60 protein-coding genes and 4 tRNA genes (1 of these 64 cut by a window edge) are annotated in these 56419 nt (G+C 51.8%); 53 read left to right on the forward strand and 11 right to left on the reverse strand.

Annotated elements, in window-relative coordinates; translation table 11 throughout:
* Positions 1-19 precede the first annotated feature (19 nt).
* From proB to rplU, 4 genes are all read right to left on the reverse strand, one after another.
* Entirely contained in the window at positions 20-1150 is a 1131-nt protein-coding gene (gene proB, locus IBX50_RS01590) for a glutamate 5-kinase (protein ID WP_292252809.1), read from the reverse strand.
* A gap of 35 nt (positions 1151-1185) precedes the next feature.
* A complete protein-coding gene (gene cgtA / locus IBX50_RS01595; RefSeq protein WP_292252811.1) occupies positions 1186-2385 on the reverse strand; it encodes an Obg family GTPase CgtA in 1200 nt (399 codons plus the stop codon).
* A gap of 115 nt (positions 2386-2500) precedes the next feature.
* Positions 2501-2758: a 50S ribosomal protein L27 gene (gene rpmA, locus IBX50_RS01600; RefSeq protein WP_292252812.1), complete on the reverse strand. Its 258-nt coding sequence runs from the start codon at positions 2756-2758 to the stop codon at positions 2501-2503.
* Positions 2759-2788: 30 nt separating this feature from the next.
* Entirely contained in the window at positions 2789-3100 is a 312-nt protein-coding gene (gene rplU / locus IBX50_RS01605) for a 50S ribosomal protein L21 (protein WP_292252814.1), read from the reverse strand.
* A 255-nt stretch (positions 3101-3355) separates the two neighbouring features.
* Here rplU and IBX50_RS01610 point away from each other — a divergent pair, with 255 nt between their 5' ends.
* Complete coding sequence (locus IBX50_RS01610; protein WP_292252816.1) at positions 3356-4330, forward strand: polyprenyl synthetase family protein; 975 nt, start codon at positions 3356-3358, stop codon at positions 4328-4330.
* A gap of 110 nt (positions 4331-4440) precedes the next feature.
* A complete protein-coding gene (locus IBX50_RS01615; RefSeq protein ID WP_292252817.1) occupies positions 4441-6177 on the forward strand; it encodes an EAL domain-containing protein in 1737 nt (578 codons plus the stop codon).
* On the opposite strand, the gene IBX50_RS01620 is transcribed toward IBX50_RS01615, so the two are convergent.
* Complete coding sequence (locus tag IBX50_RS01620) at positions 6174-7388, reverse strand: CaiB/BaiF CoA-transferase family protein (protein WP_292252818.1); 1215 nt, start codon at positions 7386-7388, stop codon at positions 6174-6176. The genes IBX50_RS01615 and IBX50_RS01620 overlap by 4 nt on opposite strands.
* Before the next feature lies 1 nt (position 7389).
* The gene (locus tag IBX50_RS01625; RefSeq protein ID WP_292252820.1) at positions 7390-8568 is read right to left on the reverse strand and encodes an acyl-CoA dehydrogenase; all 1179 of its coding nucleotides are present in this window, start codon (positions 8566-8568) and stop codon (positions 7390-7392) included.
* A gap of 192 nt (positions 8569-8760) precedes the next feature.
* Here IBX50_RS01625 and IBX50_RS01630 point away from each other — a divergent pair, with 192 nt between their 5' ends.
* The 3 genes from IBX50_RS01630 to IBX50_RS01640 are packed head-to-tail and all read left to right on the forward strand — an operon-like array spanning position 8761 to position 12249.
* A complete protein-coding gene (locus IBX50_RS01630; protein WP_292252821.1) occupies positions 8761-9723 on the forward strand; it encodes a TAXI family TRAP transporter solute-binding subunit in 963 nt (320 codons plus the stop codon).
* A gap of 15 nt (positions 9724-9738) precedes the next feature.
* A complete protein-coding gene (locus IBX50_RS01635; protein WP_292252822.1) occupies positions 9739-10215 on the forward strand; it encodes a DUF1850 domain-containing protein in 477 nt (158 codons plus the stop codon).
* Between the two features lie 30 nt (positions 10216-10245).
* Positions 10246-12249: a TRAP transporter fused permease subunit gene (locus tag IBX50_RS01640; RefSeq protein WP_292252823.1), complete on the forward strand. Its 2004-nt coding sequence runs from the start codon at positions 10246-10248 to the stop codon at positions 12247-12249.
* 8 nt (positions 12250-12257) lie between these two features.
* Here the strand turns inward: IBX50_RS01640 and IBX50_RS01645 are convergent, their stop codons facing one another.
* Positions 12258-12803 carry a hypothetical protein gene (locus IBX50_RS01645; protein ID WP_292252824.1) on the reverse strand — a complete coding sequence of 182 codons (546 nt, stop codon included), beginning with the start codon at positions 12801-12803 and terminating at the stop codon, positions 12258-12260.
* Positions 12804-12957: 154 nt separating this feature from the next.
* Here IBX50_RS01645 and IBX50_RS01650 point away from each other — a divergent pair, with 154 nt between their 5' ends.
* A complete protein-coding gene (locus IBX50_RS01650) occupies positions 12958-13731 on the forward strand; it encodes an FCD domain-containing protein (RefSeq protein ID WP_292252825.1) in 774 nt (257 codons plus the stop codon).
* Here the strand turns inward: IBX50_RS01650 and IBX50_RS01655 are convergent, their stop codons facing one another.
* The 3 genes from IBX50_RS01655 to IBX50_RS01665 form a co-directional block, all read right to left on the reverse strand.
* The gene (locus IBX50_RS01655; RefSeq protein WP_292252826.1) at positions 13732-15744 is read right to left on the reverse strand and encodes a diguanylate cyclase; all 2013 of its coding nucleotides are present in this window, start codon (positions 15742-15744) and stop codon (positions 13732-13734) included. It abuts the gene before it with no gap.
* A gap of 117 nt (positions 15745-15861) precedes the next feature.
* Positions 15862-18924: an efflux RND transporter permease subunit gene (locus IBX50_RS01660; RefSeq protein ID WP_292252828.1), complete on the reverse strand. Its 3063-nt coding sequence runs from the start codon at positions 18922-18924 to the stop codon at positions 15862-15864.
* Between the two features lie 9 nt (positions 18925-18933).
* Positions 18934-19989, reverse strand: coding sequence for an efflux RND transporter periplasmic adaptor subunit (locus tag IBX50_RS01665; protein ID WP_292252830.1), 1056 nt, complete (start codon positions 19987-19989; stop codon positions 18934-18936).
* A 229-nt stretch (positions 19990-20218) separates the two neighbouring features.
* Here IBX50_RS01665 and IBX50_RS01670 point away from each other — a divergent pair, with 229 nt between their 5' ends.
* The 47 genes from IBX50_RS01670 to rplQ all read left to right on the forward strand — a co-directional run bounded on the left by IBX50_RS01670 (position 20219) and on the right by rplQ (position 54199).
* Positions 20219-21529: a TolC family outer membrane protein gene (locus IBX50_RS01670; RefSeq protein WP_292252831.1), complete on the forward strand. Its 1311-nt coding sequence runs from the start codon at positions 20219-20221 to the stop codon at positions 21527-21529.
* Positions 21530-21683: 154 nt separating this feature from the next.
* The gene (locus IBX50_RS01675) at positions 21684-22655 is read left to right on the forward strand and encodes a biotin--[acetyl-CoA-carboxylase] ligase (protein WP_292252832.1); all 972 of its coding nucleotides are present in this window, start codon (positions 21684-21686) and stop codon (positions 22653-22655) included.
* A complete protein-coding gene (locus tag IBX50_RS01680; protein ID WP_292252833.1) occupies positions 22652-23440 on the forward strand; it encodes a type III pantothenate kinase in 789 nt (262 codons plus the stop codon). Before IBX50_RS01675 ends, IBX50_RS01680 begins: the two co-directional genes overlap by 4 nt.
* Before the next feature lie 112 nt (positions 23441-23552).
* A tRNA-Tyr gene (locus IBX50_RS01685) sits at positions 23553-23636 on the forward strand.
* Positions 23637-23650: 14 nt separating this feature from the next.
* Positions 23651-23724, forward strand: a tRNA-Gly gene (locus tag IBX50_RS01690).
* A 6-nt stretch (positions 23725-23730) separates the two neighbouring features.
* Positions 23731-23805: transfer RNA gene (locus IBX50_RS01695), tRNA-Thr, on the forward strand.
* 63 nt (positions 23806-23868) lie between these two features.
* A tRNA-Trp gene (locus IBX50_RS01700) sits at positions 23869-23944 on the forward strand.
* Between the two features lie 64 nt (positions 23945-24008).
* The gene (secE, locus tag IBX50_RS01705; RefSeq protein ID WP_292252834.1) at positions 24009-24377 is read left to right on the forward strand and encodes a preprotein translocase subunit SecE; all 369 of its coding nucleotides are present in this window, start codon (positions 24009-24011) and stop codon (positions 24375-24377) included.
* A 9-nt stretch (positions 24378-24386) separates the two neighbouring features.
* Positions 24387-24920 carry a transcription termination/antitermination protein NusG gene (gene nusG / locus IBX50_RS01710; RefSeq protein ID WP_292252835.1) on the forward strand — a complete coding sequence of 178 codons (534 nt, stop codon included), beginning with the start codon at positions 24387-24389 and terminating at the stop codon, positions 24918-24920.
* An 82-nt stretch (positions 24921-25002) separates the two neighbouring features.
* The gene (rplK, locus tag IBX50_RS01715) at positions 25003-25434 is read left to right on the forward strand and encodes a 50S ribosomal protein L11 (RefSeq protein WP_292252837.1); all 432 of its coding nucleotides are present in this window, start codon (positions 25003-25005) and stop codon (positions 25432-25434) included.
* Positions 25435-26130 (forward strand): 50S ribosomal protein L1, encoded by a 696-nt coding sequence (rplA, locus tag IBX50_RS01720; RefSeq protein WP_292252838.1) that lies wholly within the window; start codon positions 25435-25437, stop codon positions 26128-26130. It abuts the gene before it with no gap.
* A 209-nt stretch (positions 26131-26339) separates the two neighbouring features.
* Complete coding sequence (gene rplJ / locus IBX50_RS01725) at positions 26340-26843, forward strand: 50S ribosomal protein L10 (protein ID WP_292252839.1); 504 nt, start codon at positions 26340-26342, stop codon at positions 26841-26843.
* A 63-nt stretch (positions 26844-26906) separates the two neighbouring features.
* Positions 26907-27275 carry a 50S ribosomal protein L7/L12 gene (gene rplL, locus IBX50_RS01730; protein ID WP_292252840.1) on the forward strand — a complete coding sequence of 123 codons (369 nt, stop codon included), beginning with the start codon at positions 26907-26909 and terminating at the stop codon, positions 27273-27275.
* A gap of 203 nt (positions 27276-27478) precedes the next feature.
* Entirely contained in the window at positions 27479-31558 is a 4080-nt protein-coding gene (gene rpoB / locus IBX50_RS01735; protein ID WP_292252841.1) for a DNA-directed RNA polymerase subunit beta, read from the forward strand.
* 108 nt (positions 31559-31666) lie between these two features.
* Positions 31667-35881, forward strand: coding sequence for a DNA-directed RNA polymerase subunit beta' (rpoC, locus tag IBX50_RS01740; protein ID WP_292252843.1), 4215 nt, complete (start codon positions 31667-31669; stop codon positions 35879-35881).
* Between the two features lie 178 nt (positions 35882-36059).
* Positions 36060-36431: a 30S ribosomal protein S12 gene (gene rpsL, locus IBX50_RS01745; protein ID WP_292252845.1), complete on the forward strand. Its 372-nt coding sequence runs from the start codon at positions 36060-36062 to the stop codon at positions 36429-36431.
* 97 nt (positions 36432-36528) lie between these two features.
* Positions 36529-36999: a 30S ribosomal protein S7 gene (gene rpsG / locus IBX50_RS01750; RefSeq protein ID WP_292252847.1), complete on the forward strand. Its 471-nt coding sequence runs from the start codon at positions 36529-36531 to the stop codon at positions 36997-36999.
* Between the two features lie 12 nt (positions 37000-37011).
* Entirely contained in the window at positions 37012-39117 is a 2106-nt protein-coding gene (gene fusA / locus IBX50_RS01755; RefSeq protein ID WP_292252848.1) for an elongation factor G, read from the forward strand.
* A gap of 36 nt (positions 39118-39153) precedes the next feature.
* Positions 39154-40347: an elongation factor Tu gene (tuf, locus tag IBX50_RS01760; RefSeq protein WP_292252850.1), complete on the forward strand. Its 1194-nt coding sequence runs from the start codon at positions 39154-39156 to the stop codon at positions 40345-40347.
* A 173-nt stretch (positions 40348-40520) separates the two neighbouring features.
* Positions 40521-40832 carry a 30S ribosomal protein S10 gene (rpsJ, locus tag IBX50_RS01765; RefSeq protein ID WP_072326854.1) on the forward strand — a complete coding sequence of 104 codons (312 nt, stop codon included), beginning with the start codon at positions 40521-40523 and terminating at the stop codon, positions 40830-40832.
* A 120-nt stretch (positions 40833-40952) separates the two neighbouring features.
* Positions 40953-41594: a 50S ribosomal protein L3 gene (rplC, locus tag IBX50_RS01770; RefSeq protein ID WP_292252853.1), complete on the forward strand. Its 642-nt coding sequence runs from the start codon at positions 40953-40955 to the stop codon at positions 41592-41594.
* Between the two features lie 14 nt (positions 41595-41608).
* On the forward strand, positions 41609-42214 hold the full coding sequence (gene rplD / locus IBX50_RS01775; protein ID WP_292252854.1) for a 50S ribosomal protein L4: 606 nt from the start codon (positions 41609-41611) through the stop codon (positions 42212-42214).
* Positions 42211-42507 carry a 50S ribosomal protein L23 gene (gene rplW, locus IBX50_RS01780; protein ID WP_292252856.1) on the forward strand — a complete coding sequence of 99 codons (297 nt, stop codon included), beginning with the start codon at positions 42211-42213 and terminating at the stop codon, positions 42505-42507. Before rplD ends, rplW begins: the two co-directional genes overlap by 4 nt.
* Before the next feature lie 16 nt (positions 42508-42523).
* Positions 42524-43348 (forward strand): 50S ribosomal protein L2, encoded by an 825-nt coding sequence (rplB, locus tag IBX50_RS01785; RefSeq protein ID WP_292252858.1) that lies wholly within the window; start codon positions 42524-42526, stop codon positions 43346-43348.
* Between the two features lie 18 nt (positions 43349-43366).
* Entirely contained in the window at positions 43367-43642 is a 276-nt protein-coding gene (gene rpsS / locus IBX50_RS01790; RefSeq protein ID WP_072326859.1) for a 30S ribosomal protein S19, read from the forward strand.
* Between the two features lie 14 nt (positions 43643-43656).
* A complete protein-coding gene (rplV, locus tag IBX50_RS01795) occupies positions 43657-43989 on the forward strand; it encodes a 50S ribosomal protein L22 (protein WP_292252891.1) in 333 nt (110 codons plus the stop codon).
* 11 nt (positions 43990-44000) lie between these two features.
* Positions 44001-44711, forward strand: a complete 711-nt coding sequence (rpsC, locus tag IBX50_RS01800) for a 30S ribosomal protein S3 (RefSeq protein WP_292252859.1) — start codon at positions 44001-44003, stop codon at positions 44709-44711.
* 11 nt (positions 44712-44722) lie between these two features.
* A complete protein-coding gene (gene rplP, locus IBX50_RS01805) occupies positions 44723-45136 on the forward strand; it encodes a 50S ribosomal protein L16 (RefSeq protein WP_292252860.1) in 414 nt (137 codons plus the stop codon).
* Positions 45136-45327 (forward strand): 50S ribosomal protein L29, encoded by a 192-nt coding sequence (gene rpmC, locus IBX50_RS01810; protein ID WP_292252861.1) that lies wholly within the window; start codon positions 45136-45138, stop codon positions 45325-45327. The genes rplP and rpmC overlap by 1 nt, the downstream gene beginning before the upstream one ends.
* A gap of 2 nt (positions 45328-45329) precedes the next feature.
* On the forward strand, positions 45330-45596 hold the full coding sequence (rpsQ, locus tag IBX50_RS01815) for a 30S ribosomal protein S17 (protein ID WP_292252862.1): 267 nt from the start codon (positions 45330-45332) through the stop codon (positions 45594-45596).
* A 43-nt stretch (positions 45597-45639) separates the two neighbouring features.
* On the forward strand, positions 45640-46008 hold the full coding sequence (gene rplN / locus IBX50_RS01820; protein WP_292252864.1) for a 50S ribosomal protein L14: 369 nt from the start codon (positions 45640-45642) through the stop codon (positions 46006-46008).
* 15 nt (positions 46009-46023) lie between these two features.
* Positions 46024-46341: a 50S ribosomal protein L24 gene (gene rplX / locus IBX50_RS01825; RefSeq protein WP_292252866.1), complete on the forward strand. Its 318-nt coding sequence runs from the start codon at positions 46024-46026 to the stop codon at positions 46339-46341.
* 17 nt (positions 46342-46358) lie between these two features.
* Complete coding sequence (rplE, locus tag IBX50_RS01830) at positions 46359-46898, forward strand: 50S ribosomal protein L5 (RefSeq protein WP_292252867.1); 540 nt, start codon at positions 46359-46361, stop codon at positions 46896-46898.
* Positions 46899-46908: 10 nt separating this feature from the next.
* On the forward strand, positions 46909-47214 hold the full coding sequence (gene rpsN / locus IBX50_RS01835) for a 30S ribosomal protein S14 (protein ID WP_292252868.1): 306 nt from the start codon (positions 46909-46911) through the stop codon (positions 47212-47214).
* 24 nt (positions 47215-47238) lie between these two features.
* Positions 47239-47631: a 30S ribosomal protein S8 gene (gene rpsH, locus IBX50_RS01840; RefSeq protein ID WP_292252869.1), complete on the forward strand. Its 393-nt coding sequence runs from the start codon at positions 47239-47241 to the stop codon at positions 47629-47631.
* A gap of 11 nt (positions 47632-47642) precedes the next feature.
* Positions 47643-48179, forward strand: a complete 537-nt coding sequence (gene rplF, locus IBX50_RS01845; protein ID WP_292252870.1) for a 50S ribosomal protein L6 — start codon at positions 47643-47645, stop codon at positions 48177-48179.
* 9 nt (positions 48180-48188) lie between these two features.
* Positions 48189-48539, forward strand: coding sequence for a 50S ribosomal protein L18 (gene rplR, locus IBX50_RS01850; RefSeq protein ID WP_292252871.1), 351 nt, complete (start codon positions 48189-48191; stop codon positions 48537-48539).
* 11 nt (positions 48540-48550) lie between these two features.
* A complete protein-coding gene (gene rpsE / locus IBX50_RS01855; protein ID WP_292252872.1) occupies positions 48551-49051 on the forward strand; it encodes a 30S ribosomal protein S5 in 501 nt (166 codons plus the stop codon).
* 4 nt (positions 49052-49055) lie between these two features.
* The gene (rpmD, locus tag IBX50_RS01860) at positions 49056-49235 is read left to right on the forward strand and encodes a 50S ribosomal protein L30 (RefSeq protein ID WP_292252873.1); all 180 of its coding nucleotides are present in this window, start codon (positions 49056-49058) and stop codon (positions 49233-49235) included.
* A 3-nt stretch (positions 49236-49238) separates the two neighbouring features.
* Complete coding sequence (gene rplO, locus IBX50_RS01865) at positions 49239-49673, forward strand: 50S ribosomal protein L15 (RefSeq protein ID WP_292252875.1); 435 nt, start codon at positions 49239-49241, stop codon at positions 49671-49673.
* A 16-nt stretch (positions 49674-49689) separates the two neighbouring features.
* Complete coding sequence (gene secY / locus IBX50_RS01870; RefSeq protein ID WP_292252877.1) at positions 49690-51018, forward strand: preprotein translocase subunit SecY; 1329 nt, start codon at positions 49690-49692, stop codon at positions 51016-51018.
* 35 nt (positions 51019-51053) lie between these two features.
* On the forward strand, positions 51054-51167 hold the full coding sequence (gene rpmJ / locus IBX50_RS01875) for a 50S ribosomal protein L36 (RefSeq protein WP_072326876.1): 114 nt from the start codon (positions 51054-51056) through the stop codon (positions 51165-51167).
* 134 nt (positions 51168-51301) lie between these two features.
* The gene (rpsM, locus tag IBX50_RS01880) at positions 51302-51658 is read left to right on the forward strand and encodes a 30S ribosomal protein S13 (RefSeq protein ID WP_292252880.1); all 357 of its coding nucleotides are present in this window, start codon (positions 51302-51304) and stop codon (positions 51656-51658) included.
* A gap of 64 nt (positions 51659-51722) precedes the next feature.
* A complete protein-coding gene (rpsK, locus tag IBX50_RS01885; RefSeq protein ID WP_292252882.1) occupies positions 51723-52106 on the forward strand; it encodes a 30S ribosomal protein S11 in 384 nt (127 codons plus the stop codon).
* Positions 52107-52118: 12 nt separating this feature from the next.
* Positions 52119-52739 (forward strand): 30S ribosomal protein S4, encoded by a 621-nt coding sequence (gene rpsD, locus IBX50_RS01890; protein WP_292252883.1) that lies wholly within the window; start codon positions 52119-52121, stop codon positions 52737-52739.
* 36 nt (positions 52740-52775) lie between these two features.
* Positions 52776-53777 carry a DNA-directed RNA polymerase subunit alpha gene (rpoA, locus tag IBX50_RS01895; RefSeq protein WP_292252884.1) on the forward strand — a complete coding sequence of 334 codons (1002 nt, stop codon included), beginning with the start codon at positions 52776-52778 and terminating at the stop codon, positions 53775-53777.
* Positions 53778-53818: 41 nt separating this feature from the next.
* Positions 53819-54199: a 50S ribosomal protein L17 gene (gene rplQ, locus IBX50_RS01900; protein WP_292252885.1), complete on the forward strand. Its 381-nt coding sequence runs from the start codon at positions 53819-53821 to the stop codon at positions 54197-54199.
* A 69-nt stretch (positions 54200-54268) separates the two neighbouring features.
* Here rplQ and uvrA read toward each other — a convergent pair whose 3' ends face one another.
* Positions 54269-56419, reverse strand: the 3' portion of a protein-coding gene (gene uvrA / locus IBX50_RS01905; RefSeq protein WP_292252892.1) for an excinuclease ABC subunit UvrA. It continues 678 nt past the right edge of the window; only the last 2151 of its 2829 coding nucleotides appear in the window; the start codon falls outside the window, past its right edge; the stop codon is at positions 54269-54271.

A 56419-nucleotide genomic window follows, 5' to 3' on the forward strand; every position in this document is an offset into this window, starting at 1 on the left:
TTGGGCTGGTTGTTGCTCATCAGACCACCACCAGGTTATCGCGGTGGATGAGTTCCGGGGTTTCGATGTAACCGAGGATTTTTTCGATCTGGCTGCTGGCTTGTCCGGCCAGTAGGCGAGCTTCTTCGGAGGAGTAGTTTACTAATCCTTTAGCCAGGGCGCGTTCGCTTTCATCCACACACACCACCAGTTCACCGCGCAGGAATTTGCCGCGTACTTCTTTCACACCCACAGGCAACAGGCTTTTGCCCTGTTGTTGCAGGGCGTTGCTGGCACCGGCATCCAGTACCAGTACCCCTTTTTCCTGCAGGTGACCAGCCAGCCAGCGTTTGCGGGCGGTGATGGGTTCATCTTCTGGCAGTAGCAGGGTGCCGAGGTTTTCACCATCGAATAAACGGGTGAGCGCCTGTTCAGTGCGACCACCCAGAATCACGGTGCGGGCACCGGAGCGCGCAGCAAGGCGTGCGGCGCGTACTTTGGTGAACATGCCACCGCGACCCAGTGCACCACCATCACCAGCTACTGCCAATAGTTCGGGATCTTGTGAGCGGCCTTCGGAGATCAGGCGGGCATCGGCTTTTTTGCGAGGGTCGGCATCAAACAGGCCAGGCTGGTCGGTCAGCAGGATCAGGGTGTCGGCTTCCAGTAGGTTGGTCACCAGCGCACCTAAGGTGTCGTTGTCACCAAAACGGATTTCGTCGGTGACCACGGTATCGTTTTCATTGATGATGGGGACAACATCCAGATCCACCAGGGTGCGCAAAGCGCTGCGAGCATTGAGGTAACGCTTGCGATTGGAGAGGTCGTCGTGAGTCAGCAGAATCTGAGCACTTTTGATGCCGTGTTTTTTGAACGCGGATTCCCAGGTCTGGATCAGCCCCATTTGCCCAACGGCTGCTGCTGCCTGTAATTCATGGATGCTTTTCGGGCGTTGTTTCCAACCCAGGCGCACCATGCCTTCTGCTACTGAACCGGAGGTCACCAGCAGCAGTTCACGCCCCTGTTCTCTCAGTTTTGCCATTTGTGCCACCCAGCCCTCGATGGCATTAACATCCAGCCCCTGTCCGTCATTGGTGAGCAGGGCGCTGCCGATTTTTACAACCATGCGGCGGCTTTGGGTCAGGCGTTGGCGTTCAGTAGTCAGCGGCATGATGCTGTTTGTTCACTCACTGCGTAGAGGTTGGGTTATTGCACGTATTCCACTTCGACGTCGTAATCATCGTCATCAAAATCATCATCGTCATCTTCAACATCGGAAGGTTTGCGTTTATGACGACGATTCAGCCAGGCTTCCACCCGTGCCACGGCTTCATCTTCCATGCGGCCACGAATTTGTTGTTCGGCTTCGGCGGCATCAGGATCAGCGGCTTCTTCAGCACGGCGTTCCTGCAGCCATTTCATGATGTCTTGGGTCAGGCGTTCGGTGCCTTTGTTGCTGATGGCGCTGATACGGAAGACCGGCCCTTGCCAGTTCAGTTCCTGAACGATGTGATCACAGGCGGCTTCAGCTTCTTCATCCGATAACAGATCCAGCTTGTTCAGCACCAGCCAGCGCGTCCGCTCGGACAGAGTCTGGCTGTAGGTGGACAGCTCTTTTTCGATGGTGCGTACAGAGGCCACCGGATCTGTTTCATCCATGGGTGCCACATCAACCACGTGCAACAGCAGGCGGCAACGAGTCAGGTGACGCAGGAATTTGAAACCCAGTCCGGTGCCTTCGGATGCCCCTTCGATCAGGCCGGGAATATCAGCCATCACAAAATGCTGGTGCAATCCCACTTTTACCACTCCAAGGTTGGGTACCAGGGTGGTGAAAGGGTAGTTGGCAACCTTGGGTTTGGCGGCAGAAACGGAGCGGATCAGCGTTGATTTGCCCGCGTTGGGCAGACCCAGCAGGCCAACATCCGCCATCACCTTGAGTTCCAGGTTCAGGTTGCGTTCTTCACCCACGGTGCCTTTGGTGGTTTGACGTGGCGCGCGGTTGGTGGAGGATTTAAAGTGAATGTTGCCCAGGCCACGTTGACCACCTTGAGCTACCAGCAGCAGTTGTCCGACTTCGGTGATATCACCGATGACTTCGAGGGTTTCTTCATCCACGATGGAGGTGCCAACCGGAACCTTGACGTATAAATCGTCACCGGCCTTGCCCGAACACTGACTGCCACGCCCAGATTCACCACTTTCGGCCTGATAACGCTTCTGAAAACGGAAGTCGATCAAGGTATTCAGGCTGTCGTCACCGATCAGGTAAACACTGCCGCCATGACCACCATCACCGCCATCCGGGCCGCCTTTGGGCACGTATTTTTCGCGGCGAAAACTCATGCAGCCATTGCCGCCTTTACCGGCAACCACGGTGATTCTTGCTTCATCTACAAATTGCATCTGGTGTTACCTCTGGGGTCAGAGGCCCCATGTAAAAAGGCCCCACCGGATGGCAGAGCCTTGTTTTAAGCCTTTTCGGGCTATCAGCACTTAAACGAGGGTTTAGGTGCTGAGATCAGGCAGGAACAACGCTCACAAAGCGACGATTGTTCGGGCCTTTCACTTCAAACTTAACAACGCCTTCAGCTTTGGCGAACAGGGTGTGATCCTTGCCCATACCAACATTAACACCAGCGTGGAACTTGGTGCCGCGCTGACGAATGATGATGTTGCCGCCTTGAACAACCTGGCCGCCAAACAGTTTAACGCCAAGGCGTTTACTTTCGGAATCGCGACCGTTACGCGTACTACCACCGGCTTTTTTATGTGCCATGACTCTTTACCTCAAAAAATGGTGGATGAATTAACCGGCGATACCGGTAATCTTGACTTCAGTGTACCACTGACGGTGACCCTGACGCTTCATGTGATGCTTGCGGCGACGGAACTTGATGATGCGGATTTTATCACCGCGACCATGGTCGATCACTTCGGCAGTGACTTTTGCGCCGGCAACCAGAGGTGCACCAACGTTGATTGTTTCGCCATCAGAGATCAGCAGAACTTCGTTGAATTCAACGGCTTCGCCAGTGGCGACTTCCAGTTTTTCCAGCTTCAGGGTCTGACCTTCTTTAACGCGGTATTGCTTACCACCGGTTTTAATTACTGCGTACATTTTTCTCTCCGCTTGCAAAATTTTATCTGGATCTGACAGGGCTGCTTGTACCTGTTATGAAGGGAGACGCTTTGGTAACCCTCGTGCAGGGAGCCGTCCAGATAAAAGGACGCGTGATTTTAGGGTAAAAGCCATTGCAAGACAAGATGCGAGCCGCAAAAATGCGGTATTCTGGCAGCTGTACAGGCTTGACTCTCTCCGGGTGGCTGCTAGGATGCGCCTTGTCCTTATTTATGTCATTTCAGGAATCCATCCATGCCGTCCGGTACCTTCTCTATTCATGCGGTTGTTGCTGATGATTTTGCAGCCGTTAACCAGCTGATTATCCGTGAATGCAGCTCACAGGTACCGCTGGTGGAAAAAATTGCCCACCATATCATTGATAGTGGTGGTAAACGTTTGCGCCCGTTGCTGGCTTTGCTGACCGCTCGTGCGCTGGGTTATCAGGGTGATAAACATCTGCTGCTGGCGGCGCTGATTGAATTTATGCACACCTCCACCCTGCTGCATGATGATGTGGTGGATGAGTCCAGCCTGCGCCGTGGCAAACCTACTGCCAACAGCCAGTGGAGCAACCAGTCCTGCGTGTTGGTGGGTGATTTCCTTTATTCCCGCTCTTTTGTGATGATGGTGCGGGTTGGTTCCATGGAAATTATGGATATCCTTGCCAAGGTGACCTGTGTACTGGCAGAGGGTGAAGTGATGCAGCTGACCAATGTACGCAATCCAAAAATCACTGAAGAGCAGTATCGTCAGGTGATATATGCCAAAACAGCTAAGCTGTTTGAAGGCGCAACCCAGACCGCAGCAGTGCTGGCTAAAGCAACACCGGAGCAGCAGGAAGCCCTGCGTGAATACGGTGCCCAGTTGGGTCTGGCATTCCAGCTGATTGATGATCTGCTGGATTATGAAGGTGATGCCGCCACCATGGGCAAAAACGTCGGTGATGATCTGGCAGAAGGCAAGCCCACCCTGCCTTTGATTTATGCCATGCAAAAGGGCACGGAAGAAGAGGCCTTGTTGATTCGTCAGGCGATCCGCAAAGGGGGGTTGGATCAATTGGATGCAGTGCTGGATATTGTCAGAAAAACCGGCGCACTGGATTACACCCGTGAACAGGCACGTATCTGTTCCGAGGCTGCCAAAACCTGCTTAGATGTTTTGCCCGCCTCTCCTTATAAAGAAACTCTATTGTTGCTGACCGATATGGCTTTGGGACGAAAGAGTTAACACTTTATTGCCAGAAGAACATAAAATTGTCATGGATCAGTTTTTGTTTTGGCTGCACATGACAAACTTTAACACTTTCTTTCCATCCTGAGGCCTCGGAGGGCAAAACCTTGCAATCCACGGATTACCATTTACACCTTCAGGACAGTTATCGTCTTTTCACTTCCATTGTTGAGCAGACCGCCGATCTGGTGCTGGTCACCAACACGGAGGGTATTATTATTTATGTGAACCCTGCATGGGAGTCCTGTACAGGTTATCAGCGTGACGAAGTGCTGGGTCAACGCCCATCCCTGCTCAGTTCCGGTCGCCATGACAAGGCTTTTTTTGCCCGTATCTGGCAACGCCTAGTCAGCGGTGAAAGTGCACAGGAGATCGTGATAAACGCTCGCCGCAACGGTGAGCTGTTTTATGAAGAAAAAACCCTGACACCGGTGCGAAACAAAACAGGTGAAACCGCTTACTTTGTCAGTATCGGCAAGGACATTACCCGCCAGTTGCAGCAGCAGGATCAGCTCACCTACCTGACTCATTATGATTCCCTCACCGATCTGCCCAATCGTCGTTTGTTGACCGAGCGACTGGAGCAGCGCCTGCAGTCTGCTCAGGCATCGGGAGAAAGTTTTGCATTGCTGGCGCTGGGATTGGATCGTTTTAAAAGCATCAATGAGAGTTTGGGTAATCGCCAGGGTGATGAATTGCTGAAACAAACCGGTGCCCGGCTGGTGGAGCTGCTGCCACGCGGTTGCTCCATTGCCCGTGCCAGTGGTGACGAGTTCTTGATTCTGCTGGATAACATCAAAAATGCTCGTGCAGCAGCTTATACCGCACACAAGATCATTCATGAACTGGAGCGACCTTTTGCGCTGCAGTCCATGGAAACCTATATCAGCGCCAGTATTGGCATCACCCTGTTTCCGCATGATGGAGAAACAGTGGATCAGTTGATGAATAACGCTGATATTGCGCTGCATCGTGCCAAACAGTCCGGCGGGCAGAACTATTGTTTTTTCACCGATGAGCTGACCCGGGATGCCATCAGCCGTTTCCAGATGGAAAACCAACTGCGTCAGGCTTTGTTGCATAAAGAGTTTTACATTGAATACCAGCCAAGGGTCAGTCTGTTGGATGGTAGCCTGCGCGGTGTGGAAGCACTAATTCGCTGGCAGCGCCCGGATGGCACCCGTGTTTCACCGGCTGAATTTATTCCCCAGTTGGAAGAAATGGGATTAATAACTTCGGTAGGTGAGTGGGTGTTGCACACGGCTTGTTTGCAGGTGAGTGAGTGGCAACAAGCAGGGCTCGAGCCTTTTAAAGTCTCTGTTAACCTGTCTGCCAAGCAGTTTCAGCAAGCTGACCTTTGTCATGTGGTTGGCAAATGCCTGGAGCATGCTCATCTGGATTCGGCATGGCTGGAGCTGGAAGTGACCGAAAGCCTGATGATTCAGGATCTGCAGGAAAGTGTAAAAATGCTGCAGAAGTTGCGTGACATGGGTATCAGCATTGCCATAGATGACTTTGGTGCCGGTTATTCATCCTTGGGTTACCTGAAGCACCTGCCGGTGAACACCTTAAAAATTGACAAGGGTTTTATTGATGATCTGGCCACCGATGTGGCCGATGCGGCGATAGTGCAGGCAGTCATCAATATGGCGCACCGCATGGGGTTGGAAGTCACCGCAGAAGGTGTGGAGCAGCCGGATCAGCTGGATCTGCTGATCAGTCTGGGTTGTGAAGAAGTGCAGGGTTTTTATCTGGCGCGTCCCATGTCGGCGGATGCGCTGGTGGATTGGATACTGGCACCAAAAAGTTACAGCCGCCATCTGCTGCCGATGGGGCTTTATTAACCCAGAACCCCTTTTTGCTTTAGCGTTTCCTGCTGCTCCCTGGTTAATCCCAGCAGTCGGCTGGTAACAGCCGTTGTGTGCTCACCTAACAGTGGCGGCGCACTTTCCGCATTCAGTGCCTGACCATCAAAACGTACCGGGTTGCTGACCAGTTTGACTTCACCTGCTTCCGGGTGGGGCAGGGTTAATGCCATGTTGCGGTGTTGAACCTGTGGGTCGGCAAACACTCGATCCAGGGTGTTGATGGGGCCACAAGGCACAGCAGCCGGTTCCAGTAATGCCAGCCATTCATCGGTGCTGTGGGTTTTTAACACCGGCTCCAGCAAGGGAATCAGTTCTGCTCGATGTTCCACTCGCAAACGGTTACTGCTGAAACGCGGATCTGCCACCAGCTCGGAGCAGCCGGCCAGCTTGCAAAAACGCTGGAACTGACCGTCATTACCCACTGCAAGAATGATGTAACCATCGGCGGAGGCAAAAGACTGGTAGGGCACAATGTTGGGGTGAGCATTGCCCAGACGTTGTGGCACCTTGCCGGAAGTCAGGTAATTCAGTGCCTGGTTGGCCAGCACGCCGACCTGAACATCCAGCAAAGACAGATCAATGTGAGTGCCAACCCCGGTTTGCTGGCGCTGATAGAGTGCTGCCAATATGGCGTTGCTGGCATACAGACCGGTGAAGATATCCGCAAAGGCCACACCAATTTTCATCGGGCCACCGCCGGGTTGATCATCCGGTTGGCCGGTCAGACTCATCAAACCACCCATGGCTTGGATCATGAAGTCATAACCGGCACGCTGGGCGTAGGGGCCATCCTGTCCAAAACCAGTGATGGAGCAATAGATCAGATCCGGTTTTTTTTGCTTTAGGCTGGTGTAATCCAATCCGTATTTTTTCAGGCCACCCACCTTGAAGTTCTCCACCAGTACATCACACTGCTCCAGCAACTGATGAATCAGTTGCTGGCCTTCCGGTTGAGCAATATCTATGGCAACCGACTGTTTGCCACGATTGGCGGACAGGTAATAGGCTGACTCTTGTGAACCATCCAGCCAGGGTGGCCCCCAGCTGCGGGTGTCATCACCGCTGCCGGGTTTTTCGATCTTGATCACTTCGGCACCCAGATCAGCAAGCTGCTGGGTGCACCAGGGGCCAGCCAGGATGCGAGACAGATCCAGCACCCGGATGCCTTGCAGGGGTTTTGTCGACATCTCAGAAAAACGCCTGAATATCGGTTTGAGCACGACCCAGAATCAGGGCGTGCACATCATGGGTGCCTTCGTAGGTGTTAACGGTTTCCAGGTTCACCATGTGACGGATCACGCCGTATTCATCGGAGATGCCGTTGCCACCGTGCATGTCACGCGCCAAACGGGCAATATCCAGTGACTTGCCGCAGTTGTTGCGCTTGATCAGTGAGACCATTTCTGGTGCCCAGTTGCCACTGTCCATCAGACGGCCGACTTGCAGCGCAGCTTGCAGACCCAGCGTGATTTCAGTCTGCATGTTGGCGAGTTTTAACTGGATTAACTGATTTGCTGCCAGCGGGCGACCAAACTGCTTACGATCCAGGGTGTATTGCCGTGCGGCATGCCAGCAGAATTCGGCTGCACCCAGTACACCCCAGGCAATACCATAACGAGCCTTGTTCAGGCAGCCAAACGGGCCTTTTAAGCCGGAGACATTCGGCAGCAGGTTTTCTTCCGGTACAAAGGCATTATCCAGCACAATTTCACCGGTAATGGAGGCACGCAGAGACACCTTGCCTTCAATCTTGGGGGTGCTGAAACCTTCAGTACCACGCTCAACAATAAAACCTTTGATCTGACCGTTATGGGCTTCAGATTTTGCCCAGACGATGGCAATGTCTGCAATCGGGCTGTTGGTGATCCACATTTTCTGACCGGTCAGCAGGTAACCGCCATCGGCTTTTTTGGCGCGGGTGAGCATGCCGCCGGGATCAGAACCAAAATCTGGCTCGGTCAGGCCAAAACAACCAATCATTTCCCCGCTGCCCAGCTTTGGCAGGTATTTTTGTTTCTGGGCTTCGCTGCCATAGGCTTCAATCGGGTACATCACCAGTGACGACTGCACACTCATGGCGGAGCGGTAACCGGAATCCACCCGCTCCACTTCGCGGGCAATCAGGCCGTAGGCTACATGCCCCATACCGGCACCACCGTATTCTTCCGCCACGGTGCAACCCAGCAGTCCCATTGCGCCCATTTCATTCATGATCTCGCGGTCAAAGTGTTCTTTACGAAATCCTTGCAGCACACGGGGCTGCAATTTGTCCTGGCAATAAGCCTGAGCGGCATCACGCACCTGACGTTCATCTTCGGTCAGTTGTTGTTCGAGCAGAAAAGGGTCTTGCCACTGAAAGGGGGTCATGATGTGTCCTCAAATTTTTAGGGTTGACCACAGGGGTTGATGGCTATAGATTTATTATAATAAATAGAAAAAAGCAAGTGATCGAAACCAAAAGTTGAAGGAGGTAGCCACAAACGGATTTATGCTCTAGTGTTTTCTGGAGCTTGTATGTCAGTTCGAAGCAGTCTAATAACAACAATTGGAGACAAAATCATGCGTCGATTGATCTCAGCACTATCTCTGTCCATGCTGCTGGCTGTACCAGCGGCACAGGCTCAGCAGACTCTTTCCATTGCCACAGGCGGCACGGGTGGTGTTTATTACCCTATAGGTGGCGGTCTGGGTGAAATGATCGGTCGCCACGTCCCCGGCTACACGGGTGTGGCAGAAGTGACCGGAGCCTCGGTTGAAAACATGGGGCTGATTCACCGTGAAGACTCGGATATTGCCATTGCACTGGCCGATTCGGTGTATCAGGGCTACCACGGCGAAGGCGCTTTCAAGGGTCGCAAAGTCGCTGATGCGCGGGCACTGGGTTCGGTTTATTCCAATGCGGTGCAGTTGGTGACTCTGAAGGATTCTGGTATCACTTCACTGAGTGACCTGAAAGGCAAACGTGTCTCTTTGGGTGCACCCGGTAGCGGTACAGAAGTCAATGCCCGTACCCTGCTGGAAGCCAATGGTATTAAGGCCAACGATATTCGTGCCCAGCGCCTGAACTTCAACGAAACAGCCGATGCACTGCGTGATGGTGATATTGATGCCGGTTTCTGGAGTGTTGGGCCACCCACCAGCTCCATCCTGAGTCTCGCCAACAGCCGCGATATTCATATCATCAGCCTGACCCCGCAGGAAATGCAAAAAGCCATGCAGGCAGAGCCGGTATTTGCTCCTTATACCCTGCGTGCCGGGCTGTATGAAGGAGTTAATCAACCCGTACAAACCGTTGGCATTCCCAATGTGCTGGTGGTGAATGCTGCCATGTCCGATGAGCTGGCTTACCAGATCACCAAAACCCTGTTTGAAAAGGTGGACGAACTGCGTGCCATTCACTCGGCTGCCAATGACACCACGGTTGAATTTAGCCTGACTTCCACACCTATCCCCTTGCATCCTGGAGCACTGCGTTATTACCAGGAAACCGGTGCAGAAATTCCTGCACGGCTGCGTCGTTAATCGGGATTGCTGTTAATGAACCGGCTGGCAGGCATTGCCCTGTTACTCTGCCTGTCTCCGGTTGTATCAGCATCCTCTTATCAATTGCAGGTGTGGGCCGGTCAACAGTTGTTGACCCGTCTGCAACTGCAGGATCAAGAGCGCTGGTGTCTGATCTGGAATCATTCAGTGGCTGGTTTTCCTGTTCAGGACTGTTTTCAGTTGCGTCAAGGTCAATGGATGCTGGATTCCAGCCATCAACCGGATTTTGCTGCCGGTCTGGGACACAGTGAAGGGCGAGGGCAGTTATTGAGTGACGGTGAAGGGGGTTACCTGATCCGTGATATGAATGTACCTATCCACAATAACCATCTGGTGCTGCGTATTGGCTCCATGGCGGTGAATCATCGTTTTTATTATCGGGATCAGTTGATTAGTCTGAGTCAGCTGGCTGCCGGTGAGCGGGTGGATATCCGGCTGATAAAAGATGGCAGGCTGAATAACAACAACTAACGGGCAAGCGATTCAGGAAGAGATGCACTTATGAGCAATAACATCACTCCCGCTGCAGAAGAGTTTGAAATTAAGCTGGATAGAAGTGGCCCGAAATGGGCTGTTGGATTGATTGCTTTGCTGGCAATTGGCCTGTCGTTATTTCAGCTCTACACCGCAGGCATCAATCCACTGGGTTTGTTCTACCAGCGCAGCATCCACCTGGCGGTGGTCATGATGCTGGCCTTTCTGATTTTCCCGCCTTTCCGAAGTGCTCGACGCGGTGTGTTGTTGTGGGGTGTGGATCTGGCATTTTTTGCAGCGGCAGCTTATTCGGGGTTTTATCTGGTGTACAACCTGGATGAGATTTTTGCCCGTGCCGGATTCTGGTCGCAGCAGGATATTCAGGTTGGCATCATGACTACACTGGTGTTGCTGGAAGCCAGCCGCAGAGCCGTGGGGCTGGGGTTGACAGTGATTGGTATTGTGGCGTTGTTGTATGCTTTTGCCGGGCCACGCGGTGAACTGCCCTGGCTGGGTGAATGGTTGCCGGGCATCCTGAATCATCGGGGTTATACATTGGATCGTGTGGCGGCACAGATGTATCTCGGGCAGGAAGGTGTTTTTGGTATTCCGTTGGGTGTGGCCGCCACTTTTGTTTTTATCTTTGTGCTTTTTGGTGCCTTTCTGGAAGTCACGGGAGCGGGCAAGTTTTTTATTGATCTGGCTTTTTCTGCTACCGGCAGACAGCGGGGTGGCCCAGCCAAGGCCGCGGTGATTGCTTCTGCCAGTATGGGCTCCATCTCGGGCAGCTCCATTGCCAATGTGGTGACCAGTGGTGCGTTTACCATTCCGCTGATGAAAAAGCTGGGTTATAAACCAGCACAGGCTGGAGGCATAGAAGCCGCAGCCAGTACCGGTGGGCAGATCATGCCACCCTTGATGGGTGCCGGGGCTTTTCTGATTGCTGAATATACCCGTGTTCCTTATATCGACATCATCAAGGTCAGTGTTTTTCCTGCCTTGTTGTATTTTGCGACTGTTTACTTGTTTGTACACATTATTGCCGTGAAGCAGGGCATGAAAGGCTTACCTGCCAGTGAGCTGCCGCAGCTGAAAGATGTGATGATGCGTGGCTGGTATTTTATTGCGCCACTCTTGTTGCTGGTGTTTCTGCTGGTCAGTGGTTATTCACCCATGCGGGTGGGTTTTTATGCGGTGATGAGTATTGTGGTGATTGCCGGTATCAATGGTTTATGGCGTGCCTGGCAACGTGGGCGAGTCACAGCAAATCTTGCCGGTGAGTTGAAAAAAACCAGCAAGGAGGGCCTGCGCCGTACACTACTGGGGTTGGAGCTGGGCGCACGTAATGCCGTGGCTGTTAGTGTGGCCTGTGGTGTGGCTGGTATTGTGGTGGCGGTGGTGGGTTTGACCGGACTGGGGCTGAAGTTCTCCTCCATGATGATTGCTTTTTCCGGCGGTAATCTGTTGCTGGCGGTATTACTGGTGGCGGTGGCCAGCCTGATTCTGGGGCTGGGTTTGCCGGTGACCGCCAGTTACATAGTGCTGATAGTGCTGGTAGGACCTGCATTGACTGCCGAGTTTGGTATTCCGATATTGGTGGCTCACTTGTTGGTGTTCTGGTACTCACAGGACTCAAATGTCACACCCCCTGTTGCTTTGGCGGCTTTTGCTGCGGCAGCTATTGCCGGCAGTAAAACCATGGAAACCAGTGTGCAGTCATGGAAGTTTGCTAAAGGGTTATATCTGATCCCGCTGTTTTTTGTGTTTAACCCAGAGCTGATTATTGGTGCACCCGTTGAGGTGTTGATCTGGAAGGGTGTGGCGTTAACACTTGGCTTGCTGGCCTTTGCAGCGGCGGTGGAGGGTTACTTGTTTACCTGGGTGTCCTTGTGGATGCGGGTGGTCTTTACGCTGGCAACCATTGCGGTGTTTTACCCGGTGCTACTGCTGGAAGTGATTGGTTGTGGTGTGATACTGCTGCTGGCAGGCATTAACCTGCTGCAGCAGCGCCGGGTTGCAGCAGCTGCTTGATCATGGAGTTATGCTTGTAACTGTTGCTGAGATGCCATGTCAGAGAGGATATCCTCGCGGCGCACCAGCAGCATTTTGTTAACACCATCGGTCAGTGCCAGATCAATATCAAACAGCGGAAAGGCAGTGGGCAAGCCACGAAGAATATCCATTATTGGTGTGCCTTCTTCAAATACACCAATGGGCAGTTTAACGGTGCGTCTGAGGCGACCCTTGGTTGCTTCCAGTTTATGGATAGTGGTCCAGGCCATTCCGAAGCGTTTTTCATCTTCACGCAGGGGGATTTCAATATGGGTGCGCTCACGCATGGCACGATCCATGGTGATGCCTTTAATTAGCTGGCCGGTCAGATGCAGAATGTTCTGGTCACGCAGGTAGTCAGCCAGTCCTTCCAGGTCATTTTCACTGCTGATAATTTTTTCTTTCACCAGTTCACGAACCTGTTTGGTGTCACCCCAGACGGGTGTCTTGAGGTAGTCCATCACTTCAAAAGTGGGCTTAAAAAGTTTGTCAAAACCTGAATAATACCCCAGGGTCATGTATTGTCGTTCCATGTAATGTCCTCCGGAAAGCGTTAAAATTAAAGTAAGTTGTAAAATCAAGCAAGGTTAAAAAGCTTCGATGACCGGAATTTTTGAATCTTCGCAAGATTTGGTACTAATCAGTATAATTCTTATCCATTGGTTTTTTATTCGGAACAGCATTGTTATGAGCAACCCCTTTCAGGGACTGGCTTCGCCCAGAAAAATGAAACGCTCCGACCAAATTGTGGAAGCAGTTAAACGCTGGGTGGTGGTTCGGGATATTCAGCCTGGAGACCGTCTACCCAACGAAAAAGAGCTGATGCAGCTGTTTGAATGCTCCAAGGGGACAGTACGTGAGGCGCTGAAATCACTGGAGGTTCAGGGGTTGATCACCCTTAAGACCGGCCCCAACGGTGGTGCCACTCTGGTGCAGGTGCCCTATCCCCTGGCCTCCCAGTTGTTGCGTAACTACCTGCATTTCCAGCATCCCCGTGGACCGGATATTTACCGTTTGCGCAAGCTGGTGGAGCCGGAGCTGGCCGCGCTGGTGGTGGATGATCTGACCGAGGCAGATCTGCAGCAACTGGAGCAGCTGACTGAACAATGCGCTCAGCCCCCGGCGGATCTGGAGCAACGGTTGGCGCAACGTATTGCCGAGCTGGATTTTCACTCGGTACTGGCTGAGCGCTGTAAGGATCCGTTGCTGGCATTTATTGGACGTTTTTTGAATGATCTGATCCGCGATCTGGTGATCTACAAAAAGGTGCAGCTGCCGGAGCAACTGGATTTTTCCCGCGAGAATCTTTTTTATCACCGTGAGCTGATCCTGGCCTATCGGCAGCGGGATCAACAACGTGTACGCCAGTTGATGGTTGAGCACATGGCTTCTGCCGAGCGCTTTAATATCGAGCTGGAAGGCCAGTTGAGCCGGGGATTGCTGTCATCGGAGGATGCCTGATTACGGGAAGTCATCTGCAGCTACTTCGGCGCGGTTACGTCCGGCATCTTTGGCACGATAGAGTGCCTGATCTGCACGCAGCAAGGGTTCATCCGGTATATGATCTTTGGTGGTCAGGCGACTGATTCCCAGGCTGATGGTGACGTTTAGTGAGCCCGCTGCTGTTGCAAAGGGTGTATCTGCAATGCTGCGACGCAGGCGTTCAGCAAATACTACTCCGCCCTGTTCATCGGTGCCCGGTAACAGCACAGAAAACTCCTCACCACCCAGCCGCCCGGCAAGATCAGTGATCCGCAGACAGCTACGAATGCGCACAGCCAGTTCTTGCAGCACCTCGTCACCCACTGCATGTCCCCAAGTGTCATTAACCAGTTTGAAGTGATCAATATCAAACATAACCACGGCGGCTTCTTCATTGTTTCGACGGCAACGATGTAACTCTTCGTTCAGCCTTTCCATAAAATATCGCCGGTTAGGTAGATCTGTCAGGCCGTCGGTACGTGCCAGATGGCTGAGGGCTTCTTGCTGTTGTTTGTGCAAAGAGACATCCCGATACACCCACAGGTGTCCGAGAAATTGTCCGTTGTGTTCAATTGCCACATAATCCCGTTCAAGAGTACGGCCATCTTTCAGATTCAGCTCTTCATTTAACAGTGGGGTGCGTTTTGCCAATAACTGTTCAGCACGACGAACAAAATCACTCTGTTCAACAAAATACTGGCTGGTTTGTTGCAACAGCAGCTGACTGGCTTTTCCGCTCAGTTTTTCAGGTTGTTGTTGTGGAGCAAACTCATGGCAGTATCTCTGATTGACTTGCAGTACCTTGCGATCTTCACTCTCCAGCAATACCGCAGCGTGGAAATGCTCAATAACTGCCATCATGCGATTATTGGAGTGGGCCAATTGGTCTCGGGTTTGAATTAACCGCTGTCGCAGACTGTGACCGGCCTGCTGCAGGATAAGCACCAGTGCCAATTGCACCAGCACCCAGATCAGCAAAGTACCTTGTGCCAGTTGCCACTGCGACTGTTGCAGGGATTGTTGCAGGGGGGTGATGTCTTGCCAGATCAGCACATGGGCATTGTGCCTTTCAGACAAGGGGTGCTCATATAGGGTATGGATAATCAGATAATGCTGATTATTAAGTTTCAGTTTTTGCCAGTGGTCAGAGTTCAGTAATAGTTCTTTGCAGGCAGCCAGTCCCAGCAGGATTTGGCTGACCTCTTCTCGGGAGCTGGCCTCCAGAAAATAGTCGCAACCATCAATGTGGTAAACCTCCTGACGGTAGCGCTCGTCAGTCAGGCTTTGTCGAACCTGCTCACGCTCCAGCAGAATGGCAAAACCACTGGAAAACTGCTCATCCAGCCGCTGCAGCTGAGTTTCAAAATTGGTGCCCAGCTCCAGTACTGCGGATTGGTAGGGTTGCATCAGTAAGGGTATGGCACCCCGGATACCGGAGGCATAACGACCAATTTCAAAACCGCTGGCAGCTTGCCCGGTGACATGAACCTGATCAATCAGTGGCCGGATACCGGTCAGATCATCACCATAGTGTTCTGGTGCATGAATTCGTAAAAAAGAGATATTACGCTGTTGTTGATCGGCAAAGTGCAGGTGCATCTGGCGGATATCCAGACTGCCCTGTAATTGATGCCAGGAAGGTTCCAGCTTGTACAGCAGCTGTTGCCGTAGTTGTTGTGTTGCCTCGCCACCCTTACCCTCACCTTCTTGTTGCCAGATGTTATAAGCCTTCTGAATGTCAGCATGTAATTCGTCATCCAGTACAATCAGACTAGCGAGTGCCAGCATTTGTTGTTGCAGGTTGTCAAAAGAGGTGGAGGCAGCGGTTCTTAATTCATCAGCCCGAATACTCAGCTGGTAATTAAAGTCTCTTTGCAGGAATTGCCAGTTAAAATATCCAACTAGCAGAAAAAAGACAGAAAGAAACGCTGCAGCCAGATACTGGACAAAATGACCCGTATAAAGGTTCTGATCATTCCGGGTATCCACCATCAGCGAGTGCTCCTGCACAGAGGTTATTACAATGATGCTAGCACGACTGATGGTATTTGTTGCAGGTTTTATTCCTGTTTCATCCGAAGTTGAAACAGGTGTTTAACAGCTTCTTAATCAATGATCTGCTTCTACCTTGTGAGGCAGAGTTCGGACAACATAACTGTAGACTGTAGGCACAACAAACAGCGTCAGGATGGTGCCAAAAGACATACCACCCACAATCACCCAGCCGATCTGTTGACGGCTTTCTGCCCCGGCACCTGTCGCCAGAGCCAGCGGCAAACAACCCAGAATCATAGCCAGCGAAGTCATCAGAATCGGGCGCAGACGCAGCACCGAAGCCTCAACCACGGCATCCATCATTGCCAGCCCCTGTTCACGCTGCTGGTTGGCAAATTCAGTGATCAGGATGCCGTTTTTGGTGATGATACCAATCAGGGCAATCAAGCCAATCTGGCTGTAAGCATTCAAAGTGCCACCAATCAACATGAGTGTCACCAGTGCACCCAGTATGGCCAGAGGCACGGTCAGCATGATCACCAGCGGTGCACGGAAACTTTCAAACTGCGCAGCCAGCACCAGATAAATAAACACCAGTGATAACAGGAAGGTCACCATCAAGGTGTTGCCGGAGTTCATGAACTCACGGGATGAACCGTCATAATCAAACAGAATGCCGGTGATGCCCATTTCCGCAGCGGTTTCTTCGGTCAGCTGGCGTACCCATTCCAGTGCATCACCCTGGCTTAAACCGGGTGTGAGGTTGGCTTGCAGGGTGACAGAACGCAGCTTGTTGAAGTGTTTTAGTTCCCGTGGTGCGACCTCTTCACGAATGGTGATCAGGTTGGATAAAGGCACCATTTCACCCGATTGGCTGCGCACATGAATAGAAGCCAGATCCTGAGGGGTGGCGCGATCAGCATCTTCCACCTTCACCACCACATCATACTGGCGACTGCCAACTGTGTAGCGGGTCACGGTACGGCCACCCAGCAGGGTTTCCAGACTGCGGGCAATCACATCCAGACCGATACCCAGACTGGCCGCCTTGTCACGATCCACATCCAGACGCAGTTCGGGTTTGTTGAGTTTCAGATCCACATCCGGATTGCTCAGTCGGCCATCGGCAAAAATCTTGCCCAGCACGGCATTGGCAAGACGATCCAGGTCAGCAAAATCCCCGGTGCTTTGAATCACCAGCTGCACCGGACGGGCAATCGGGCTTTGACCCAGCGAGGCAGGTAAAACCGGAAAAGCCATAATGCCGGGGATACCAGCAAACAAACGGGGTTGTATTTCTGCGGCAATGTCTTGAGCAGAGCGTTTACGCTCATCCCAGTCTTGCAGGCCAACAAAAGAAAGGATGTTGCTTTCGGTCGGGAACAGGCCGGTGATCACAAAATAACGCTCCACCTCCGGCACACTGGCAAATACTCCTTCCAGCTGTCGGCTGTACTTGTCCAGAAACTCAGTGGTGGAGCCTTCCGGTCCAACACCAAAACCCACCAGGGTGCCGCGATCTTCCATCGGAGCCAGTTCAGAAGTCAGGGCATTAAAAGCAAAATAAGTGCCGACCAGGCAAGCCAGCCCCAGCCCTAGCATCAGTGGGCGCACTTTCAGAGACAGCAGCAGCAGTGTACGGTAGCCGTTGTTCATTTTTTCCAGAATACGCTCACCAAAATAATAAAACTTGCCGTGATTTTCATGTTTTAACAGTCGTGAGCACATCATCGGTGACAGGGTGAGTGCCACAAAACCGGACACCACCACTGCCGCAGCCAGTGCCAGTGCAAACTCGGCAAACAGCTGTCCGGTACGCCCTTCAGTGAAGGCCAGGGGTACAAACACCGCCACCAGCGTGGTGGTCATAGCAATAATGGCAAAGGCTATTTCACGGGAGCCTTTAAAAGCGGCCTGAATGGGGTGCATCCCTTCCTCAACATGGCGATAGATGTTTTCCAGCATCACTATGGCATCATCCACCACCAGACCGATGGCCATCACCATTGCCAGCAGCGTCAGGGTGTTGATGGAAAAACCGAAGGCATACATAAAAATCATCGAGCCGATCAGGGATACCGGAATGGTCAGCATCGGGATCAAAGTGGCACGGAAGGAGCGCAGAAACAGGAAAATAACCAGTACCACCAGAAGTACCGCTTCTATGATGGTCTGGAATACTGCCTTGATGGAGCGATCGATAAAGATCGAAGAATCATAAGCGACATGCACTTGCATCCCTTCCGGCAGAATGCTTTCGATTTCCGGCAACTCGGCACGTACCAGTCTGGAAACATCCAGAGGGTTGGCAACGGCCTGTTTGACCACACCCAGTCCTACTGCTGTTTCACCCTTAAAGCGCACACTGCCACGCTCCATCTGCGGGGTGACAAAAACTCGTGCCACATCACCCAGACGCACCAGATAACCCTCATGCTGGCGCAGGATCACCTGTTCAAACTGATGGGGCTGGTTCAGACTGGTTTCTGCCAATACAGTAAATTCACGGGTTTCACTTTGCACCGTACCGGCAGGTACTTCCAGATTCTGCTGGCGCAAGGCGGCTTCAATATCCGCCGGGGTCATGCCATAAGCGGCCAGACGTGAGCGATCCAGAGCAATACGCATCGAATAACGTCGCTCACCAAAAATCCGTACTTCGGCAACACCATCCAGTGTTTGCAGTCGGTCTTTTACCAGTCGATCAGCCAGATCCGTCATATCCATGGTGGCATGGCGGTCACTGGTAAAAGAGAGGTACATAATTGGCTGAGCATCGGCCTCAACCTGAGCAATCACCGGCTCATCAATGTCGGCGGGTAGGCGACCACGAACACGACCCACACGGTCGCGCACATCACTGGCCGCAGCGGCGGCATCACGGTTCAGGTTGAAATTGACAGTGATCTGACTGCGTCCGGCACGGCTGGATGAAGTCATGTAATCAATACCTTCTATACCGGACAGAGAATCCTCCAGTACGTTGGTCACCTGAGATTCAATAATACTGGCGTTGGCACCCCCGTAAGTGGTGGTGACACTCACCGTAGGGACATCAATATTGGGGTATTCACGCACGGTCAGGCGATCAAAAGCAATCATGCCGACCAGCAGGATCAGCAGACTCATGACACTGGCAAGCACCGGGCGCTTGATGGAAATATCCGATAAAACCATGGTTAAGCCTCAGTTTCCGGTAGCAGGAGCAGGAGCAGGAAGATTAACGGGTGTTGCAGCGGAACCTGGGCGGAGTTTCATCTGACCGGCAGTCACTACTACATCACCGGAATTGATACCTTCAGTGATTTGTACCTGACCACGCATCCGGTGCCCCAGTGTGACCTGCACCTTCTCAGCAATACCATCCACCAGGCGGAAAACAAACTGGCTGCGACCTTCCGGCACCAGTGCTTCTTCAGGAACCAGCAGGGCATTTTCCACCCGATCCAGAATCAGGCGTACACGGGTGAACATCCCAGGCCGCAACACCCCTTCGGTATTATCCAGTCGTGCTTGTACCAGCAGACTACGACCACTGATATCCACCTGCGGCGCAAGGGTCATCACCTTGCCATTAAACTTTCGGCCAGCCAGAGCATCAACGGAGATTTCAATATCCTGGCCTTCAGCAACATCAGTGATCAGCACTTCGGGAATACGGAACTCCACCCGCATTGGGTTGTTGGCAAGCAACACGACCAAGGGCTGTCCTGGTGTGAGGTAATCACCGGGGCTGACATTACGAATACCCAGTACACCATCAAAAGGGGCAATGAGTGTCATTTTGGTCAGGCGTTCTTCAGCCAGTTTGACTTCAGCCTGATTGATCCGCAGGGTGGCACGGGCAGCATCACGCACATTGGCGCTGCCGGCATTACGAGATAAAAGATCTTCAGCACGCTGGAATTCGGTTTGTGCCAATTCAGCGCTGGCGCGAGCACGTTCCAGTTGTGCGCGTTCAATCGAGGCATCCAGAGTAAACAATCTGGCTCCTGCCTTAACGGACTGGCCGTCAGTAAAATGAATACTGCTCAGGCGACCGGCGGCCTCGGAGCTGATCAGGGTTTCTTCATCTGCCAGCAGCGAGCCAACCAGCTGGGTGTCCACTTCCAGCAGGCGAGGCTCAATGATGGCAGCTTCCACCGGCATGGCCGGACGCTGTGCCAGGGCTGAATGAGATGCCAGTAGCAAAGAAGCCAGTAGCAAAAGTGCCGTCAGCCAGAATACCTTCAAGCGATTCATTGTATAGCGCCTCGTTAATGATGGAATTTATATTAATTCGTGCTAATATGCTTTTGAGCATAATGTAGAGACCCAGAAGTGAACCGGATCAGAGAATAGACTGGCCGGTCTTACAGGAGTAGACTCTGCATTCTAAACCTAGTTGGCTGGTGAAAAAAGCCGAATACTGATTAAATGTTCTGATTGATTGTTTCAGTAACGGATTTTAGTGCTAGAGGAAATTGCCCCCATGTACTGTAAAACGTACCGCAAAACGTTTCTGGCCAGTGCGCTGGCTTTATTGATGGCACCGGCACTGCAGGCTGCCAACTTGATGCAGGTGTATCAGGATGCAGTGCAGCAGGATGCTGAGCTGGCTATAGAAAAGGCCAGGCTGCAGCAATCACGCGCACAGATCAGCCAAGCCAACTCGTTTTTGTTGCCACAAGTTGAGGCAGCAGGCACCTGGTCGCGGGTGGATATGGATGGGGCACCAGAAAGTACCACCAACCTGAATATGACACTGAGCGCCAGTCAGGCGCTGTTTCATGGTGAAGCCTGGTTTGCCCGCAAGGCTGTACAGCAGGGTTTCTCTGCTGCTGAAGCCCGTTACCGGGATGCTGAACAGAACCTGCTGTTAAGAGTCTCGGAAGCCTACTTTAATGTGTTACGTGCCGAAGATAATCTGCGTTCTTCTCAGGCAGAAGAACAAGCGATCAAGCGCCAGCTGGATCAAGCTCAGGAACAGTATGATGTGGGTCTGATTGCCATCACCAACGTACTCGAAGCCCGTGCAGCTTATGATGGTGCCCGCGCCATGCGTATTGCTGCTGAAGGGGCGCTGATGATCAGTTATGAAGATCTGGAACAGATCACCCGCCAGCGTTATGAACGGATTGATGTACTCCAGCCGGATTTGCCAGTGATTGCACCACAGCCTAATGATCGCCAGGCGTGGGTGGATCAGGCCTTACAAAGCAGTCTGGCATTACAATCCGCCAGAGCCGGTTTACGCGCCTCGGAAGAACAGTTAAAAGCCAGTCGTGCCCGTCATCTACCGACTGTGGCGTTGTTTGGAGAATATTCAAAAGACTCGGATCGCCTGAACAACTACGGTGGAGACAATCAGACGGTGTTAGGTGTACGAGGCAGCGTCCAGCTTTATGGTGGTGGTCGTACCAGTGCCCAGATTCGTGAAGGCAGTTTTGCTCTGGAAGAAGCGCGTTCCAGCGAAGAGCTGGCGCAGCGTCAGGTACTGCAACAGACCCGTAGCCTGTTCACCCAGGTGAATACCGATGTGCTGACAGTACAAGCCCGAGCGCTGGCTATTCGTTCTTCGGAAAGTGCGCTGGAAGCAACCCGCACAGGGTACGAAGTGGGAACCCGCAATATTGTGGATGTGCTGAATGCCGAGCGTGCACTCTGGGCTGCCCGCCGCGATTATGATGCCGCTCGTTATAATTATCTGGTCAACCAGCTGCGGTTGAAGCGTGCTGCTGGCACACTGGCTGAAAGTGATCTGCAAGAACTTAATCAGTGGTTGGTTAAAACATCCCGTTGATTGTTTTGACCTGTGAAGAGAACCCCGGCCTGACACGCTGGGGTTTTTGTTTTGTGCGTCAGGCATGGCGCGGGGAACCTAAAGTTTTTAAACAACCCTTTTTCGTTACAACTCATAGCCTAATCGCTAGAATACCTCCGATCAGGAGATTGCGATGAATTTATACCCTTTAATCAAGATATTGGCAGATGGCAGGTTTCATACTGGGACAGTTTTAGGTTCCATTCTAGGTATTTCTCGCACAGCCGTCTGGAAACAGGTGCGGCGGCTGTCAGTGTTAGGTCTTGAATACCAAATGGATAAGCCACGAGGTTACGCCTTGTTATCACCCCTGGATCTGCTGGACTCATCCACAATTCAATCACTTCTCAGCGATTCATCCCCTGCGCTAAAGGCAGAAACTATTCCAACGATTGATTCGACCAACATGGAGCTATTGCGCCGTGTTAATCAAGGTCTTTCTATTCATGGAACTTTGCTCACTGCTGAAATGCAAACTCTAGGCCGTGGTCGGCGTGGACGTGGATGGTTCAGTCCTTTTGCATCCTCTATCAGTATGTCTATTGGCTGGGACTTTGATGGCTCAGCCAACGAGCTACAAGGACTTAGCCTTGCCGTTGGTGTGGCCATTCAGAAGGCTTTGCAGGGTTTAAATATAGAAGGTGCAGGGCTTAAGTGGCCTAATGATATTTATACTGCTCAAGGTAAATTGGGCGGTATCTTGATTGAGATTACGGGTGATCTTGCTGGTCCATGCCAGTTGATTGTAGGTGTTGGTATTAATGTTGTCAGCAATTCTTTTGCGAATGAAGTAGACCAAGCTGTTGGTTTTATTGATCAATTGTCCACTGATGTGCCAACAAGAAGTCAAATAGTTGTCGCCTGTGCCGAGGAGGTGGTAAAGGTGCTTGAGCAGTTTCAGGTTAATGGATTCAGCTTCTGGCAGGATGAATGGAACAAACGGCATATCTGGGCAGGACAAGCTGCCAAAATTATTACGCAAAAAGGTGAAACAGCTGTTGTGCTTGGGGGGGTAAATGCCATGGGTGAGCTTGAAGTGGTTTATCCATCGGGTGAGCGAGCCTATATAAACTCTGGTGAGGTAAGTGTGAGGATTAATTCTTGATTCTTGATCTGGATATTGGCAATACACTGACCAAATGGCGCTTAAAACACATCACCGATAACCGGGTTGTTGATCGCGGTTCTATCTGGACAAGAGATCGTTGGGAGGATTCGGAAGAGATACCGGATTTTCGTGACATCAAGCTGATGCGTGTATCGAATGTTGCTGGCAAAGAAGTCTTGTCAGAGCTTGAGCGTATCTCCAGGCGATATAGAATACCACTGCATATTGCTCGCTCCACAGAGCGCTTTGCGGGCGTTAGGAACGGTTACAAAGAGCCCGCTAAGCTGGGTGTTGATCGTTGGCTGGGTGTGTTGGCGGGCTACCATGCAATGGGTGGTTGCTGTGTGGTGGATTGTGGCAGTGCTATCACCATTGATCTTGTGCTGGGTGGGGGAGAGCATCTGGGTGGTTATATTGCGCCAGGTGTACGCCTGATGAAAGAAAGCCTGAAGCTTGGAACACGGAATGTACCTGTTGATCCTGATGAAAACCACAAGGGTTTGATGACGCCGGGTACAACAACCCATGAGGCAGTCAGTCATGGTATCTATCTGGCTGCTATTGGCCAGATCAACCTGGCATATGAACAAATGGTGCGGCATCACCTGATCAAAATGCCAATGATATTAACGGGTGGTGATGCCCTACTGGTCTCTGGAGGGCTAGAGATAAAAGCACTTTGTTGGCCAGACATGGTGTATGCGGGACTTGAATTGATGTTTCCTGTAACGCAAGCGGAAAAAAAAGGCGACCTGACAGGTATGCCTTGTAAAGAATTATAAAAAAGGCCTTGCTCAGTAGTCTGTTAGCTGGTAAAGTTGCCGCCGTTGTTGAGGGAGAGCTAAAAAATCCTTTGACAACAACGACAAATCATCTAAAATTTGTCGCCTCGCTGGAGGGGTACCCGAGTGGTCAAAGGGAGCAGACTGTAAATCTGCCGCGCGAGCTTCGAAGGTTCGAATCCTTCTCCCTCCACCAGATTCTGCGGGCATGCGGGCATAGTTTAATGGTAGAACCTCAGCCTTCCAAGCTGATGACGCGGGTTCGATTCCCGCTGCCCGCTCCAGAATATGCTCATGTAGCTCAGGGGTAGAGCACACCCTTGGTAAGGGTGAGGTCGACGGTTCAAATCCGTCCATGAGCTCCACGATATTCGATTAGTATGCGGAGTCGTGTAGCAGGTGCAGTCAGCACCGGTGATGCCAGATACAGGCCAGTAGCTCAATTGGCAGAGCGGCGGTCTCCAAAACCGCAGGTTGGGGGTTCGATTCCCTCCTGGCCTGCCAATCTCCCTCAGATTGGTATTGATAATTTTCCATAAGTCGCTGCTGCAAGGAGTCAGTTTCTCTAATGAAAGCAAAAGCCGAAGCTCAGCCAGTTAGACTGGATGGTTTTAAGTGGGCGCTGGTCATTGCGCTGATTGCTGTGGCAGTAATTGGTAATATGTATTTCTCAGATTCGCCCCTCCTGTACAGGGTGGTTGGCGTTGTTTTGCTGTCTGTAGTAGCTGTGCTGGTTTTTCTGCAAACCTTAAAAGGTCAGAAGCTTATCGTTCTAGCCAAAGAGGCACGCACTGAAATTCGCAAAGTGATATGGCCTACGCGTCCTGAAACCATTCAGACAACTTTAATCGTGCTGGCAGCAGTGGCTATTGTTGCTTTCCTCTTGTGGCTGATTGATCTGATGCTCAGTTCTGCCATCAGAGGTCTGATTTACTAGGAGCATAAAATGGCCAAGCGCTGGTATGTTGTACATGCATATTCGGGTTTTGAAAAACAGGTCATGCGTTCACTGCTTGAGCGGGTAAAGCTCAAGGAGATGGAGGATCTGTTTGGTCAGATCCTTGTTCCCACTGAAGAAGTGGTCGAAATGCGCGATGGTAAAAAGCGCAAGAGCGAGCGTAAATTTTACCCAGGATATGTCCTGGTTGAGATGGAAATGAATGATGATAGCTGGCACCTGGTGAAAGAAACACCCAAGGTGCTTGGCTTTATTGGTGGTACGCCTGAAAAGCCTGCGCCAATCACAGCTCGTGAAGCAGATAGCATTCTGCAGCGTGTACAGGATGGCAGTGACAAGCCGCGTCCTCGCACGATGTTTGAGCCTGGTGAGGCTGTGCGTGTTCTGGATGGGCCTTTTGCTGACTTCAATGGTGTGGTTGAAGAAGTTAACTACGAAAAGAGCCGCGTTCAGGTTTCCGTGTTAATTTTTGGTCGTCCAACACCTGTTGAGCTTGAATTTGGTCAGGTAGAAAAAGACTAACTACCCGGCCTTGCAGTGACCGGTTTGCCGGTTGAATACTAAATGGGGAGCCGAAAGGCGTTAGAACCCACAGGAGTGAATCATGGCTAAGAAAGTACAGTCGTATATCAAGCTGCAAGTTGCAGCGGGTAAAGCGAACCCCAGTCCACCCGTTGGCCCTGCATTGGGTCAGCACGGTGTGAACATCATGGAGTTCTGTAAAGCGTTTAACGCAGCTACTTCTGAGATTGAAGTTGGCCTGCCGATTCCTGTTGTAATTACTGTTTACAGTGACCGCAGTTTTACCTTTATCACCAAAACTCCTCCTGCTTCTGTCCTGCTGAAAAAAGCTCTGGGACTGAAGTCTGGCTCTGCGGTGCCCAACAAGAACAAAGTTGGCAAAATCACCCGCGAGCAGTTGGAAGTAATTGCTACAACCAAACAGCCTGACTTGACTGCTGCGGACATGGATTCTGCTGTCCGTACAATCGCTGGTACTGCCCGTAGCATGGGTATTGATGTGGAGGGCGTGTAAATGGCCAAGTTAACCAAGCGTCAAAAGCTGATTGCAGAACAAGTTGATGCAACCAAAGCTTACAGTATTGAAGAAGCGGTTGCTCTGTTGAGTGGTCTGCCCGCAGTCAGGTTCAAAGAAACCATTGAAGTTGCTGTGAACCTGGGTGTTGATCCACGTAAATCTGATCAGGTTGTACGTGGCGCTACAGTTCTGCCTAACGGTACTGGTAACTCAGTGCGTGTGGCCGTATTTGCCCAAGGCGCTGCTGCTGAAGCTGCAAAAGCCGCTGGTGCTGATCTGGTAGGCATGGACGATCTGGCTGAGCAGGTCAAAAAAGGCGAAATGAATTTTGATGTGGTTATCGCTGCCCCTGATGCCATGCGTGTTGTAGGTATGCTGGGTCAGATTCTGGGTCCGCGTGGCCTGATGCCTAACCCAAAAGTAGGTACTGTAACCCCTGATGTTGCCACCGCAGTTAAAAATGCCAAGGCGGGTCAGGTACGTTTCCGTACTGATAAGAACGGTATTATTCATGCCGGTGTTGGCAAGATCGATTTTGCTGCTGATGCAATCCGCGGCAACATCGAAGCGTTGTTGGCTGATCTGAAAAAGCTCAAGCCATCTTCTTCAAAAGGTATTTATATGAAGAAGGTGACCCTGTCGAGCACCATGGGTCCTGGTCTGAATATTGATATTTCAAGCCTGACCCTGTAACAAACTTTGCGGTTATCAGTGAATGCTTTGTTCGCTGGTAACCCGTCAAAGACCGCAGGAGCAATCAAAAATTGCTTAATAGCCTGCGCAGATGGATGACCGCCGAAATTGTCGGTCCAACCATCATACCGACCTCGGAACTATCCGGGGGGTTGGAAACCGTGGAAGGGTCTGTTACTCAGGCTTTTCCGTAACAGGAGCAAGATAAAGTGGCACTAAGTCTCAAAGACAAACAGGCCATTGTTGGCGAAGTCAACGATGCTGCCAAAGCTGCTCTGTCCGTAGTTCTCGCTGATTCACGCGGTGTCACTGTAAGCGCCATGACCGAGCTGCGTAAGCAGGCTCGTGAAGCGGGTGTCCAGATGCGTATTGTTCGTAATACCCTGGCGCGCCGTGCATTTGCAGACACCACCTATGAGTGCCTTGAACAGGCACTGACAGGTCCGACTCTGATTGCATTTTCTATGGAACATCCGGGTGCAGCTGCTCGTCTGTTCAAAGATTTTGCCAAGAGTCAGAAGGCATTTGAAGTTAAAGCGATGGCTTACGAGGGCGAGCTGATTCCAGCTGCTGATATCGACCGTCTGGCAACACTGCCGACTTACGACGAAGCAATTGCAAAGCTGATGGCTACCATGAAAGAAGCCGCAGCGGGCAAACTGGTACGTACCCTTGCAGCCCTGCGCGACCAGAAGCAGGAGGAAGCAGCTTAATTGCTGCTTTCCTTGATTTAATTCTGAGTCATCAAACTCACTATTTACTCAGGTAAAGTTAACATGGCACTTAATAAAGAAGACATTCTCAACGCTATTGCTGAAATGACTGTAATGGAAGTTGTAGAACTGGTCAGCGCAATGGAAGAGAAGTTTGGCGTTTCTGCAGCTGCCGCTGTAGTAGCAGGTCCTGCAGGCGCTGCCGAAGCGGCTGAAGAAAAAACTGAATTTGATGTTGTTCTGACTTCTGCTGGTGAGAAGAAAGTAAACGCGATCAAAGCAGTTCGTGAAATCACTGGCCTGGGTCTGAAAGAAGCCAAGGCAATGGTTGATGGCGCTCCTGCCACAGTTAAGGAAGGTGCTTCCAAGGCTGATGCAGATGCTGCCAAGGCCAAGCTTGAAGAAGCCGGCGCGACGGTGGAACTTAAGTAATTTGCATGGCAGCTTACGGCTGCTTTAGCAGAATGGCTGGTGGTGCCTGTGCACCGCCGGCCTTTTTCTGTTGAAGCAAGCTGAGTTGGGTTGACTGTGAGCCGTATTAATATTGCGGCAGGTCACAGCCGGGGGACACCTCCCCTTGAAGGTGTAGTGACCACTTGCGGTCTGGTTTCTGGTGAACAAGCTGGGGAAAACTGATGGCTTACTCGTACACTGAGAAAAAACGCATCCGCAAGGATTTCAGCAAACTGCCACAGGTAATGGACGTACCTTATCTGCTGGCCATACAGCTGGACTCCTATCGCCAGTTCCTCCAAGAGGATAAAACAGGTGATGCGCGTACTGAAACTGGCTTGCATGCTGCATTTCAGTCCGTGTTCCCAATCGAGAGCTACTCGGGCAATGCTGCACTTGAATATGTGAGCTATCGCCTCGGAACCCCGGCCTTTGATGTTAAGGAGTGTGTTCTGCGTGGCGTCACTTTTGCTGCCCCTTTGCGGGTTAAAGTGCGTCTGGTCATTTATGATAAAGACTCTCCGAATAAAGCAATCAAGGACATTAAAGAACAGGAAGTTTACATGGGTGAAATGCCGCTCATGACCAAAAACGGTACCTTTGTTATTAATGGTACCGAGCGCGTTATTGTTTCTCAGTTGCATCGTTCTCCTGGTGTGTTCTTTGATCACGACCGGGGCAAAACGCATTCTTCCGGCAAGCTGCTTTATTCAGCGCGGATTATTCCTTACCGTGGTTCCTGGCTGGATTTTGAGTTTGATCCCAAGGACATGGTTTACGTGCGTATCGACCGTCGTCGCAAGCTGCCTGCGAGCATTTTGCTGCGCGCCCTGGGTTATTCTGCAGAGCAGATCCTGGGTATGTTCTTCGATACTGGCAGCTTCCATGTTGATAAAGACGGATTCTACATTGAACTGGTTCCATCACGCCTGCGCGGTGAAACCTCTTCATTCGAGATCTGTGACAAAGACGGCACTGTACTGGTAGAAAAAGATCGTCGTATCACCCAGAAGCATATTCGCCTGCTGGAAAAAGCAGGTATTGAGCGTCTGGCTGTACCGGTTGAATACATCCACGGCAAAGTGCTTGCCAAGGATATGATTGACCCAGCTACCGGTGAGCTGATTGTGGAATGCAACACCGAGATCAACGAAGAAGTTCTGACCAAGCTGGCTACCGCAAAAATCACTCATTTTGAAACGCTGTACACCAATGACCTGGATTGCGGTCCATTTATGTCGGATACCCTGCGTATTGATCCGACCCGCTCACAACTTGAAGCGCTGGTCGAAATTTACCGCATGATGCGTCCTGGTGAGCCACCCACCAAAGAAGCGGCGGAAAGTCTGTTTTCCAATCTGTTCTTCTCAGAAGATCGTTACGACCTGTCCTCTGTTGGTCGCATGAAGTTCAATCGTCGCCTGCGTCGGGACATCGACACAGGTGAAGGCGTGTTATCCCACGATGACATCATTGATGTGATGCGTGAGCTGCTGAACATTCGTAACGGCAAGGGTGAGGTTGATGATATTGATCACCTGGGTAACCGCCGTATTCGTTGTGTTGGTGAAATGGCTGAAAACCAGTTTCGTGTTGGTCTGGTGCGTGTTGAGCGGGCAGTTAAAGAGCGCTTGTCACTGGCAGAAAGTGAAGGCCTGATGCCTCAGGATCTGATCAACGCCAAACCAGTTGCGGCAGCTGTTAAAGAATTCTTTGGCTCCAGCCAACTGTCACAGTTCATGGACCAGAACAATCCGCTGTCCGAAGTCACACACAAACGTCGTGTTTCCGCACTCGGCCCGGGTGGTCTGACCCGTGAACGTGCAGGTTTTGAGGTGCGTGACGTGCATCCGACCCATTATGGTCGTGTCTGCCCGATCGAAACACCGGAAGGCCCGAACATTGGTCTGATCAACTCGCTGGCCACCTATGCTCGCACCAACTCCTACGGTTTCCTTGAAACGCCTTACCGTACGGTTGTGGATGGCAAGGTGACTGACGAAGTCACTTATCTGTCAGCCATTGAAGAAGGTCAGTATGTTATCGCTCAGGCTTCTGCGAAGCTGGACGATAAAGGCAATCTGATTGATGAGCTGGTTCAGGTGCGCCACAAGGGTGATACCACCTTTGTAACCCCTGAACAGGTGACTCGGATGGACGTGTCACCCCGTCAGGTAGTCTCGGTTGCTGCGTCACTGATTCCTTTCCTTGAGCACGATGACGCCAACCGCGCACTGATGGGCTCCAACATGCAGCGTCAGGCTGTACCAACACTTAGAGCTGACAAGCCGCTGGTGGGTACTGGCATGGAGCGTTTTGTAGCTCGCGACTCAGGTGTTTGTGCGGTTGCCCTGCGTGGTGGTGTGGTCGATTCCGTGGATGCCTCCCGTGTTGTAGTACGCATCAACGAAGATGAGCTGGTGGGTGGTGAAGCGGGTATCGACATCTACAACCTGACCAAGTACACCCGTTCCAACCAGAACACCTGTATCAACCAGCGCCCAATTGTTAAGCCGGGGGATGTTGTGAGCCAGGGTGATATTCTGGCGGATGGGCCTTCAGTGGATATGGGTGAGCTGGCTCTGGGTCAGAACATGCGTATTGCCTTTATGCCCTGGAACGGTTTTAACTTCGAAGACTCGATTCTGGTTTCTGAGCGGGTAGTACAGGAAGACCGTTTCACCACGATCCACATTCAGGAACTGACCTGTGTGGCGCGTGATACCAAACTGGGTTCTGAAGAGATTACTTCGGATATTCCCAACGTGGGTGAGTCTGCTCTGTCAAAACTGGATGAATCCGGCATTGTTTACATCGGTGCAGAAGTAGGCCCCGGTGACATTCTGGTCGGTAAGGTAACACCCAAGGGTGAAACCCAGCTGACTCCGGAAGAAAAACTGCTGCGCGCCATCTTTGGTGAAAAAGCTTCCGACGTGAAAGACACTTCACTGCGTGTCTCTACCGGTATGAAAGGCACCGTTATTGATGTGCAGATCTTCACCCGTGATGGTGTTGATAAAGACAAACGCGCCCAGTACATCGAACAGATGCAGCTGGATGAAGTCCGCAAGGATCTCAAGGAAGAATTCCGTATTGCTGAAGAAGCAACCTTTGCGCGTCTGCGTAATGCCCTGAGCGGTCAGCCGGTGAATGGTGGCCCGCAGCTGTCCAAAGGTGCACAGGTTACTGATACCTACCTGGATGAACTGCCCTCAGTGCAGTGGTTCAAACTGCGCATGCAGGATGAAGCGCTGAACGAGCTGCTGGCTCAGGCTCAGGTGCAGCTGGACGAACGCAAAACCATCATGGAGGAGAAGTTTGAAGACAAGAAGCGCAAGCTGCAGCAGGGTGATGACCTTGCGCCGGGCGTGTTAAAAATCGTCAAGGTGTATGTTGCCGTCAAACGTCGTATCCAGCCGGGTGACAAGATGGCTGGTCGTCACGGTAACAAGGGTGTTATCTCTGCGATCATGCCTGTTGAGGATATGCCTTACAACGAGAAGGGTATCCCGGTTGATATCGTATTGAACCCGCTGGGTGTACCTTCACGTATGAACGTTGGACAGGTTCTGGAAACTCACCTTGGCTTGGCAGCAAAAGGTCTGGGCGAGAAGATTACTGAAATGCTTGAGCAGGAGCGTTCCACGCAACTGACCGAGATTCGCAGTTTCCTTGAACAGGTCTACAACCAGTCTGGTGGTAAGCGCGTTGAAGAACTGGATAGTTTGTCTGATGCCGAAATCATCGAGCTGGCACGCAACCTTAAAAATGGTGTGCCGATGGCAACACCGGTTTTTGATGGTGCCAAAGAGCAAGAGATTAAGGCAATGCTGGAACTTGCCGGACTTCCACGTAGTGGCCAGATGTACCTGTATGATGGCCGTACCGGTGACAAGTTTGATCGTCCGGTAACGGTTGGCTACATGTACATGCTGAAGCTGAACCACCTGGTTGACGACAAGATGCACGCACGTTCCACCGGCTCTTACAGTCTGGTCACCCAGCAGCCGCTGGGTGGTAAGGCGCAGTTTGGTGGTCAGCGTTTTGGTGAGATGGAGGTCTGGGCGCTGGAAGCTTATGGTGCTGCCTACACCCTGCAGGAAATGCTGACAGTCAAATCAGATGACGTGAACGGTCGTACCAAGATGTATAAAAACATCGTTGATGGTAATCACCGGATGGAACCAGGCATGCCTGAGTCCTTCAACGTACTGATCAAGGAAATACGTTCTCTGGCGATTGATATCGACCTGGAATACTGAGTAATACTGCCGGACAGCATGCTGTCCGGCAGACCCCGGTATTCCGGGGCTGGATGAGATTGCATGGCGGGCTGTTGCCCGCTGCCACTCCAACGGGAGCTGCGGCTGATGAAAGACCTGGTTAATGTATTGCGCACTCAGGGTCAACCTGAAGAATTTGAATCGCTGAAGATTTCTCTGGCCTCGCCGGATATGATCCGGTCCTGGTCGTTTGGTGAAGTCAAAAAGCCGGAAACCATCAACTACCGCACGTTCAAGCCAGAGCGTGATGGTTTGTTCTGTGCCAAAATTTTTGGCCCGGTAAAAGATTACGAGTGTCTGTGCGGCAAGTACAAGCGCATGAAACACCGTGGCATCATCTGTGAAAAGTGTGGTGTTGAGGTGACTCAGGCCAAGGTACGCCGTGAGCGTATGGGTCACATTGAACTGGCCTCACCCGTTGCTCACATCTGGTTCCTGAAATCCCTGCCCTCCCGTATTGGTCTGATGCTGGACATGACTCTACGTGATATCGAGCGGGTACTGTATTTTGAAAGTTTTGTAGTCATTGACCCCGGCATGACCACGTTAGAAAAAGGTCAGCTGCTGAATGACGAGCAGTATTTTGATGCGCTGGAAGAGTTTGGTGATGACTTTGATGCCCGCATGGGTGCCGAGGCTATTCAAGCTCTGCTGCAGGACATCGACCTGGCGGATGAAATTGAAAAAATCCGTGAAGAGATTCCGCAGACTTCATCTGAAACCAAGATGAAAAAAATCACCAAGCGCCTGAAAATTCTTGAAGCCTTCCGTGATTCTGCCAACCGGCCGGGCTGGATGGTGCTGGAGGTGCTGCCCGTGTTACCGCCGGATCTGCGTCCGCTGGTACCACTGGATGGTGGCCGTTTTGCCACCTCTGACCTGAATGATCTTTATCGCCGGGTGATCAACCGTAACAACCGTCTGAAGCGCCTGCTGGAGCTGAATGCTCCGGATATCATTGTGCGCAACGAAAAACGTATGTTGCAGGAAGCGGTTGATGCTCTGCTGGATAACGGCCGTCGTGGTCGCGCCATCACCGGTAGCAACAAGCGTCCGCTGAAGTCACTGGCTGACATGATCAAAGGTAAGCAGGGTCGTTTCCGTCAGAACCTGCTGGGCAAGCGCGTGGATTACTCTGGACGTTCGGTGATTACCGTAGGCCCGACTCTGCGTCTGCATCAGTGTGGTCTGCCGAAAAAAATGGCGCTGGAGCTGTTTAAGCCGTTCATCTTTGCCAAGCTGGAAGCCCGTGGTCTGGCGACCACCATCAAGGCTGCCAAAAAGATGGTTGAGCGCGAACTGCCAGAAGTCTGGGATATCCTGGCTGAAGTGATTCGCCAGCACCCAGTGATGCTGAACCGTGCACCAACTCTGCACCGCTTGGGTATTCAGGCCTTTGAACCGGTGCTGATCGAGGGTAAAGCGATCCAACTGCACCCACTGGTCTGTGCGGCCTACAACGCCGACTTTGACGGTGACCAGATGGCTGTACACGTACCGCTGACACTGGAAGCCCAGCTGGAAGCACGTGCACTGATGCTGTCCACCAACAACGTGTTGTCACCTTCCAACGGCGAACCAATCATTGTTCCTTCACAGGACGTGGTGCTGGGTCTGTATTACATGACCCGCGAAAAGATTGGTGCCAAGGGTGAAAACATGGTGCTGAGTGGTATTGATGAAGCTGAGCGTGCATATGCCACTGGCAGTGCTAGCCTTCATGCTCGCATCAAGGTACGTATCACTGAAACCGTGAAAGAAATTGAAGGTGAACCCTACACCCGTACATTCATGGCGGAAACTACCGTTGGTCGTGCGCTGCTGTCACGCATCATGCCAAAGGGTCTGCCTTTTGAGCTGGTGAACAAGGCGCTGAACAAAAAAGCCATTTCCCGTCTGATCAATGAGGCCTATCGTCGCGTGGGTCTGAAGGATACGGTTATTTTTGCTGACCAACTGATGTACACAGGTTTCCGTTATGCCACCTGGTCCGGTTGTTCGATCGGTGTAAACGACTTTGTTATTCCAGACGAAAAAGCAAAAATTGTGGCCGAAGCCGAAGCCGAAGTGAAACAGATCGAGCAGCAGTTTGCTTCCGGTCTGGTGACCCAAGGCGAGAAATACAACAAGGTGATCGACATCTGGTCCAAAGCCAACGATAAAGTGGCGAAGGCAATGATGGCCGGTATCTCCAAAGAAACGGCGGTGGACAGCAAGGGTGTTGAGCACGAGCAGGACTCCTTTAACAGCGTGTTCATTATGGCCGACTCGGGCGCTCGTGGTTCTGCTGCCCAGATTCGTCAGCTGGCCGGTATGCGTGGTCTGATGGCCAAGCCCGATGGTTCGATCATTGAAACACCGATTGTGGCCAACTTCCGTGAAGGTCTGAACGTACTCCAGTACTTCATCTCCACTCACGGTGCTCGTAAAGGTCTGGCGGATACGGCATTAAAAACAGCCAACTCCGGTTACCTGACTCGTCGTCTGGTGGATGTGGCGCAGGATCTGGTGGTTACTGAACTGGATTGTGGCACCGAAGAAGGTCTGGTGATGCACCCCGTCATTGAAGGCGGTGACATCATTGTACCTCTGTCCCAGCGTGTACTGGGTCGGGTGGTTGCCCGTGACGTGCTGAATGCCGAAACCGGTGAAGTGGTCATCAACAAAGGCACCCTGCTGGACGAAAAATGGTGTGATCGTCTGGATGCTCTGGGTGTGGATGAAATTGTTGTTCGTTCCGCGATTACCTGTGAGACCCGTTTTGGCGTTTGCTCCAAGTGTTATGGTCGTGATCTAGCGCGTGGCCATCAGGTCAACGTTGGTGAAGCTGTTGGTGTTATTGCAGCCCAGTCGATTGGTGAGCCAGGTACTCAGCTGACCATGCGTACCTTCCACATCGGTGGTGCGGCATCCCGTGCTTCCGCCACGGACAGTGTACAGGTCAAGCACGGGGGTAAAGTACGTTTCCACAACATCAAGTTTGTGAACCGTGCGGATGGCAAGCTGGTGGCGGTATCCCGTTCCGGTGCAATGGCTGTTGCTGACTCCCAGGGTCGTGAACGCGAATACTACAAACTGCCTTATGGTGCTGAAGTCAGTGTGGCGGATGGCTCACAGGTTGAAGCAGGGCAGATGGTGGCTAAGTGGGATCCACACACTCACCCGATTGTTGCTGAAGTCGCGGGTCGAGTGCAGTTCACGGATATGGAAGATGGCATCACCATTAACCGTAATATTGATGATCTGACCGGTCTGTCATCGATTGAAATCATCGAAACTCAGCACCGTCCTGCAGCAGGTAAGGACAAACGTCCAATGATGCTGCTGCTGGATGCCAACGGTAAAGAAATTACTCTGCCGGGCAGCCAGACACCGGTGCAGTATATTCTGCCCGGTAAGGCGGTAGTGACCATTGAAGATGGGGCAGCAGTTGCCGTCGGTCAGATTATTGCGCGTATTCCACAGGAAAGCAGTGGTAACCGCGACATCACAGGTGGTCTGCCACGTGTGGCTGACTTGTTTGAAGCGCGTCGTCCAAAAGAACCGGCGATTCTGGCTGAATTTGATGGCACTGTGTCGCTGGGCAAAGAAACCAAAGGCAAGCAGCGCATTATTATCACCCCGAATGATGGTGGTGATCCGTTTGAATTGTTGATCCCGAAATGGCGTAAAATCAACGTCTTTGAAGGTGAAACGGTTCAGCGTGGTGAAGTCATCTCCGATGGCCCGCCTAGCCCACACGATATCCTGCGTTTGTTGGGTGTCAGTGAGCTGGCAAAATACATTACCACAGAAGTACAGGACGTTTACCGTCTGCAGGGTGTTGTCATCAACGATAAACACATTGAGGTTATTGTCCGGCAGATGCTGCGTAAGGTCGAAATCATTGAGTCCGGTGATTCTTCCTTTATCGGTGGTGAACAGGTTGAATACTTCAAGGTGCTGGCAGAAAACGAAGCGTTGTTGAAATCGGGCAAGTTTGCCGCGCGGTTTGAGCGTCTGTTGCTGGGTATCACCAAGGCTTCGCTGGCAACTGAGTCGTTTATTTCTGCTGCATCCTTCCAGGAGACCACGCGGGTACTGACCGAGGCTGCTGTGAATGGCAAGCGCGATCATCTGCGCGGCCTGAAAGAAAACGTGGTGGTTGGTCGACTGATACCTGCCGGTACTGGTTTGACTTATCATGCACAGCGCAAGCGTCGTCGTGAAGACCAGAAGGTTGTTCTCAGCGGCCCGAGCGCAAGTGAAGTGGAAGCAGCGCTGACCAGTGAATTGTCAGCTATGGATCAGGACGAAGATTAAAGTCCTGGGGTCGGTAGGAGTCGGTGAATAGCCTGCTCCTACTTGACCTCTTGTGCTTTCTGACCGTAGAATGCGCTTCCTCAAAAGAGGGGATAGGTGCGTCTATCCATTTTGTACTATCAGAAATCTGCCTTGTGGCGGTGTTTTTACACCAAAACAGACATTGGAGTTTGCTTGCATGGCAACAATTAATCAGTTGGTTCGCAAGCCACGCAAACGTAAGGTAGCCAAAAGCGACGTTCCTGCGCTTCAGGCTTGCCCACAAAGGCGTGGTGTTTGTACTCGTGTTTACACGACTACCCCTAAAAAACCTAACTCGGCACTGCGTAAAGTCTGCCGTGTGCGTCTGACCAATGGTTTCGAAGTTTCTTCGTACATTGGTGGTGAAGGTCACAACCTTCAGGAGCACTCGGTTGTTCTGATTCGCGGTGGTCGTGTAAAAGACTTACCTGGTGTGCGTTATCACACTGTACGCGGTGCTCTGGATACCTCTGGTGTTCAAGCGCGTCGTCAGGGCCGTTCCAAATATGGCGCCAAGCGTCCTAAGTAATATTTTCAGTTAACTGTGTCGGATAAGAGTAAGGCCAGGCCGTTTTGATTCATGCCGATGTCCTGGGGTTACCTGAAGACCGTTTAGAGGGCTTATCATGCCAAGAAGAAGAGTTGCGGCGAAACGTGAAATACTTCCAGATCCCAAATACGGAAGTGATCGTCTGGCCAAGTTCATCAACCACGTGATGGAAAGTGGTAAAAAGTCTGTTGCCGAGCGCATTGTTTATGGCGCACTGAGCAAAGTGGAAGAACGCACCAAGAAAGACCCGATTGAGCTTTTCGAGAAAGCACTCGAAAGCATTCAGCCGCTGGTTGAGGTTAAGTCCCGCCGCGTTGGCGGTGCTACTTATCAGGTTCCGGTTGAAGTACGTCCTTCTCGTCGTACAGCACTGGCCATGCGCTGGCTGGTGGATTTTGCACGCAAGCGTGGCGAGAAATCCATGGATCTGCGCCTTGCTGGCGAGATGATGGATGCCGCAGAAGGTAAGGGTGCAGCTGTCAAGAAGCGTGAAGATGTGCACCGCATGGCTGAAGCTAACAAGGCATTTTCACACTACCGCTTCTAAGGGAGGCCCCAAGTGGCACGTAAAACCCCTATTAATCGTTACCGTAACATCGGTATCTGTGCTCACGTTGATGCGGGTAAAACCACGGCAACTGAGCGCGTGCTGTTCTACACCGGCGTTAACCACAAGCTGGGTGAGACGCACGACGGTGCATCCACAACGGACTGGATGGAGCAGGAGCAGGAGCGTGGTATCACGATCACCTCAGCGGCTGTTACCACTTTCTGGAAAGGCATGGCTCACCAGTTTGATGAACACCGTATCAACATCATCGACACCCCCGGGCACGTTGACTTCACGATCGAAGTAGAGCGCTCACTGCGCGTACTGGATGGTGCGGTTGTTGTGTTCTGTGCGTCATCTGGTGTTGAGCCGCAGTCAGAGACTGTATGGCGTCAGGCTAACAAGTACGAAGTACCGCGTCTGGTATTCGTTAATAAGATGGACCGTTCCGGTGCTGATTTTGAGCGTGTTGTTGCTCAGATCAAGACTCGTCTGGCGGCCAATCCTGTTGCGATTCAGCTGCCAATTGGTGCGGAAGAAGAGTTCGAAGGTGTTGTTGACCTGATGCAGATGAAGTCCATTTACTGGAATGAAGCTGACCAGGGTATGACCTTTGAGCTGCGTGATATTCCTGAGCATCTGGTTGAGAAGGCTGAGTTGTTCCGTGAGCAGATGATTGAAGCTGCCGCTGAAGCCAACGAAGAGCTGATGAACAAGTACCTTGAAGAAGGTGAGCTGACGACTGAAGAAATCAAAGCTGGTTTGCGTCAGCGTGTTATTGCTAACGAAATTGTACTGGCTCTGTGTGGTTCTGCCTTCAAAAACAAGGGTGTTCAGGCTGTGCTGGATGCTGTTGTTGAATACCTGCCTGCTCCGAACGAAGTTAAGGCAATCGAAGGTGAGTTGGAGAATGGTGAGACTGGCGTGCGCCCAGTTGATGACAATGAGCCCTTTGCAGCTCTGGCATTCAAAATTGCTACCGACCCCTTTGTTGGTACTCTGACTTACATTCGTGTCTATTCAGGTGTTCTGGAAAGTGGTTCCGGTGTGTACAACTCCGTAAAGCAAAAGAAAGAGCGTGTTGGTCGTCTGGTTCAGATGCATGCCAATAACCGTGAAGAGATCAAAGAAGTGCGTGCTGGAGACATCGCGGCCTGTGTAGGCTTGAAAGATGTAACCACCGGTGACACCCTGTGCGATCTGGACAATAAAATTGTTCTGGAGCGTATGGAATTCCCTGATCCGGTTATTTCGGTTGCTGTCGAACCGAAGTCCAAGGCCGACCAGGAAAAGATGGGTATTGCTCTGAGTAAGCTGGCTCAGGAAGATCCATCCTTCCGCGTCAAAACGGATGAAGAAACGGGTCAGACGATTATTTCCGGTATGGGTGAACTGCACCTGGACATCATCGTTGACCGTATGCGTCGTGAATTCAAAGTGGAAGCCAACATCGGTAAGCCACAGGTTGCATACCGTGAAACCATTCGTAAGAAGGTTGAGCAGGAAGGCAAGTTTGTGCGTCAGTCCGGTGGTCGTGGTCAGTATGGTCATGTCTGGCTGAAAATCGAGCCGCTCACCGATAAGGGTGAAGATGGCGAGAAGACTTACGAGTTCGTTAACGAAGTCGTTGGTGGTGTAGTACCGCGCGAGTACATTCCTGCTGTTGATAAGGGTTGCTTTGAGCAGCTGCAGAATGGTGTTCTTGCCGGTTACCCAATGATCGACGTTAAAGTCACCATCTTTGATGGTTCTTACCATGACGTCGACTCTAACGAAATGGCCTTCAAAATTGCCGGTTCCATGGCAATCAAGGAAGGCGCAAGGAAAGCAGGCGCAGTATTACTTGAGCCGATGATGAAGGTTGAAGTGGTCACGCCTGAAGAGTACATGGGCGACGTTATGGGCGACTTGAACCGCCGTCGTGGTCTCGTACAGGGCATGGACGATATACCCGCTGGTAAGATCGTGCGTGCAGAAGTTCCGCTGGGTGAAATGTTCGGTTACGCAACCGATCTGCGCTCCGCAACTCAGGGCCGTGCTAGCTACTCCATGGAGTTTGCTAAGTACTCAGAGGCACCGGCTAGCATTGTAGATGCCGTAATCAAACAGAAGTAATTTTTAAATCTGCCGTTAACTGAAGAGGTTATCGTTGTGGCTAAAGAAAAATTTGAACGTAGCAAACCCCACGTAAACGTTGGCACCATTGGTCACGTTGACCATGGTAAAACCACTCTGACCGCTGCCCTGACTCGCGTTTGTGCAGAAGTATTTGGTGGTACTGCAGTTGCATTCGATGGTATCGATAATGCACCTGAAGAGCGGGAGCGTGGTATCACCATCGCAACTTCTCACGTTGAATACGAATCAACCATTCGCCACTACGCTCACGTCGACTGCCCCGGCCACGCTGACTATGTTAAAAACATGATCACTGGTGCTGCACAGATGGACGGTGCAATTCTGGTTTGTTCTGCAGCTGATGGCCCCATGCCTCAGACTCGTGAGCACATCCTACTGTCTCGTCAGGTTGGCGTTCCATACATCGTTGTGTTCATGAACAAAGCGGACATGGTTGATGATGAAGAGCTGCTGGAACTGGTAGAGATGGAGCTTCGTGACCTGCTGTCCATGTACGAGTTCCCTGGTGACGACACTCCGATCATCATCGGTTCTGCGCTGATGGCACTGAACGGTGAAGACGACAACGAAATGGGCACCACTGCCGTTCGTAAACTGGTTGAAGCTCTGGATACTTATATTCCTGAGCCTGAGCGTGCCATCGACAAGCCGTTCCTGATGCCGATCGAAGACGTATTCTCCATCTCCGGTCGTGGTACTGTTGTGACGGGTCGTGTTGAGCGTGGCATTGTTAAAACCGGCGAAGAAATTGAAATCGTTGGTATTGTTGACACGGTTAAAACTACTTGTACTGGTGTTGAGATGTTCCGCAAACTGCTCGATGAAGGTCGTGCGGGTGAGAACATCGGCGCCCTGCTGCGTGGCACCAAGCGTGACGACGTACAGCGTGGTCAGGTTCTGGCCAAGCCAGGCTCCATCAAGCCTCATACCCAGTTTGAAGCAGAAATCTACGTTCTGTCTAAAGACGAAGGTGGCCGTCACACGCCTTTCTTCAAAGGCTACCGTCCTCAGTTCTACTTCCGTACAACTGACGTAACCGGTTCTTGTGAACTGCCAGAAGGCGTGGAAATGGTTATGCCTGGTGACAACGTTAAGCTGATTGTTACCCTGATCGCTCCAATCGCGATGGAAGACGGTCTGCGTTTTGCCATCCGTGAAGGTGGTCGTACTGTTGGTGCTGGTGTTGTTGCCAAAATCCTTGCCTGATTGGGTAGCGGCCTGAGCCAATAAAAGAGGGTCTCCGTAAGGAGACCCTCTTTCTTGTATCAAATTTGCGCTTAAAATTTGACACGCATGAAATCACGGCACTATAATGCTGCTCCTTTTTCAGGTGCAGATCCGGTGTCTGTGCCATGTAGTCCGTACCGGAGCATTGGATAATGCAAGACCAGAAAATCCGTATTCGGCTGAAATCGTTTGATCATCGCCTGATCGATCAGTCTGCGCTGGAGATAGTTGAAACTGCCAAGCGCACTGGTGCACAGGTGAAGGGTCCGATTCCTCTGCCGACTCGTAATGAAAAATTTACTGTGCTGATTTCTCCGCACGTAAACAAAGATGCCCGTGACCAGTACGAAATTCGTACTCACAAGCGCGTGCTGGATATCGTTGAGCCAACAGAAAAAACTGTTGATGCACTGATGAAGCTCGAGCTGGCCGCTGGTGTGGATGTTCAGATCAGCCTGGGCTGATCTGACTGAGTAGTGAAAAGCAGTTAGCGTCGTGAGACGCAGTACAATTTAGATAGTGGAATGCCCTGGAAAAGGCAGCCATAGCGGGTGATAGCCCCGTACACTGATAGGAGACATGAAATGGCTCTTGGCTTGGTCGGTAAGAAAAGCGGCATGACCCGCATTTTCACCGAAGACGGTGTATCTATACCCGTCACCGTGATTGAAGTCACTCCTAACCGCATTACGCAGATCCGTACGCCTGAGGTGGATGGTTATTCTGCAGTGCAGGTTACTGCTGGTTCGCGTAAAGCGAAGCATCTGACCAAAGCGCAGGCTGGGCATTTTGCCAAAGCTGGTGTTGAGGCAGGTCGCATCGTGCGCGAATTCCGTCTTGCTGATGATCAGGAAGTCCCTGCACAGGGTTCTGAACTGACTGTCAGTCTGTTCGAAGCTGGTCAGATTATTGATGTGACCGGTACATCTAAGGGTAAGGGTTTTCAGGGTGCTGTAAAGCGCTGGAACTTCCGTACTCAGGATGCAACCCATGGTAACTCCCTCTCTCACCGTGCTCCTGGCTCCATCGGCCAGAACCAGACTCCTGGCCGTGTATTTAAAGGCAAAAAAATGGCTGGGCAAATGGGTGCAGAGCAAGTGACCGTGCAATCCCTGGAAATCGTTCGTGTTGACGCTGAGCGTAATCTGCTGTTGGTCAAGGGCGCTGTGCCCGGAGCCACTGGTGGTGACGTGATCGTTCATCCAGCGGTCAAGGCTCGCAGCTAAGAGGATAATGACGCATGAACCTGAATCTAGCCGGAGCTCAGGGTACTGTCGAAGTATCCGATGCGACCTTTGGAAAAGAATTTAACGAAGCCCTCGTTCACCAGGTAGTTGTTGCATACATGTCTGGTGCTCGTCAGGGTAGTCGTGCTCAGAAGACACGTGCAGAAGTCAGTGGCGGCGGCAAAAAACCGTGGCGTCAAAAAGGTACTGGCCGTGCTCGTTCTGGTACCGCGACTTCTCCGATCTGGCGTAAAGGTGGTGTAACCTTTGCTGCCCGCCCTCAGGATCACTCTCAGAAAGTGAACAAAAAAATGTATCGCTCCGCGATGCGTTCGATTCTTTCTGAACTGGCCCGTCAGGATCGTCTGATTGCTATCGAAGAATTTACTGTCGATGCACCCAAGACCAAACTGCTGGCTGCCAAGCTTGAGGAAATGAAGCTGAGCAAAGTACTGATCATCACTTCAGAGCTGAATAGCAACCTGTACCTGGCAGCGCGTAACCTGCCGCATGTTGAAGTTATTGAAGCCGATGCAGTCGACCCTGTCAGCCTGATCGCCTACGAAACCGTGCTGGTTACCGTACCGGCCCTGCGTCAGTTCGAGGAGAAATTGGGATGAACCAGGAGCGCCTGTTTAAAGTGCTGCTCGGTCCACACATGACCGAGAAGGCTGCAATACTGGCTGATGACAAGAATCAGTACGTATTCAAAGTAGCCGCAGATGCGACCAAGCCTGAAATCAAAAAGGCTGTAGAGCAGCTGTTTGATGTCAAGGTTGATGCCGTCAGTGTTGTTAACACCAAAGGCAAAACCCGACGCACTCTTCATGGTCTCGGTCGTCGCAAAGGTTTCCGCAAGGCGTATGTTAGCCTGGTGGAAGGTCAAGCGATCGACTTCGCTGACGCGGAATAAGGCAAGGGGTTGAATCATGGCAGTTATTAAGACTAAGCCGACTTCACCCGGTCGCCGCCACCTGGTCAAGGTGGTGAATAAGGATCTGCATAAAGGTGCACCACACGCACCTCTGCTGGAATCCAAAAGCAAGACCGGCGGCCGTAACAACAATGGACGCATTACCACTCGCCATATTGGTGGTGGTCATCGTCAGCATTACCGTATTGTCGACTTCAAACGCGACAAAGACGGTGTGGTAGGTGTAGTGGAGCGTCTGGAATATGATCCAAACCGTTCTGCACACATCGCCCTGATCAAGTACCTGGACGGTGAGCGTCGCTACATCATTGCCCCAAAAGGCCTGGTGGCTGGTGATCGTATTCAGTCGGGTATGGATGCTCCGATCAAGGCAGGTAACACTATGCCGCTGCGTAACATGCCACTCGGTGCCACTCTGCACTGTGTTGAGCTCAAGCCTGGCAAGGGTGCGCAAATTGCGCGTTCCGCTGGTGCCTCAGTTCAGCTGGTTGCACGTGAAGGCGCTTACGCCACTCTGAGGCTGCGCTCCGGCGAAATCCGCAAAGTATTAGTGGATTGCCGTGCAACCCTGGGTGAAGTAGGTAACAGCGAGCACAGTCTGCGTGTCCTCGGTAAAGCCGGTGCCAGTCGTTGGCGTGGTGTTCGTCCTACCGTTCGCGGTATGGCGATGAACCCTGTTGACCACCCTCATGGTGGTGGCGAAGGCCGCAACAAGGGTATGCATCCGACTTCGCCTTGGGGTGTGCCAACCAAGGGTTACAAAACTCGCAAAAACAAGCGCACGAACAATCTGATTGTTCGCCGTCGCAAAGCGAAATAACTTTAAGGGGATACCGCTGTGCCTCGTTCACTGAAGAAAGGTCCTTTCATTGACCTTCATCTGTTGAAAAAAGTGGAAGTTGCGGTTGAAGGCAAAGACAAGAAGCCAATTAAGACTTGGTCTCGTCGCTCAATGATCATTCCAGATATGATCGGCCTGACAATCGCTGTCCACAATGGACGCCAGCATGTACCGGTTTACATCACAGAAGAGATGGTCGGTCACAAGCTGGGTGAATTTGCTGCAACCCGTACTTATCGCGGACATGCAGCTGACAAGAAAGCCAAGCGCTAATTCAGGAGGTAATGATGGAAGTCGCCGCTAAAATGCGTGGTGCACGTCTGTCCGCACAGAAGGCTCGCTTGGTTGCTGATCAGGTGCGTGGCAAGAAGGTTGCAGACGCGCTTAACCTGCTGACCTTCAGCCCGAAAAAAGGTGCTGAGCTGGTCAAGAAGGTGCTTGAGTCTGCAATTGCAAACGCTGAGCATAACGAAGGTGCTGATATCGATGAACTGCGTGTTTCCACTATTATGGTGGATGAAGGCATGACCATGAAACGCATTAAACCGCGTGCCAAGGGTCGGGCTGATCGCATTCTCAAGCGCACTTGCCATATCACTGTCAAGGTTGCAGACCGGTAAGGAGTCACCCTATGGGTCAGAAAGTAAATCCAACCGGCATTCGCTTGGGCATCGTCACAGAGCATACCTCAACCTGGTACGCTGAAGGCCCTGCTTATGCCGATAAGCTGAACAATGACTTGCAAGTGCGTAGCTTCCTCGAAGCACGTCTCAAGCAAGCTGCTGTCAGCCGCATCCAGATCGAGCGTCCAGCAAACAACGCCCGCATTACCATCCACACCGCCCGTCCAGGCATTGTGATTGGTAAAAAAGGTGAAGATGTTGAACGCCTGCGTAAAGATGTGTCTGACATGATGGGTGTGCCTGTGCACATCAACATAGAAGAAGTCCGTAAGCCTGAACTGGATGCTGCTCTGGTTGCTCAGAGTGTTGCTGGTCAGCTGGAGCGTCGTGTGATGTTCCGTCGTGCTATGAAGCGCGCAGTACAAAACGCCATGCGTCTGGGTGCCAAGGGTATCAAGATCCAGGTTGGTGGTCGTCTTGGTGGTGCAGAGATTGCCCGCTCTGAATGGTATCGCGAAGGCCGTGTGCCGCTGCACACGTTGCGCGCTGATATCGACTACTCCACTGCTGAAGCTCATACCACTTACGGCGTTATCGGCGTCAAGGTGTGGATCTTCAAAGGTGAGATCCTGGGCGGGATCGCAGAGGTGCGTGCCAACGCTGCTAAACAAGCACAGCAGCCGCAGCAACAGGCACCTAAGAAAAAAGGTTCCAAGTAAGGGGATAGTCGATGTTACAGCCTAAGCGTACAAAATTCCGCAAGATGCACACGGGCCGTAACCGCGGCCTGGCGCTGCGCGGAAATAAGGTCAGCTTTGGTGAATTCGGTCTGAAAGCCACTGGACGCGGTCGTTTGACTGCTCGCCAGATTGAAGCGGCACGTCGTACTATGACTCGCCACATCAAGCGCGGTGGTAAGATTTGGATCCGGGTTTTCCCAGACAAGCCGATCACTGAAAAGCCGTTGGAAGTTCGTATGGGTAAAGGTAAGGGTAACGTGGAATACTGGGTTGCCCTGATCCAGCCAGGCAAGGTTCTGTATGAAGTTGAAGGTGTAACAGAAGAACTGGCGCGTCAAGCCTTTGCACTTGCAGCTGCCAAACTTCCTATCCCGACAACTTTTGTTAAACGGACGGTGATGTAATGAAAGCTCAAGAACTGCGCGGCAAAACAGCCGAGGAGCTCAAAGACCAGCTGCACAACCTGTTGCGTGAGCAGTTTCAAATGCGCATGCGTAAGGTAACCGGTCAGCTGGGTCAGTCTCATCTGCTCAAGCAGCTGCGTCGCGATATAGCACGCGTTAAAACCGTGCTGAACGATAAGGCAGGTAAATAATAATGGCCGAAGTCGAAAAGAAAGCAAAGACTGTCACCGGCAAAGTGGTCAGCGACAAAATGGAGAAATCCATTACTGTAATGATTGAGCGGAGTGTTGCTCATCCTCTTTACGGTAAATATGTTCGCCGTTCCACTAAGCTACATGCACATGACGAGACCAATGAAGCTCGCATGGGTGACACCGTAACCATCCAGGAAACACGTCCGCTGTCTAAGACAAAATCCTGGAAACTGGTTGAGATTGTTGAGCGCGCCAAGGAAGTCTGAGGAAACTCGGATTTCCAAGCTGCTTAAGGTTTGGAGATAAACAATGATTCAGACGCAATCAATGCTGGATGTTGCCGACAACAGCGGCGCGCGTCGCGTCATGTGCATTAAGGTTCTCGGTGGTTCCCACCGTCGCTATGCACGTGTTGGTGACATCATCAAGGTCACCGTAAAAGATGCCATTCCGCGTGGTAAGGTGAAGAAAGGTCAGGTTCTCAAGGCTGTGGTTGTCCGCACCAGGGCACCGGTACGCCGTCCGGACGGTTCTGCTATTCGTTTTGACGGCAATGCTGCCGTTATTCTGGATAACAAAGACGCTCCGATGGGCACGCGTATTTTCGGGCCGGTAACACGTGAGCTGCGCGGCGACAAGTTCATGAAGATCATTTCCTTGGCACCTGAAGTGCTGTAAGGAGCGAGGCCGGTTATGCGCAAAATTAAACGTGACGATGAAGTAATCGTCATTGCAGGCAAAGACAAGGGTAAGCGTGGTACTGTAAAGCGCGTTCTTAAGGACGATCGTTTTGTGGTGTCCGGTGTGAATATGATCAAGCGTCACACCCGCCCAAACCCCTACGCCAATCAGCCTGGCGGCATTATTGAGCGCGAAGCGCCCATTCATGCTTCCAACGTTGCCATTTTCAATAAAGAAACTGGCAAAGCTGATCGAGTAGGGTTCAAGGTCCTGGACGATGGTTCCAAGGTACGTATTTTCAAGTCGACTCAAGCTGAGATCGACGCCTAATCAAGTCAGGTATCAGCATGGCTAGATTGAAAAAGCTTTACCAAGATGAAGTAGCTGCCAAACTGAAAGATGAGCTTGGCTTAAAGAATGTAATGGAAGTACCGCGCATCACCAAAATCACCCTGAATATGGGTGTAGGTGAAGCTCTCAGCGATAAAAAGCTGATGGAAAACGCCGTTGCGGATCTGGAAAAATTGAGTGGGCAAAAAGCACTCGTGACCAAAGCACGCAAGTCTATTGCTGGCTTTAAAGTTCGCGAAGGCTGGCCGATTGGTTGCAAGGTAACCCTGCGCCAGGAGCGCATGTGGGATTTCCTGGATCGTCTGGTGGATGTTGCGATTCCTCGTATTCGTGACTTCCGTGGCTTGAATCCCAAGTCATTTGACGGCCGTGGTAACTACAGCATGGGTGTGCGTGAGCAGATCATTTTCCCTGAAATCGACTACGACAAGGTCGACCGGGTACGTGGTCTGGACGTAACCATCACCACGACTGCCCGTAACAACGACGAAGGCCGTGCGCTGCTTGCAGCTCTTGGCTTCCCGTTCAAGAAGTAAGGGGAAAGACATGGCGAAGGTTTCCATGATGCAGCGTGAGCTGAAGCGCGCCAAGCTGGTAGAGAAGTTTGCTGCCAAGCGTGCCGAGCTGAAAGCCATTATTGTTAATCCGCAGACCTCTGAAGAAGATCAGTGGGCTGCGCTGCAACAGCTGCAGAAGCTGCCACGCGACTCCAGCCCTGCCCGTCAGCGTAACCGCTGCCGTGCAACTGGCCGTCCGCATGGTTTCTACAACAAGTTCGGTCTGGGCCGCAACGCACTGCGTAAAGCAGCAATGCGTGGCGACGTACCAGGTCTGCGCAAGTCCAGCTGGTAAGCAGGATCCAGGAGTGCAAAGCGAATGAGCATGCAAGACACCCTGGCGGATATGGTTACCCGTATTCGCAATGCACAAATGGCAACGAAGGAGACGGTCACCATGCCGTCCTCCAAGATGAAAATCGAAGTTGCCCGGGTGCTGAAAGAAGAAGGTTACGTTGCGGACTATCAAGTTCAGGGTGATGTTAAACCCGAGCTGACTGTAACCTTGAAATACTTCGAAGGCAAAGCGGTCATCGAGAAGATCGAACGTGTCAGTAAACCGAGTCTGCGTCAGTACAAAGGCAAGAATGATCTGCCTAAAGTATCTGCTGGACTGGGTGTAGCGATTGTCTCCACCTCTAAAGGTGTGATGACGGATCGTGCTGCACGTGCGGCCGGTGTCGGTGGCGAAGTCATCTGCACCGTGTTCTAAGGGAGAGTACAATGTCCCGCGTAGCAAAGAAACCGATTGAACTGCCAGCTGGCGTCGAAATTAAGATTGATGGCGGCAAGGTTACTGTAAAAGGTGCCAATGGCTCACTGGAACTGAACGTGCACAAGCTCGTTGATGTGAAAGTGGAAGACAACACTGTGACGGTTGCCGCTGGCAATCCGAGCAACAAGGCTGCCTGGGCGCATGCCGGTACTACACGTGCACTGGTCAACAATATGGTGACTGGTGTGTCTCAAGGCTTCACCAGAAGCCTGGAGATCATCGGTGTAGGTTATCGTGCACAAGCCAAAGGGCAAACAATCAATCTCACCTTGGGCTTCTCCCATCCGGTGGATTACACCTTACCTGCCGGCGTTACCGCAGAGACCCCCAGCAACACCCTGATTGTTCTTAAGGGTGCTGACAAGCAATTGCTTGGTCAGGCTGCTGCCGAGATCCGCAACTACCGCCGCCCAGAGCCTTATAAAGGCAAGGGTGTCCGCTATAGCGATGAACAAGTTCGTCGTAAAGAAGCCAAGAAGAAGTAAGGCAGGGTTATGAACGCGAAGAAAGAATCTCGTTTACGTCGTGCCCGCCGTGCCCGCGCCAAAATTCGCGAGCTGGGCGCTGTGCGCCTGTGCGTGAATCGCACACCGCGGCACATTTATGCGCAGATCATTTCCGCCGATGGAGGTCAGGTATTAGCCAGTGCCTCCACACTCGACGGCAGTCTGCGCACTGGTGCGACAGGTAATATCGAAGCCGCCACCAAGGTGGGCAAGCTGATCGCTGAACGTGCTAAAGCCGCAGGCATCTCTGCTGTAGCTTTTGACCGTGGCGGTTTTAAATATCACGGTCGCGTAAAAGCCTTGGCTGATGCGGCTCGTGAAGGCGGCCTGGAATTCTAAAGGGTGTAACGATGGCGAATATTGAAAAAACTGCCGGTGACCTGCAAGAAAAGCTTGTTCAGGTTAACCGTGTCGCCAAAGTGGTCAAGGGTGGTCGCATTTTTGCGTTCACCGCCCTGACTGTGGTCGGTGACGGCAATGGCCGCGTTGGCTTTGGTCGTGGCAAGGCACGTGAGGTGCCTGTTGCGATTCAAAAGGCAATGGAACAGGCTCGCCGCAACATGGTAAGCGTTCAACTGGACGGTTCCACGTTGCAGTATCCTGTGCGTGCTGCTCATGGAGCCTCTAAGGTCTTCATGCAGCCTGCCTCTGAAGGTACGGGTATCATCGCCGGTGGTGCGATGCGCTCTGTACTGGAACTGGCGGGTGTGCAAAACGTTCTGGCTAAAATTTACGGTTCCACCAATCCGGTGAACGTAGTTCGTGCCACTATCAAGGGTCTGGCTGCGATGCAAGCACCAGAAGACATTGCTGCCAAGCGCGGCAAGACCGTAGAAGACATTCTGGGGTAATACCATGGCGAAATTAAAAGTCACTCTGGTACGCAGCCCCATTGGCACACTGCCAAAGCACAAGCTGTGTGTCAAAGGTCTGGGTCTGCGCCGCATCGGCCATCAGGTCGAGGTGGAAGACACTCCCGCAGTACGTGGCATGATCAATAAGGTCAACTACCTGCTGCAGGTTGAAGGAGCTTAAGTCATGCATCTGAACGATCTGAGCCCGGCACCGGGCTCCAAGCCTGCTGCCAAGCGTGTAGGTCGCGGTATCGGCAGCGGTCTCGGCAAAACTGCCGGACGTGGCCACAAAGGTCAGAAATCCCGCTCCGGCGGCAAGGTATCGCCAGGTTTTGAAGGCGGTCAAATGCCACTGCAGCGTCGTCTGCCCAAGTTCGGCTTCACGTCACACAAAGCACCTCTGAGTGCTGAAGTGCGACTGCATGAAATTGCACAAGTTGAAGGCGATCTGGTCACGCTGGACACTCTGAAAGCTGCGGATGTCATCAAAGACTCCACGCAGTTTGTCAAAGTGATCCTGTCTGGCGAAATCAATCGCGCCGTTACCCTGCAGGGCGTTAAAGCCACCAAGGGTGCGCGTGCGGCTATCGAAGCGGCTGGCGGTAAAGTCGAAGACTAAGTAGGTCGAGGACGAAATGGCAAAACCAGGAACCCTGCCGGGTCAACAAGGTGGATTGAGTGAACTCTGGGCACGACTGAGGTTTGTTGTGCTGGCGATCATTGTATATCGCATTGGTGCTCACGTCCCCGTACCCGGTATAGATCCTAACCAGCTCGCTGCCATCTTCGAGCAAAACAGGGGCACCATCCTGGACATGTTCAACATGTTCTCGGGTGGTGCACTTGAAAACATGAGTATCCTGGCACTGGGCATCATGCCCTATATTTCCGCCTCGATTATCATGCAGCTGCTGACAGCGGTAACACCCAAGCTGGAAGCGCTGAAAAAGGAAGGTGAGGCCGGTCGCCGCAAGATCAACCAGTACACCCGCTACGGCACCGTGTTTCTGGCTCTGGTTCAGGCGATAGGTATGTCAGTGGGTCTGGCTGGGCAAAGTGGTGTCGTCTATATGGCGAACTTCGGGTTTTACTTTGTCGCGGTAACAACGCTGGTTTGTGGTGCAGTTTTCCTCATGTGGCTGGGTGAACAAATCACCGAACGGGGTATCGGCAACGGTATCTCCTTGTTGATTTTTGCAGGTATTGTTGCGGGTTTACCCGGAGCAATTGGCAGTTCACTGGAAATTGCCCGGAGTGAAGGCTCATGGAACCTGATCCCCTTGTTGGTGATTGGTGTTCTGGGCATTGCCACGATTGCTTTTGTGGTGTTCATTGAGCGAGGTCAGCGTCGTGTGACGGTGAACTATGCCAAGCGCCAGATAGGCAATCAGATGTATGCCGCACAATCCAACCATTTGCCGCTCAAGGTGAACATGGCCGGTGTAATACCGCCCATTTTTGCTTCCAGTATCCTGTTGTTCCCTGCATCCATTGGGCAGTGGTTCGGCAGTGCGGAAGGTTTTGATCTGCTGCAGGATCTGGCACAGCTATTGGCGCCAGGTGCCCCGTTGTATATCTTGCTTTTTGCACTCAGTGTTGTATTCTTCTGCTTCTTTTATACGGCACTTATGTTTAACCCCAAAGAAATTGCCGAAAACCTGAAAAAATCAGGTGCCTTCTTGCCGGGAATACGTCCTGGTGAGCAGACAGCAAAGTATATTGATGGGGTGGTAACACGTCTGACACTGTTCGGTGCACTGTATATCACGGCTGTTTCACTGATGCCTCAGTTTCTGCAGGTGGCCTGGAATATCCCTTTCTACGTTGGCGGCACATCACTTCTGATTGTCGTTGTAGTGGTCATGGATTTTATGGCGCAGCTGCAGTCGCACATGATGTCACATCAGTATCAGAATCAGTCCTTGCTTAAGAAAGCTAACCTCAAGGGCTATGGCCGTCGTTAAGACGCTGATATGCCTGGTGGGTAATGGAGTAGAAGATGAAAGTTCGTGCATCTGTTAAAAAGATCTGTCGTAACTGTAAGATCATTCGTCGTCGTGGTTCTGTTCGCGTAATCTGCATTGAGCCACGTCACAAACAGCGCCAGGGTTAATTTCTGGACAGGATCATTAAGGTCAGTTAAAGCTGCCCCTTGATATTTTTATTATCAGGGGGTATGCTTTTGCGCCCTTTGTGGACATAAAAACTGTAGTCGGGTTCAACCGGCTTGGAATCGGAGTAAATTGAATGGCACGTATTGCTGGTGTCAACATTCCGGATAACAAACACACGGTAATTTCGCTGACCTATATTTTTGGTATCGGCAAAACCCGTTCACAGGCGATCTGTGAGAAAGCCGGAATTGCACCTAACCGTAAAATCAGCGACCTGTCTGTTGATGAGCTGGACATTCTGCGTAATGCAGTTGCAGTCTACACCGTAGAAGGTGACCTGCGTCGTGAAGTTACACTGAATATCAAGCGTCTGATGGATCTGGGTTGTAACCGTGGTATTCGCCACCGTCGCAATCTTCCGGTTCGTGGTCAGCGCACCAAAACCAATGCGCGTACCCGTAAAGGCCCGCGCAAACCAATTCGCAAATAAGCCGGTGTGCGTGCGTTCAGCTTAAAAGCACGCCCGCCAGCGAACATTCAGGAAAAAAAGTACTATGGCTAACCCGCGTACTCGTAAAAAAGTTAAAAAGACGGTTGTGGATGGCATCGCCCATATCCACGCCTCTTTTAACAACACCATTGTTACGATAACTGACCGCCAGGGCAACACCCTTTCCTGGGCTACTGCCGGTGGTTCGGGTTTTCGTGGTTCTCGCAAGAGCACCCCGTTCGCAGCGCAAGTCGCGAGTGAACGTGCCGCTACAGCGGCAGCCGAGTATGGTCTGAAGAACGTCGACGTCATGGTCAAGGGCCCTGGTCCTGGTCGTGAATCTGCCGTTCGTGCCCTGAACGCTGCTGGTTTCAAGGTCACCAACATCACCGATGTGACCCCGATTCCACACAACGGTTGTCGTCCACCGAAGAAACGCCGCGTATAAGGAGGCAGATTCATGGCTCGTTACTTAGGTCCAAAGTGTAAGCTCTCACGTCGTGAGGGTACTGATCTGCTGCTCAAAAGTGGTGTAACTCCTTTTGAGAAGAAGTGTAAATCCGAATCCGTACCCGGTCAGCACGCTCAGCGTCGCGGTCGTCTTTCAGACTATGGTCTGCAGCTCCGTGAGAAACAAAAAGTTCGTCGTATGTACGGCGTTCTGGAAAAGCAATTCCGCAACTACTACAAAGCTGCTGCTCGCATGAAAGGCGCAACGGGTGAAAACCTGCTGCAACTGCTCGAGTCGCGTCTGGATAACGTAGTTTATCGTATGGGCTTTGGCTCCACGCGTGCTGAAGCACGTCAGTTGGTCAGCCACAAGGCCCTGACTGTAAATGGTAAGACGGTTAACATTGCTTCTTACCAGGTTCAGCCCGGTGATGTCGTGGCCGTGCGTGAAAAGGCAAAACAGCAGTTGCGTATTAAAGGCGCGTTGCAACTAGCCGGTCAGCGTACAGAAGTCACCTGGATTGAAGTTGATTCCGGCAAGCTGGAAGGTACGTTCAAGTCTACTCCTGAGCGCACTGACCTCTCCGGTGAAATCAACGAAAACCTTATCGTCGAGCTTTACTCCAAGTAATTGGGGTAACCGTCAGGCAGCCAAACAGGTGTTTCTATGCAGCGTTCAGTGACAGAGTTTCTTCGCCCTCGTGACATTAAAGTCGAGACCTTGAGTCCGACTCGCGCAAAAATCATTCTCGAACCTTTCGAGCGTGGTTTCGGACATACCCTTGGGAATGCTCTGCGTCGTATTCTGCTTTCTTCCATGCCCGGCTGTGCCATTGTCGAGGCAGAGATTGAAGGTGTTGAGCACGAGTACAGTGCAATTGAAGGTGTTCAGGAAGATGTTATCGAGATCCTTCTGAACCTCAAGCAGGTTGCGGTTAAAATGTTCAGCCGTGATGATGCTCTGCTGTCGCTGACCAAAAAAGGTCCGGGTGTTGTCACTGCTGGTGACATCAAGGGTGATCATGATATCGAGATTATCAATCCGGATCTGGTTATTGCGAATCTGAATGAAGGTGCCGTACTGAATATGAAACTTCGTGTTCAGACGGGTCGGGGCTATGTCCCTGCGGATGCACGTCTTTCTGATGATGACGAAACTCGTCCTATCGGTCGACTGGCTCTGGATGCAACCTTCAGCCCGGTGATTCGTGTTGCCTATGCAGTTGAAGCAGCCCGTGTAGAACAGCGCACGGATCTGGACAAGCTGGTACTGGAGCTGGAAACCGATGGCACTTTGGACCCGGAAGAGTCCATTCGTCGTGCGGCGACCATCCTGCAGGAACAGCTGGCTGCCTTCGTTGATCTCGAAACAGACAAACAGCAAGAACCGGTCGAAGAGGAAGATCAGATTGATCCAGTCCTGCTCCGTCCGGTGGATGATCTTGAATTGACCGTCCGTTCTGCTAACTGTCTCAAAGCCGAGAACATTTACTATATCGGTGATCTGATCCAGCGTACAGAAGTCGAGCTGCTGAAGACTCCGAATCTGGGTAAAAAGTCCCTGACAGAAATCAAGGATGTTCTCGCTGCCCGTGGCTTGTCTCTGGGTATGCGGTTGGAAAGCTGGCCGCCCGCTAGTTTGAAGAACGACGACAAGGCTTCTGCCTGACCGTCATTTCAAGTCCTCAAGGTTTGAAAGGATAAACGACAATGCGTCATCGTAAGAGTGGTCGTAAGCTGAATCGTAACAGTTCACACCGTAAGGCCATGTTCAAGAACATGAGCGTTTCGCTGGTTGAACACGAAGTAATTAAAACTACCCTGCCAAAAGCCAAGGAGCTGCGTCGCGTCATTGAGCCGCTGATCACTCTGGCCAAGGTAGACAGCGTTGCGAACCGTCGTCTGGCATTTGCCCGTACCGGTTCCAAAGAAGCTGTTGGTAAGCTTTTCACTGATCTGGGTAAGCGTTTTGCAGATCGTCCCGGTGGTTATGTCCGCATTCTGAAATGTGGTCTGCGTACCGGTGACAGCGCTCCTATGGCTTATGTTGAGCTGGTTGATCGCGCCGAATCCAGCGAAACTGCTGACTAATCAGTAGTTTGATTAACAAAAAAACCGGCCTCGGCCGGTTTTTTTGTGTCTGCCTTAAAGTTTGTAAAGTCAGCCTTTTGCCAATACCGGTGCCAGAAACTGTCCGGTGTAGGATCCGGGCACCTTTGCCACTTCCTCCGGTGTACCTTCAGCAATGATTTCACCGCCACCCTTGCCACCTTCTGGCCCCATATCAATGATCCAGTCTGCGGTTTTGATAACGTCCAGATTGTGTTCAATGATCACCAGGGTATTGCCGTGATCTCTCAGACGATGCAGCACCACCAGTAACTGGCGGATATCCTCAAAATGCAGCCCTGTTGTGGGTTCATCCAGTATGTAGAGGGTTTTACCGGTATCACGACGTGCCAGTTCCTTAGCCAGTTTGACTCGCTGTGCTTCACCACCGGATAAGGTGGTCGCACTTTGCCCGAGTCGGATATAAGACAGGCCAACATCCATTAATGTTTGTAATCTTCTGGCAATTGCCGGAACAGCGCTGAAAAACTCACGAGCCTCTTCAATTGTCATTTCCAGCACTTCGTGAATATTTTTGCCCTTATAGCGTATCTCCAGTGTCTCGCGGTTATAACGCTTGGCTTTGCAGACATCACAGGGTACATAAATGTCGGCAAGGAAATGCATCTCCACCTTGATCAAACCATCACCCTGGCAAGCCTCACAACGACCACCCTTAACGTTAAAACTGAAACGACCGGGTTTGTAGCCCCGTGACCTTGCTTCCTGAGTGCCGGCAAACAACTCACGTACCGGAGTAAAAATACCGGTATAGGTAGCCGGATTGGAGCGAGGAGTACGCCCGATTGGGCTCTGGTCAATGTCGATCACCTTGTCGAGCAGATCCAGACCTTCAATACCTGCACAGGGTTCGGGTGTTAGGGTGGTAGCACCGTTCAACTGGTGGGCGGCATGGGGGTAGAGGGTCGCGTTGATCAATGTAGACTTGCCAGAGCCGGACACCCCAGTGACACAGGTCATCAGCCCCAAGGGGATGCTGATGCTGGTGTTTTTCAGGTTGTTGCCACTGGCTTTATGAATCACCAACTGCTGGTCTTTGTCATTCAGGTGGCGGATTTCAGGGATGGCAATTTTGCGACGACCCGTGAGGTAGTCGGCAGTAATTGAACCTTCCGTTGCCATCACCTGTTCGGGTGTACCCTGTGCTACGATCTGACCACCGTGTATGCCGGCACCGGGACCGATATCCAGTAACCAGTCGGCCTGACGTATGGCGTCTTCATCATGTTCCACCACCAGCACGGTATTACCCAGGTCACGCAGGTGAGTGAGGGTTTGCAGCAGGCGTTCATTATCACGCTGATGCAGCCCGATGGAGGGTTCATCCAGAATGTACATCACACCCACTAGCCCAGCACCGATCTGGCTGGCCAGGCGAATACGCTGTGCTTCACCGCCGGACAGGGTTTCGGCGCTGCGATCCAGCGACAGGTAGTCCAGACCCACATTCACCAGAAAATTCAGTCGTTCCACAATTTCCTGCAGAATACGGGCGGCTATTTCACCACGCCGTCCTTCCAAGGTCAGGCCAGCAAAATATTCACGCGCTTCACCCAGCGGCATTTTAACCACGGCTGGCAAGTTTACCGGGCCAACAAAAACATGGCGGGCTGCTTCGCGCAGGCGACTGCCGTGACAGTCAGGGCAGGCATGAGTGGTCAGTAGCCGAGACAGTTCTTCACGCAGGGGCTGTGAGTCGGTTTCACGATAACGCCGCTCCAGGTTGGGGATCACACCTTCAAACGGATGGGATTTGATAACACTCTGGCCGCGATCACTGGAATAACTGAAGTTGATGTTTTCCTTGCCGCTGCCTTGCAGGATGACCTGTTGTACCTTGCGGGGTAATTGTTGCCAGGGGGTTTCGAGTTCAATGCTGTAATGGGCGGTAAGACTTTTAAGCAGACCAAAATAATAAATGCTGCGCCGATCCCAGCCTTTGATCACGCCTTCTGCCAGTGATAACTCCGGTGCCACAATCAGCTTTTGTTCATCAAAAAACTGTTTGGCACCCAGTCCGTCACAGGTTGGGCAAGCACCCGCCGGGTTGTTAAAGGAGAACATCCGCGGTTCCAGCTCGGATACTGCATAACCACAATGTGGGCAGGCATAACTGGCAGAAAACAGCAGATCCTCCTGCTCACCGGACATAAAACTGACCAGTGCCAGGCCTTCAGAAAG

The organism is Marinospirillum sp. (assembly GCF_014859565.1).

Bases quoted from the DNA above. Each gene is read 5' to 3' on its own strand.
- proB (WP_292252809.1), bottom strand. From the start codon at position 1,150: ATGCCGCTGACTACTGAACGCCAACGCCTGACCCAAAGCCGCCGCATG.
- cgtA (WP_292252811.1), bottom strand. From the start codon at position 2,385: ATGCAATTTGTAGATGAAGCAAGAATCACCGTGGTTGCCGGTAAAGGC.
- rpmA (WP_292252812.1), bottom strand. From the start codon at position 2,758: ATGGCACATAAAAAAGCCGGTGGTAGTACGCGTAACGGTCGCGATTCC.
- rplU (WP_292252814.1), bottom strand. From the start codon at position 3,100: ATGTACGCAGTAATTAAAACCGGTGGTAAGCAATACCGCGTTAAAGAA.
- IBX50_RS01610 (WP_292252816.1), top strand. From the start codon at position 3,356: ATGCCGTCCGGTACCTTCTCTATTCATGCGGTTGTTGCTGATGATTTT.
- IBX50_RS01620 (WP_292252818.1), bottom strand. From the start codon at position 7,388: ATGTCGACAAAACCCCTGCAAGGCATCCGGGTGCTGGATCTGTCTCGC.
- IBX50_RS01625 (WP_292252820.1), bottom strand. From the start codon at position 8,568: ATGACCCCCTTTCAGTGGCAAGACCCTTTTCTGCTCGAACAACAACTG.
- IBX50_RS01630 (WP_292252821.1), top strand. From the start codon at position 8,761: ATGCGTCGATTGATCTCAGCACTATCTCTGTCCATGCTGCTGGCTGTA.
- IBX50_RS01635 (WP_292252822.1), top strand. From the start codon at position 9,739: ATGAACCGGCTGGCAGGCATTGCCCTGTTACTCTGCCTGTCTCCGGTT.
- IBX50_RS01640 (WP_292252823.1), top strand. From the start codon at position 10,246: ATGAGCAATAACATCACTCCCGCTGCAGAAGAGTTTGAAATTAAGCTG.
- IBX50_RS01645 (WP_292252824.1), bottom strand. From the start codon at position 12,803: ATGGAACGACAATACATGACCCTGGGGTATTATTCAGGTTTTGACAAA.
- IBX50_RS01650 (WP_292252825.1), top strand. From the start codon at position 12,958: ATGAGCAACCCCTTTCAGGGACTGGCTTCGCCCAGAAAAATGAAACGC.
- IBX50_RS01655 (WP_292252826.1), bottom strand. From the start codon at position 15,744: ATGGTGGATACCCGGAATGATCAGAACCTTTATACGGGTCATTTTGTC.
- IBX50_RS01660 (WP_292252828.1), bottom strand. From the start codon at position 18,924: ATGGTTTTATCGGATATTTCCATCAAGCGCCCGGTGCTTGCCAGTGTC.
- IBX50_RS01665 (WP_292252830.1), bottom strand. From the start codon at position 19,989: ATGAATCGCTTGAAGGTATTCTGGCTGACGGCACTTTTGCTACTGGCT.
- IBX50_RS01670 (WP_292252831.1), top strand. From the start codon at position 20,219: ATGTACTGTAAAACGTACCGCAAAACGTTTCTGGCCAGTGCGCTGGCT.
- IBX50_RS01675 (WP_292252832.1), top strand. From the start codon at position 21,684: ATGAATTTATACCCTTTAATCAAGATATTGGCAGATGGCAGGTTTCAT.
- secE (WP_292252834.1), top strand. From the start codon at position 24,009: ATGAAAGCAAAAGCCGAAGCTCAGCCAGTTAGACTGGATGGTTTTAAG.
- nusG (WP_292252835.1), top strand. From the start codon at position 24,387: ATGGCCAAGCGCTGGTATGTTGTACATGCATATTCGGGTTTTGAAAAA.
- rplK (WP_292252837.1), top strand. From the start codon at position 25,003: ATGGCTAAGAAAGTACAGTCGTATATCAAGCTGCAAGTTGCAGCGGGT.
- rplA (WP_292252838.1), top strand. From the start codon at position 25,435: ATGGCCAAGTTAACCAAGCGTCAAAAGCTGATTGCAGAACAAGTTGAT.
- rplL (WP_292252840.1), top strand. From the start codon at position 26,907: ATGGCACTTAATAAAGAAGACATTCTCAACGCTATTGCTGAAATGACT.
- rpoB (WP_292252841.1), top strand. From the start codon at position 27,479: ATGGCTTACTCGTACACTGAGAAAAAACGCATCCGCAAGGATTTCAGC.
- rpoC (WP_292252843.1), top strand. From the start codon at position 31,667: ATGAAAGACCTGGTTAATGTATTGCGCACTCAGGGTCAACCTGAAGAA.
- rpsL (WP_292252845.1), top strand. From the start codon at position 36,060: ATGGCAACAATTAATCAGTTGGTTCGCAAGCCACGCAAACGTAAGGTA.
- rpsG (WP_292252847.1), top strand. From the start codon at position 36,529: ATGCCAAGAAGAAGAGTTGCGGCGAAACGTGAAATACTTCCAGATCCC.
- rpsJ (WP_072326854.1), top strand. From the start codon at position 40,521: ATGCAAGACCAGAAAATCCGTATTCGGCTGAAATCGTTTGATCATCGC.
- rplC (WP_292252853.1), top strand. From the start codon at position 40,953: ATGGCTCTTGGCTTGGTCGGTAAGAAAAGCGGCATGACCCGCATTTTC.
- rplD (WP_292252854.1), top strand. From the start codon at position 41,609: ATGAACCTGAATCTAGCCGGAGCTCAGGGTACTGTCGAAGTATCCGAT.
- rplW (WP_292252856.1), top strand. From the start codon at position 42,211: ATGAACCAGGAGCGCCTGTTTAAAGTGCTGCTCGGTCCACACATGACC.
- rplB (WP_292252858.1), top strand. From the start codon at position 42,524: ATGGCAGTTATTAAGACTAAGCCGACTTCACCCGGTCGCCGCCACCTG.
- rplV (WP_292252891.1), top strand. From the start codon at position 43,657: ATGGAAGTCGCCGCTAAAATGCGTGGTGCACGTCTGTCCGCACAGAAG.
- rpsC (WP_292252859.1), top strand. From the start codon at position 44,001: ATGGGTCAGAAAGTAAATCCAACCGGCATTCGCTTGGGCATCGTCACA.
- rplP (WP_292252860.1), top strand. From the start codon at position 44,723: ATGTTACAGCCTAAGCGTACAAAATTCCGCAAGATGCACACGGGCCGT.
- rpmC (WP_292252861.1), top strand. From the start codon at position 45,136: ATGAAAGCTCAAGAACTGCGCGGCAAAACAGCCGAGGAGCTCAAAGAC.
- rpsQ (WP_292252862.1), top strand. From the start codon at position 45,330: ATGGCCGAAGTCGAAAAGAAAGCAAAGACTGTCACCGGCAAAGTGGTC.
- rplN (WP_292252864.1), top strand. From the start codon at position 45,640: ATGATTCAGACGCAATCAATGCTGGATGTTGCCGACAACAGCGGCGCG.
- rplX (WP_292252866.1), top strand. From the start codon at position 46,024: ATGCGCAAAATTAAACGTGACGATGAAGTAATCGTCATTGCAGGCAAA.
- rplE (WP_292252867.1), top strand. From the start codon at position 46,359: ATGGCTAGATTGAAAAAGCTTTACCAAGATGAAGTAGCTGCCAAACTG.
- rpsN (WP_292252868.1), top strand. From the start codon at position 46,909: ATGGCGAAGGTTTCCATGATGCAGCGTGAGCTGAAGCGCGCCAAGCTG.
- rpsH (WP_292252869.1), top strand. From the start codon at position 47,239: ATGAGCATGCAAGACACCCTGGCGGATATGGTTACCCGTATTCGCAAT.
- rplF (WP_292252870.1), top strand. From the start codon at position 47,643: ATGTCCCGCGTAGCAAAGAAACCGATTGAACTGCCAGCTGGCGTCGAA.
- rplR (WP_292252871.1), top strand. From the start codon at position 48,189: ATGAACGCGAAGAAAGAATCTCGTTTACGTCGTGCCCGCCGTGCCCGC.
- rpsE (WP_292252872.1), top strand. From the start codon at position 48,551: ATGGCGAATATTGAAAAAACTGCCGGTGACCTGCAAGAAAAGCTTGTT.
- rpmD (WP_292252873.1), top strand. From the start codon at position 49,056: ATGGCGAAATTAAAAGTCACTCTGGTACGCAGCCCCATTGGCACACTG.
- rplO (WP_292252875.1), top strand. From the start codon at position 49,239: ATGCATCTGAACGATCTGAGCCCGGCACCGGGCTCCAAGCCTGCTGCC.
- secY (WP_292252877.1), top strand. From the start codon at position 49,690: ATGGCAAAACCAGGAACCCTGCCGGGTCAACAAGGTGGATTGAGTGAA.
- rpmJ (WP_072326876.1), top strand. From the start codon at position 51,054: ATGAAAGTTCGTGCATCTGTTAAAAAGATCTGTCGTAACTGTAAGATC.
- rpsM (WP_292252880.1), top strand. From the start codon at position 51,302: ATGGCACGTATTGCTGGTGTCAACATTCCGGATAACAAACACACGGTA.
- rpsK (WP_292252882.1), top strand. From the start codon at position 51,723: ATGGCTAACCCGCGTACTCGTAAAAAAGTTAAAAAGACGGTTGTGGAT.
- rpsD (WP_292252883.1), top strand. From the start codon at position 52,119: ATGGCTCGTTACTTAGGTCCAAAGTGTAAGCTCTCACGTCGTGAGGGT.
- rpoA (WP_292252884.1), top strand. From the start codon at position 52,776: ATGCAGCGTTCAGTGACAGAGTTTCTTCGCCCTCGTGACATTAAAGTC.
- rplQ (WP_292252885.1), top strand. From the start codon at position 53,819: ATGCGTCATCGTAAGAGTGGTCGTAAGCTGAATCGTAACAGTTCACAC.